Source organism: Blautia sp. AF14-40 (genome assembly GCF_003479665.1).
GTDB classification, from domain to species: domain Bacteria; phylum Bacillota; class Clostridia; order Lachnospirales; family Lachnospiraceae; genus Fusicatenibacter; species Fusicatenibacter saccharivorans.
In genome coordinates, this window is the sequence record NZ_QUHK01000018.1 from 10,844 (window position 1) to 68,514 (window position 57,671).

Sequence of the window (57,671 nt, forward strand, 5' to 3'; positions counted from 1 at the left end):
CATGGCGGCTTTAGGAGGTAGCCGCCATGAGTTATAAACCACATCAACAAATTCTTACATTCTTTGATTTATCAAAAAAAGCCCGACCGCCACCGGGGATATTCCTACCCTTAGATATGAACTATTAAATCATCTAAATACTTTTTATTATTCCTATGCGCCTGTCTGCGCCTTTTTGCGGACGGGCGCATTTTGTATGTGTAAAAATTTTTTTGAAAAAATTTGCGAAAATATTTGGCATTTTTTCAAAGCTCCGTATTGCCCCGCGAAAAGGGGGAAGCACCACCAACTTTCAGCGAGAAAGGAGGTGAGAATGTGGAACCTAACAGCAGGGAATTTTATAAGCAATGCTCTTTTCAGAAGTATTGTAATACGGTACTGCACAATGAAGCGTGCGACGCTCATAGAGAGCTTCGTACTCATAAGGCAAAGGAAGTAACCTTTTCCGACCTGACTTTAGATGAAGCGCGGCAGCTTCATACCTTTGATGAATATTTCAAACGGGAAACTGCTGAAACTGTCTTTGAAAAAGCCGGAAAGAAAATCACGCCGAAGCTACTTCTTGAAGCAATTCGTACTTTGCCGGAAGAAAAGCGCAAAGCCATATTACTGTATTATTTCGAGGGAATGAGCGACACCGAGATTGCGGAGTTGCTCAATGCACCGAGAAGCACAATACAGTACAGGCGGACAAGCTCTTTTGAGCAGTTAAGAAAATACTTGGAGGAAAATGCTGATGAATGGGACGAATGGTAATCAATCCGGCTACCCGGAAAATGCCCTTATTCCTTATCCTGTCATTGTGGCAGCGACAAAGGGCGACCCAGACGCTATGAAAATGGTCTTGCAGCATTTCAGTGGTTACATAGCCCGTTTATCCATGCGAAAATTATATGACGAGCGTGGAAATGTTTATTTTGGTATAGACAACGATATTCGGGAACGACTGCAAGCCAAACTGATGATGGCTGTCCTCAATTTTAGAACAGAGAAATAACCGCAATCGACGGTGGAACGTCTTTATCCCCCCTTTTCCGTTCCGCTGCTAATGCGGCAACACAGCCATTTTGAACCTTGACAAAGAAAGCGGCGCAATAGAACGGCGACGCAGCATAAGGCAAATCAGATACATTCGATATATGGGGAGCCGTTGGGCTGATACGCCATGACCGAAAGGAGGGACAAAACGAGCGAGAATTATCAGTGTTCCAAAGCAGACTTAGCAACTCTGCCGCCACAATCCATATATCGGTATAATGATACTCCTTTACCGCCGTAGTCCGAGCGTTAGAAGCGTCGCAGGCAACGGGTAGAGCTGCATGAGAACCATGCGGAAGTGAAATTCTTGTGAGGTTTGCTAAGACCGTCTGACGAGCCTATTTTTGTTAAATTGAAAAAAGATAGGGGGAAATTCTAATGAATAAATCAAATAGCAGTGAAGAAAAAGAACTGCCTTTATATAAGGAAACAGAAGTAAGAGTACCTATCCATTTGAAAATAACATTAACAATAAGGGAAGCCGCTGAATATAGCAACATAGGTATCAATAAGATTGATTCTATGTTAAAACAGCCAAACTGCCCTTTTGTTTTATATGTTGGAACACGAAAGTTAGTGAAGCGTAAAGAATTTGAGGAATACATTCGCCGAGAATTGATTATATAGCCTTTAATAGCTGAAATATTTGTCTGTTAAGCTTGAAAAAACGGAGTCCTTGTGATATACTTTATATTTGCGTTGGACTCTTTTTTTACGTGAAAGGAGTCCGTCATGGGAAAAAATTTAAAAGGCAAAGAGTGTGGAAAAGGTATTTGTCAAAGAAAGGACGGTTTGTATTTCGCAAGATTTTATGCTAAAAATGGTACGCGTCAAAATGGATATTTCAAAACGCTGCCAGAAGCAAAAAAATGGCTTGCTGACGCAAAGTATGAAGATACACATAATCTAATCGTTACTGCGCCTGATATGACAGTAGACAAATGGTTCAATTATTGGATTGATAATATCATTTGTGACCTTGCGCCAAACACGATTAGAAATTATCGTGAGCGTTACGAAAGAAATATTCAACCATTGATAGGAACTATGTGTATAGCTGATGTAAAACCTATGCACTGTAAAGCTGTCTTAAATCGAATGGAAACAGAATATGCAGGCTCAACAATCCGGCAGACCTATATTTCAATGGGAACTATGTTCAAATCAGCAGTTATGAATGATATTATTGCAAAGCACCCTATGAATGGTGTTCGATATACGAAACCAGTCCGGGCAGTAGATGATATTAAATACTTAACCGTTGAGGAACAGGAAAAGTTTCTTGAAGTCGCAGAGCGTTCTCATAATTATAGACAATATGCTTTGTTATTAGAAACGGGGTTGAGAACGGCTGAATTGATTGGTCTGACATGGGACGCTATTGATTGGAAAAAACGTACTTTAACTGTAAATAAGAGTTTAGAGTATCGACACAGCCGGAGATATTGGCGTGCCGGTCCGCCTAAAACGAAAAAAAGTTATCGTACTATTCCGCTTACAGAACGCGCATATACAATCCTAAAAAGTTGTTATGATGAAAAAGATACCCGGAAAGAGTCTGAAATGCTTTCACAGATTTTGGAGTACACAGACAGCAGAACGGGAGAAAAGAAATGTCTTGTCATGCGGGATTTGGTATTTATCAACTGGCGAACAGGAGAACCTGCTAAAAACAGTTCCTACGATACACATTTATATAAATTGTGTGATGAAGCTGGTATTAAGCGTTTTTGTATGCACGCCTTACGACACACTTATGCTACACGCGCGATTGAACGCGGCGTACAGCCTAAAGTTTTACAGCAACTATTAGGACACGCAAGTATTAAAACAACAATGGACAGGTATGTTCATGTTACGGACGAGTCCCTTGCAAAAGCTGTTCAGCAATTTGAAGCAGCTACACCCACAGTTGAAAAAAGGGTGTAAAAAGGGTGTAATAAAAATATAGAGAAAGGCGAAAACCCGCATAAATAAAGGGTTTTCGGACAGGTAAAAGATAAAATGAAATTAGGTATCGTGGGCCTTCCGAACGTCGGAAAAAGTACACTTTTCAATTCCCTGACCAAAGCAGGAGCAGAGAGCGCAAACTATCCGTTCTGTACCATTGACCCGAATGTCGGCATCGTGCCGGTTCCGGACAAGCGTCTGCAGCAGCTCGGAGATTTCTATCAGTCCAAGAAAGTAACACCGGCTGTCATCGAGTTCGTTGACATCGCAGGTCTTGTAAAAGGTGCATCCAAAGGAGAGGGACTTGGAAACCAGTTCCTTGCCAATATCCGTGAGGTAGACGCTATCGTTCACGTTGTCAGATGCTTCGAGGATCCGAACGTTATCCACGTAGACGGCAGCATTGATCCGCTCCGTGATATCGAGACCATCGACCTTGAGCTGATCTTCGCCGACCTTGAGGTACTCGAGCGCCGTATTTCCAAAACTGCAAAATCTGCAAGAATGGACAAAGAGGCAGCAAAAGAGCTCGAATTCCAGGAGCGTCTGAAAAAACTGCTCGAGGACGGAAAAGATGCCATCCTGATGGAGCTGCAGAACGAGGACGAGGAGAAATGGATCGCAGAGTACAACCTGCTGACCAGTAAACCGGTCATCTACGCAGCAAACGTAGCAGAGGATGATCTCGCTGACGACGGTGCAAACAACTCCTATGTACAGTCCGTCCGCAAATATGCAAAAGAGCACAACAGCGAAGTATTCGTCATCTGCGCCGAGATCGAGGCAGAAATCTCCGAACTCGAAGAGGATGAGAAAAAAATGTTCCTCGAGGATCTTGGTCTTACCGAGTCCGGCCTGGAAAAACTGATCGCAGCAAGCTACCGTCTGCTCGGCCTCATGAGCTTCCTTACAGCAGGAGAGGATGAGACCCGTGCATGGACCATCAAAGTCGGAACAAAAGCACCGCAGGCAGCCGGAAAAATCCACACCGATTTCGAGCGCGGATTCATCAAAGCCGAGGTTGTCAATTATCAGGATCTGCTCGACTGCGGTTCCTACGCAGGAGCAAGAGAGAAAGGCCTTGTGCGTATGGAAGGAAAAGATTACATTGTCCGCGACGGCGATGTCATCCTGTTCCGTTTCAACGTTTGATAAGTAATAATAAGAGAGAATATAAGTTATGGATATGGAAATTAATTTTCCCAATCTCGGGATCTATCTCGACCATGTGGGAAAAAACATCAGTATTTTCGGATTTTCCATTGCCTATTACGGCATCGTGATCGTAACCGGTATGATGATTGCGATCTGGATTGCCCAAAGAGAGGCAAAGCGAACGGGGCAGAACCCGGAGCAGTACCTCGATCTTGCGATGATCGGCATCGCAGCCGGTATTCTCGGGGCACGGATTTACTACGTTATATTTGCCTGGGACTATTATAAGGATGATCTTTTGAGTATTTTCAACATCCGCCAGGGCGGACTTGCCATCTACGGCGGCATCATCGGTGCCTGCATTGCGGTGGTGATTTACAGCAGAAAGAAGAAACAGAACTTCAGCCTTCTGATGGATACCGCGAGCATGAGCATCGTGTTCGGTCAGATTATGGGACGGTGGGGAAACTTCTTTAACCGTGAGGCATTCGGTGACTACACTAACAACCTGTTTGCAATGCAGCTTCCGGTTTCCGCGGTCCGTGCCAATGAAATCACACAGAAAATGTGGGATCATGTGGTGACGGTAAACGGCGTCGAGTATATTCAGGTGCATCCCACCTTTTTATATGAAAGTTTATGGAATGTGGGTGTCTTGCTTTTTCTTTTCTGGTTTCGGAAAAGAAAAAAATTTAACGGCGAAGTGTTCCTGATGTATCTGATAGGATACGGCCTTGGAAGAATCTGGATCGAGGGACTCCGCACCGACCAGCTTCTGCTTCCGGTGGTGGGACTTCCGGTTTCCCAGCTCCTTTCGGGGTGCCTTGTGGTGGGATGTACCATCCTGGTGGTATGGAAACGAAAAAAATTATCATCCGGTGGGGAGACAGCCCATTCTTAAGGATAAAACCAGTGAAAAAAACAGAATAAAAATACAGAAAAGGGGAAAACCGGCAAAAAAGGTTTTCTCTTTTTTGATACAAAATTGGTATAAAAAAGGCGGAAAATGCGCATAAAAATGTTGCATTTTGGGGAAAATCTTAAAAATGAAATAGAAAAAAGACCTTGCTATTTTCCCTGAGTTGATATAGAATAAAAATATAAGTGGTAGAAAGTGGTGAAAAGTGGTGCGTTGTGGAGCGGATGTGGCAGTCTGGCTGCGGCGCGATACATGAAGTGGTGCGTGGGGAGACCGCCATTTCAGGTGATAAGAGGGTTTTCATTATGTTCATGGGAGAGTACAGTCATACGATTGACGCGAAGGGAAGATTGATCATACCGTCCAAGTTCAGAGAACAGCTGGGAGAAGAGTTTGTACTGACGAAGGGATTGGACGGATGCCTTTCCATTTACCCAAACGACGAATGGGCTGCCTTTGAAGAGAAGCTGAGAGCCTTACCACTTACAAACAAAAACGCCAGAACTTTTTCCCGTTTCTTTGTAGCAGGTGCTACGTCATGTGAACTGGACAAGCAGGGGAGGATTCTCGTACCGGCAACGCTGCGGGAATTTGCTGGTCTGGAAAAAGATGTAGTCCTTACCGGAAATATCAACCGGATTGAAATCTGGAGCAAGGAAAAATGGAACGAAAACAGCAATTATGATGATATGGATGCCATCGCCGAATCAATGGAAGAGATGGGCATTGTGATCTGATCTGTTTCGTTGGGATACAGGAGATGACCATGGAATTTTCGCATACATCAGTATTACTGAAGGAAACCATTGAAAACCTTAAGATAAAACCGGACGGAATCTACGTGGACGGGACGTTGGGAGGCGCTGGACATTCCAGTCATATATGTGAGCGCTTATCTGCCACGGGGAGATTAATAGGCATAGATCAGGACGAAGCTGCGATAGCTGCTGCGGGTAAACGCTTGGAACCATTTCAGAACCAGGTCACGATTATCCGCAGCAATTATTGCGATATGGTTCCGCGTCTTGCCGAAATCGGAGTCACCGGGGTAGACGGAATCCTGCTGGATCTTGGAGTTTCATCCTATCAGCTGGATAATGCAGAGCGTGGATTCACATACCGTGAGGATGTTCCGCTGGATATGCGGATGGATCAGAGAAATGCTCTTTCCGCGTACGAAGTCGTGAACGATTACAGTGAAGAGAATCTTTCGCGTATTCTCCATGAATATGGAGAAGAGCGTTTTGCAAGAAAAATTGCACACAATATATGCGTAAGCCGGCAGCAGGCGCCGATTCGAACAACTGGGGAGTTAATCGAAATCATCAAGCGCTCGATTCCGGCAAAAATAAGGGCGACGGGCGGCCATCCGGCCAAGAGAACCTTTCAGGCAATCCGTATCGAAGTGAACCAGGAACTTACCGTTCTGTCGGAGTCACTGGACGGCATGATTGATCTCTTAAATGACGGTGGAAGACTTTGTGTCATCACCTTTCATTCTCTGGAAGACCGTATCGTAAAAAACATTTTCAGAAAAAACGAGCATCCATGTACGTGTCCGCCGGAATTTCCGGTCTGTGTATGCGGAAAGAAGTCCAAGGGAACCGTAGTAACTCGGAAACCGATCTTGCCGGGAGAAGAGGAAATGGAAACAAATCCCCGTTCCAAGAGCGCAAAACTGCGCGTCTTTGAACGAAAGGTGTGACGGCTCGGCACGAAGGAGACAGAGAAGTTATGGCCAGACGGGCAGATGGAAGGGTAAATTCGACAGATAGAACGAAACGTTATACGCCAGATACGTTTGAGGACGGAAGTGCGGTACGGCGTCTTGCAGCACAGCCGCAGGAAGCACCAAAAGAAGCACGGCCTCTGAAATCGGGTGTGAGCAGCCAGACAAGAAGAAACCGGGCACGGGCGACACAGATCAGCGCGGGCTACGCTGTTTTTCTTGCCATTGTCTGCACACTGTGTATCGCGGCGTGTGTTGCGTATGTCAAGTTGCAGACCGTGGTTACCACGCAGGCGGAAGACATTACCAGCAAAGAAAAAGAATTGAGCGATCTGAAGGCGGACAATGACGCCTATTACAATACAACGGTTGCCTCCGAAGATCTTGAGGCAGTCAAAGAAGCAGCACAGAACCGGCTCGGCATGAAATATGCAGATGAGTCCCAGGTAATTTATTTCGATGATTCAGAAAACAGCTATGTGAGACAGTATCAGGATGTTCCGGATGCGAAATAGGTGAAAACGTGAGTAAACAGAAAAAAAATAAAAAACGAAGCGGGGCATTCCGGAGACGGAAGACAAGTGGGCGTATGAGCAGAAAACTGGTAGCACTCTTTTTGGGAGTGATGCTGGTTTTTGTTGCTTTAGCGATTGACATTACGTATGTGAATGCCACAAAGGGAGAAAAATACGAAAGACAGGTTTTAAGCCAGACGCAGCAGTCCTACGACAGCAGGACAATTCCATTCCAGCGGGGAAGTATCACCGACCGGAACGGAACGATTCTGGCAACGAGTGAGAAGGTTTACAACGTTATTCTCGACTGTAAACTTGCCAATACGACGGTAAAAGATGAAGAAAAGAACGATACCCATCCGTACGTCGATCCGACCGTAGCAGCACTGGTTGAATACTTCGGACTCGACGAGACGGATATCCGGGATCGTCTGACCGGCGAAACGACAAAAGAAAGCCAGTACCAGGTTCTCGCCAGAGAGGTCTCGATGGACGCGAAAAAAGCGTTTGAGGCCTATGTGGACGAGTACGCGGACAAAAAGAACAAGGAGCTCGATGAGAACGAGCAGGCGGAAAAAGCATACCGTGCCAACATCCGCGGCGTCTGGTTCGAGGAATCCTACCACAGAACGTATCCGTTAAATTCACTTGCCTGCGATCTGATCGGCTTTACGTATTCAGGAGACACGGCAGACTGGGGAATCGAAGGGTATTATTCCAGTATCTTAAATGGCGTGAATGGCCGCCAGTTCGGCTATTACAACGAAGATGCGGATATGGAACAGACGATCATCGAGGCGCAGCCGGGCAAAAACGTGGTTACGACGATTGATGTAAATATTCAGAAGATCATCCGCACGGCGATCGAGAATTACAATGAGCGGATTCATGTCCAGAACGGCGCGGACGAATCGGACACTGAGACGAACCGTCAGACAAAAGCGGCAAAGAATATCGGCGTTGTCGTGATGGATCCGAACAATGGAGAGATTCTTGGTATGGATTCTTCCGACTGGTATGACCTGAACAATCCAAGAGATCTGACACCGTTCTATTCGCAGGAAGAAATTGATGCGATGAACGATAACGAGACAATGGAGGCTTTGAGTGCCATCTGGAAAAACTACTGTATTTCCGATGCATATGAGCCAGGTTCCACGGCAAAACCGATGAACGTGGCGGCGGCATATTCCCTCGATGTAATCGATGATGATACCCTGTTTGACTGTGAGGGGTTTGAGACGATTGCAGGGCAGATGATCCGCTGCGGAGCTTATCCGGGAACACATGGCGTACAGACACCGGCCGATGTACTGAAAAACTCCTGCAACGCTGGTATGATGCAGATCGGACAGAAGATGGGAGCAGCGGAATTTCTCCGCTATCAGGATATTTTCGGTTTCGGCAGTCTGACAGGAATTGACCTGCCGGGTGAGGCGTACGGCCTGGTTCACACGGAGGATACTATGGGACCGACCGAGCTTGCAACGAGTACATTCGGACAGGGCTATACCGTGACGATGGTACAGCAGGCAGCTGCGTTTTCCTCTCTGATCAACGGAGGCAATTATTACCAGCCGCATGTGATGAAGACGATCACGGACAGCACAGGAGCCGTTGTTGAGAGCAATGAGCCGAATCTGGTGCGTCAGACAGTTTCCGCGGAAATCAGCGATAAAATGAGAAGTTTCCTCCAGGGAGTCGTGACCGATGGAAGCGGCCAGAGTGCAAAGGTTGCCGGTTACACGATGGGAGGAAAAACAGGTACTGCACAGAAGTATCCGCGAGGCAATGGAAAATATCTCGTTTCCTTTATCGGATTTGCACCGGTAGAAAACCCGAAAGCTGTTGTTTACGCGATTGTGGACGAGCCGGATGTAGAAAATCAGGCGAACAGTGTGCTGGCACAGGAGATCGTAAAAGAGATCTACACAGAACTGCTGCCGTATTTGAACGTATTCCCGGATGATACGGACGGTGTGACGGGCGAAGGCTCCGAGACCGGAACGGATGATCCAAACGTAGCGGCACCGGTACAGGAAGACGATACGGAAAACAGTGCTGAAAACAGTGCTGAAAACAGCAATATCGAGAACGGCGGTCTGACAAACGCCGAGCTGGATCTCATCAATGAAGAGTAAAAAAACATAAAAAACAAAAGACATAACCCCATAGCAGTTTCCATATAGTGTTATCATAATGGATTCGGCTATGGGGTATTCTATGCGTAAAAACAAAACGTATCACCGGAAAAAGACGGTTCTTCTGTGGGTACTCTGCATGGGAATGATGGTCGGACTTGCCGGGCGGCTGGTGTATCTGTGTGTGTTCCGGTCCGTCTATTATTCCGAGAAGGCGGATGATCTGCACGAGCGGGAGCGCGGGATCAAGGCGGCGCGCGGCCGGATTCTTGATGCAAACGGGGAAGTTCTCGCGGCAAACCGCACGGTCTGTACGATTTCCGTGATCCACAGCCAGATTGAGGAGCCGGAGGCGGTGATTGCGATGCTGGTAAAAGAGCTTGGAATTTCGGAGGAGACGGCGCGGAAACGCGTGGAGAAGCGGTCTTCAATCGAGCGTGTCAAGACGAATGTGGACAAGGAGACGGGTGATACCATCCGGTCGTACGGATACGCGGGGGTAAAAGTGGATGAGGATTTCAAGCGGTATTACCCCAAAGGGAAGCTGGCGTCGCGCGTTATCGGCTTCACCGGAGGCGATAATCAGGGCATCATCGGACTGGAGGTGGAATATGAGGAAATTTTAAAAGGAATCAACGGAAAAATCCTGACGACAACGGATGCGCGCGGGATTGAGCAGAACGGCATCGGGGAGAGCCGCCAGGAGCCGGTGGCGGGAAGGGACTTAAAGGTCAGCCTGGATGTCAATATCCAGGCGTACTGCCAGCAGGCAGCGGAAAAGGCGATGGCAGAAAAACAGGCGGACAGCGTCTCGATTCTTCTTATGAATCCGCAGAACGGAGAAATCTATGCCTGTGTCAATGTGCCGGAGTTCGACCTCAACGATCCGTTCACGCTGCAGCAGGATACAACGGGACTTTCGGAAAAAGAAATTCAGGATCTGCTGAACCAGATGTGGCGGAATGCCTGCATCAACGATACGTACGAGCCGGGATCTACCTTTAAGATCATCACGATGTCGGCGGGACTTTCGGAGGGCGTTGTGTCGCCGAACGATTCGTTTTTCTGTCCCGGCTACAAAATCGTGGAGGACCGCCGGATCCACTGCCACAAGCGGACGGGACACGGAGCCGAAAACTTCGTGCAGGGCGCGCAGAACTCGTGCAACCCGGTGTTCATTGAAGTGGGGCTGCGGCTCGGTGTGGAAAAGTTCTGTGATTACTTCCGGAATTTCGGTCTGATGGAAAAGACGGGGATCGATCTGCCGGGCGAGGCATCGACGATTATGCACAAGGAGGAAAACATCGGAGAGGTTGAGCTTGCGACGATGGCATTCGGCCAGTCCTTCCAGATCACGCCGATCCGCCTGGCGGCGACGGTCTCTGCGCTCGTCAACGGTGGAAAAATGGTGACGCCGCATGTCGCAACGGATGTGCTTGATGAAGAAGGAAATGTCGTAAAGCATCTGAAATTTCCGGAAAAAGAAGGGGTTCTTTCGGAAGAAACTTCCAGGACGGTGCGCGAAATTCTGGAAAGCGTCGTTTCAGAAGGGTCTGGAAAGAATGCGTACCTCGAGGGATATTCCATCGGCGGAAAGACGGCAACCTCGCAGACACTTCCGCGGAGCGCCAACCGCTATATTTCCTCATTCCTCGGCTTCACCCCGGCGGAGCATCCGACGGTGCTGGGGCTTTGCATTATCCGCAATCCGCAGGGCGTCTACTACGGCGGAACGATCTGCGCGCCGGTGATCCGCGATATCTTTTCCAATGTACTTCCGTATCTCGGTATTGGACACAATTCTTAGGAAACCTGAGAATTGTGTCCTTCGCAGCCCTCATTTAAAGTTTTGCTTCGCAAAAGGAGGGCTGCTCACACCTGAATCACTTTCTTACGCAGCGAAACAGCAAGTGTTTCACTGCTGAGCGAACCGTAACTTGGATTATAAAAGAAGGTTGCGAAACAGAACAAAAAGCTATATACTGAATAGGCTGGAGAAAATATTTTGACATGCCTGTTCCGTACACAATCCGTACAAAAAGGAAGAGGTGCGTCTATGAAAAGAGAAATGATCCTGCCGGTTCTTCTTTCCTTTGGCATCAGCCTGGCGCTGGGGCCGGTTCTGATCCCGTTTCTGCGAAAAGTCAAAGCGGGGCAGAAGGAGCGGGAAGAGGGTGTGCCGAGCCACCAGAAAAAAGCGGGAACCCCGACGATGGGCGGCGTGATGTTTCTGGCGGCGTTTACCGCAGTTTCCCTCCTTTTCCGGAAAGAGGGAGCGGAAGTGGTTCCGGTGCTGTTTCTGACGCTTGGTTTTGGCCTGATCGGCTTTCTCGATGACTATCTGAAAGTCGTGCTGCACCGCAGCGACGGGCTGTACCCGAAGCAGAAAATGGCACTGCAGGCAGTGATTACAGCAGTCTTTCTGTGGTATTTGGCGCGTTTTTCCGGAATTTCCCTTCGGATGCGCATTCCGTTCCTTCCAGGCAAAGAGCTGGACGCAGGGATTTTTACGATTCCGTTTCTCGCCTTTGTGATTCTTGGAACGGTCAACGGTGTCAACTTTACCGACGGCCTTGACGGGCTGGCGGCGAGTGTGACGATTTTAAATGCTGTTTTCTTTTCCGTGGCATCAATCGGCCTCGGAAACGGTGTTTCCCCGTCCCCGCTTGCGGTTATCGGGAGTCTGCTGGGGTTTCTGGTATTCAATGTATTTCCTGCCCGCGTCTTTATGGGCGATACCGGAAGTCTGGCACTCGGCGGTTTCGTCTCGGGAATGGCGTGTTTCTTACGTCTCCCCTTATTTCTGCCGCTTGTGGGATTCATTTATATGATGGAGATTCTCTCTGTGATCCTGCAGGTGTCATTCTTCAAACTGACGAAGGGAAAACGGATCTTCAAGATGACGCCGATCCATCACCATTTCGAGCTGATGGGCTGGTCGGAGACACAGATTGTGACGGTGTTTGCTACAATCACAGCGATATTATGCCTGATCGCATTGATGGGGCTTTAAAATATGGAGGTAATCAAACATGATTTTCGCAGGAAAAAAAGTACTGGTTTTCGGAACCGGAAAGAGTGGAATTGCAGCGGAGGAGCTGCTGCACAAGAAAGGTGCTTCTGTCGTTCTTTACGATGGAAATGACAAACTCGAAAAAGAAGAAATCTTAAAAAAATTAGAGAGCCGTGACAGCGTGGAAGTTGTCTTAGGCGAGCTCCCGGAGGAGATGCTCGACAGCCTTGATCTTGTCGTTTTAAGCCCGGGCGTTCCGACGGATCTGCCGATTGTCCTTAAAATGAAAGAAAAAGAGATCCCGGTCATCGGTGAAGTGGAGCTGGCGTATCAGGTAAGCCGCGGAAAAGTGCTTGCGATTACCGGTACCAACGGAAAGACTACCACAACATCACTGCTCGGCGAGATCATGAAAGCATATCAGCCGGAAGTAAAAGTGGTCGGAAACATCGGAACCCCGTACACATCCGCAGCACTCGACACGACAGATGATACCGTAACGGTTGCCGAGATCAGCAGCTTCCAGCTGGAAACCATCAAAGAGTTCCATCCGGCGGCAAGTGCGATCACAAACATTACCGAGGATCATCTGAACCGCCATCACACGATGGAAGAGTATATCCGCGTGAAAGAGTGTATCACCGAAAATCAGACGATGGATGATCTCTGTGTGCTGAATTATGAGGACGAAATCCTGCGCCCGTTCGGCGAAAAACTGATGACAGAGAAGAAAGTACAGGTGATGTACTTCTCGAGTCTGCGTGCGTTAAAGGACGGCATCTATTATCAGGACGGCGAAATCCGCATTGCAAAGAACGGCGAGACGGAGCTTCTGACCAGAACCGACGACTTAAAACTGCTCGGCCTACATAATTTTGAAAACGTCATGGTTGCTTCTGCGATGGCACTTCATGCAGGCGTGCCGATGGAAACTGTCCGCAAAGTCATTCAGGAGTTTGCAGGGGTAGAGCACCGCATCGAGTATGTCTGCGAGAAGGACGGCGTGGCATATTACAACGATTCCAAGGGAACGAATCCGGATGCGGCCATCAAAGGCATCCAGGCGATGAACCGCCCGACTCTGCTGATCGGCGGCGGCTACGACAAGCAGTCCACCTACGAAGAGTGGATTCAGGCATTCGATGGAAAGGTACGCTTCCTGGTTTTGATCGGAGATACGAAAGAGAAGATCGCAAAAGCGGCAAGAAGCGTCGGATTCAACGACATTATCATGGCAGACAACTTAAAAGAAGCCGTACAGATCTGCCACGACAAGGCAAATGCAGGGGATGCGGTTCTTCTTTCCCCGGCCTGCGCAAGCTGGGATCAGTTTAAGAGCTACGAGCAGCGCGGTGAGCTGTTTAAGGAGTACGTAAGAGCACTGTAAAAACGTCATATCAGGAAACTATCCCGCATAAGCTGAAAAAGAGCGAACGGCGGGTGTGGCGCGGATGCGGAAGGAAAAAGAGAAAAAAATAGATGGGACGCTGCTGGTGACGGTATGGATTCTGCTTGGCCTTGGCCTTGTGATTCTGTACAGCGCCAGCGCGTATAACGGCCGGGTCAGATTCCATGACCCGGCTTATTATTTCAAGAAGCAGCTCTTTGCAAGTGCGCTCGGTGTGATCGGTATGTATGCGGTTGCAAAAATAGATTACCGGCGGCTGTTTGCACTGGCACCGTGGTTTTATGCGGCTTCCCTTGCGCTCTCGACGGCGGTGCTCTTTTTCGGAAGTGAGTACAACGGCTCGAAGCGGTGGTTAAAGCTTGGCCCCTTATCGTTCCAGCCCTCGGAATTTGCCAAGATGGCGGTGATTCTCTTCCTGCCCTGGGTGATGGAGCACACGAAAGGCCGGTCCGACAGTCTCTGGTTTATGACAAAGGCGGTGCTGTGCACCCTGCCGATTGCAGCGCTTGTCGGAAGCAATAACTTAAGTACGGCGATTATTTTGCTCGGAATCTGTGCGTTTCTGATCTTTATTTCACATCCGGGCTACCTGCCGTTTCTCGGAATCGGAGGCGCCGGCATCGGGTTTATTGCCGTTTTTCTGATGATGGAAAGCTACCGCCTCGAACGCCTTGCCATCTGGCGCAACCCGGAGGCGTACGAGAAGGGGTTCCAGACCATTCAGGGACTCTATGCGATCGGCAGCGGGAGAATCTTTGGCTGTGGGCTTGGAAAAGGCCTGCAGAAGCTTGGCTTTGTGCCGGAAGCGCAGAATGATATGATCTTTTCGATTATCTGTGAGGAGGGCGGACTGTTCGGCGCCTGCCTGGTGATCGCCGTGTTTGCGGTGCTGATCTGGCGCTTGATGGTCATTTCGATCCATGCGCGGGATCTTGGCGGAGCACTGATTGCGGGCGGAATTATGGGGCATATTGCGCTTCAGGTGATCCTGAACATCGCGGTTGTGACAAATACGATTCCGAATACCGGCATTACGCTGCCTTTTATCAGTTACGGCGGCACCTCCGTGCTGTTTCTGCTCGGCGAGATGGGGCTTGCCCTGTCGGTCTCGAGGGACACCGATTAAAAAGGCGGAAAAGCGCTGCAGAACGGGAACAAAACGGGAGTGTAATGCATACCGTAAAAAGAGAGGCCGGATGGGAGAGAACAGGTGGGAGTATATCAGATTCTCGGCGGAAGGCGGCTTTGCGGAACGGTAACAGTCCAGGGTTCCAAAAATGCCGTTCTTCCCATGATCGCGGCGGCGGTTCTGACAAAAGAGGAGGTCGTGCTGGAAGGCTGCCCGAAGATTTCCGATGTGGAGGATATGGCGGAGATTGTAAGAAGCCTTGGCGGAACAGTCTGGTGGGAGAGGAATGCGCTCCACATGAACTGTGAAAAGATCGAAAAAAGCCGTGTGGAGGGAGCGCTTTCGAAGAGACTGCGCGCCTCTCTTTTGTTTCTGGGAAGTCTTCTTGCAAGGACAGGGGAGGCATACCTTGCAGGGGCCGGCGGCTGCCGGATCGGAAAGCGGCCGACGGACCTGCATCAGAGGGCAATGGAGCTTCTGGGAGCCGAGGTCTTCGAGGAGGACGGCACCATTCGGGCAAAGGCAGATCATCCGAAAGGAGCCGTGCTCTGCTTTCCGAAAAAGAGTGTCGGGGCGACGGAAAATGCGGTTCTTTTTGCTGTCGGAGCGGAAGGTGCAACAAGGCTGGAGCACTGTGCGCGGGAGCCGGAAGTGGTTCATCTCTGCCGGTTTCTTAAGGCCATGGGAGCGGAGATTACCGGCGAGGGGACGGAGCAGATTACCGTTTACGGAAGGCAGGGAAAGAGACTGCTGTCCGGCTGCCGGTATCGTGTTCCGGGTGACCGGATCGCGGCAGGGACGTATCTTCTGATGGGCGCGGCGACGCGGGGGCACCTGACGCTTTCCGGCGCGCCGCTGGACGAAATGGGGGCGGTTCTGTCCCTCTATCAGAAAATAGGTGGACAATATACAAGGAAGAGTGGTACACTGGTAGCAGACAGCAAAAACGTGCAGCATGCTGTTCCGTACGTGGAGACAGAGGAATATCCCGGTTTTCCGACGGATCTGCAGTCGCTGTATCTGGCGGCAGCGATGACGCTGGAAGGAAAGAGCTGTATCTGTGAAAATGTATTTGAGGACCGCCTCCGGACGGCAGAGGAGCTGCAGAAAATGGGCGGTACGCTGCAGATCTGCGGAAAATGGCTGACGGCCGAAAAAAGCCGTCTGCACGGTGCAGAAGTTGTTTCCCAGGATCTTCGGGGCGGCGCGGCACTCGTATCGGCGGCGCTTGCCGCAGAAGGATTTTCCACAATCCGGCAGACAGAACTGATTGAGCGGGGGTATGAACGGTTTCCAGAAACGCTCCGGGAACTCGGAGCCAAGATTATCGTAGAAAAAGAAATATGAGACAGAAAAAAAACAGAAAAAAGAAGAAAAACAGAAAAATACGGATTCTGACCGGGGTGGTGCTTGGCGTCGGCCTTGCAGGTGCCTTGTTTTTTAATGTGTTCAAAATCCGCAATATCCAGGTGGCGGGGAACACCCGGTATACAAAAGATGAAATCAAAGAGATGGTCGCGGACGACAAGTGGATGAAAAACACGGTGCTTCTTACGACGTTTCATTCGAAGGTTGATATGAGCGATATTCCTTTTATGAACTCCGTGGAGTTTACGTTTGTAAGCTATGACACCATCTGCATCCAGGTAAATGAGAAAAAAGTGGTCGGTTATGTCGAGTACGAAGGCCAGAAGGTCTATTTTGACAAGAACGGCATCGTGCTGGAGTGCGTGGACGAGGAGCAGGAAACACCTGCGGAGGGTGAGCCTTCCGACGGAACCGCCTCCGATGGAACGAGTGCGGATGGATCTCTTACGAGTGAGTCGCTTGCATCCGAAAGCGTATCATCCGATGGCACAGCATCCGAAAGCAGTACGTCCGACGGTGCGCTCTCGGCGGATACGATTAAAAGTGCACGTGTGACAACGACAGACTTTCAGCCGACCCTTTCCGATGTTCCGCTTGTAACAGGACTTACGTTTGACTATGTGACCGTGAACAAGCAGCTCCCGGTTGAAAAACCGGCAGTTTTCCGCACCATGCTCGCACTTACGAGAATGACGGAGAAATACAATATCACGCCGGACAGTGTGGAATTTAATGAGAACAGCGAAATTATTCTGCATTACTATGATACCGTGCGGATTCTGCTTGGAACCGATACGGCGTTAGAAGAAAAGATGACGCGCGTAGCAGCAATCCTGCCGAGCCTTTCCGGTCTTTCCGGAGAACTCCATATGGAGGATTACAAGGACGGCGACAGCAGCTTTGTCTTCTCGAAAGATGTATAAGAGGAAAGGAAAGCCGTCAAAAAAACGCAATAATCCTGAATTTTTTATGAAATACGAAAAAAACAGTTGATTATTTTCCGAAGAAATTATATTATATCTTTATGTATGACCATCAGAATATCAGACTATTTTGAGATAGACAGCAGTTCATAATCAAAAGGAGGAAGTTGAAATTGTTAGAGATCATGACAAATGAGGCAGAATCATCTGCAAAGATTATCGTAATCGGTGTAGGTGGTGCAGGAAATAATGCTGTAAATAGAATGGTGGAGGAATCCATCGGCGGCGTTGAATTCGTTGGAATCAACACCGATAAACAGGCGCTGACCCTCTGTAAGGCACCTACCATTCTCCAGATCGGCGAGAAGCTGACCAAGGGACTGGGCGCAGGAGCAAAACCTGAGGTTGGAGAGAAAGCAGCCGAGGAGAGCATCGAAGAGCTCAAACAGATCATGGAAGGCGCTGATATGGTATTCGTCACCTGCGGTATGGGCGGCGGAACCGGAACAGGTGCAGCACCGGTTGTAGCAGGCGTTGCAAAAGAAATGGGCATTCTGACTGTCGGCGTTGTAACAAAACCGTTCAAATTCGAGGCAAGAACCCGTATGAGCAATGCGCTGATGGGAATCGAAAAACTCGAGGAAAACGTAGATACCCTGATCGTGATCCCGAACGACAAACTTCTTGAAATCGTAGACCGCCGGACAACCATGCCGGAGGCATTAAAGAAAGCAGACGAGGTTCTGCAGCAGGCCGTACAGGGCATCACAGACCTGATTAACCTGCCGGCACTCATCAACCTCGACTTCGCAGATGTTCAGACCGTTATGACCGACAAGGGTATCGCCCACATCGGTATCGGCGAGGCAAAGGGCGACGACAAAGCGCTCGAGGCTGTACAGCAGGCTGTTTCCAGTCCGCTGCTTGAGACCACCATCGAGGGTGCAAGCCACGTTATCATCAACATTTCCGGAGATATCTCCCTTATGGATGCAAACGATGCTGCAAGTTACGTACAGAATCTGGCTGGAGAGGATGCAAACATCATCTTCGGTGCTATGTATGATGATTCTGTTACCGATACAGCGAAGATCACCGTTATCGCAACAGGTCTCAACGATGCAACGGCGAAACAGGCAAGCGTATCCCGCAAAGAGCCTGCAGATGCAAGAAAGAGCGCATTTTCCAGCAGCAGCTTCTCTGCACAGGCAGCCGCTCCGGTACACACTGCTCCGAAAGCTTCCGCTCCGGTACAGCCACAGGTTCAGGTGCAGCCGCAGGTACAGGCTCAGCAGACCATGACAAGCAATGTTCCGAAAAAGGACATCCAGATCCCGGATTTCTTAAGAAACCGCAGATAAGCAAAGAATAATAAGCAAATAACGAATTTGCATCGACACGCCGCAGACCGAAAATGTTGCGGCGTGTCGAAGTTTGTTGATCAAAAAAGAAGGTCATTCTTCCGAAAACGACAAAAAATTCACCCCCTTCCGTCTATAATAGGGTCTGTTAGAAATTCAGACCATGCAAAAGGCGCAGGGGGTGTTTTTTTGCACTATGAGATCTTTCTGGATCTTCTCTTTGCAGAGAATCTTCTGCTGAATTATACTATTCTGCGTCTTTCCTCCTTTCTTCTGAAACGATCTGCCACGCGAAGAAGGAGTTTTGCGGCAGCCGCGCTCGGCGCCGGTTATGCGGTGCTGTATGCCGTGTTTGCACGGTATCTGCCGGGTGCGCTGCTCGCCCTGGTCGGAATCGGAATTACAACAGGGATGGTGAAATCTGGCTGCAGAATCACGACAGTACGGGATCTTGTGGTGGGAATGGCAGGCTATATACTGTCCGGTTTTCTGATCGGCAGTGCATACCGCCTGTTCCGGGAGCTGATGCCGGGAAGGGGAATTTTTCTTTTTCTTCTTTCCGGGAGTGCCGCATATGCGGGAACACTCCTCCTGCTGAAGATCCGAAAGGAGATACTCCTGGAACATGCCAGGCAGGTTACGGTACAGCTTGTGCAGAATGGGAAATGGAAAAAAGTAAAAGGACTGTACGACACGGGCAATACTTTGCGGGATGCCACAACCAAAAAGCCGGTCTCGGTCGTACCGTACACTGTGATACTCGAATTGTTCCCGGACGAAATGCGGACAGGGATTGCGGCGCTTGCAAGGCACGAGACGGTGCCGGAGCCGGAACGGCTTCTTGCGCTGCAGCCCCGTTACATACCGTTTCGCGGACTGGAAGGCCGGGGCTTTCTGCCGGTGATCCGGATCTCGGAAATGATTCTTGTGACAGAACATACAGCCAGGCACATAAGCGGACCGCTGATTGCGCTTGGCGGAGAAAATAGTTCATCTCCCAGGGGCTATGAAATAATTTTGCATCCAGATCTCATGGAAGGACAGGAGGAATGAAGTATGCTGCAGGCTGCACTGCCAAACGGATTCCGGCTTCGTATGCTGCCGCGGTCCGTGCCGGCTGTATTTCGTCAGACAGGGGAAATTTTTTATATCGGGGGCACAGATGTTCTCCCGGCGCCTTTGGAAGGACAGGAGGAGGCCGATGCGATTGCGGGGCTTTCCGATCCGGAAAACGAGACGGCAAGGAGCGAGCTGATCGAACACAACCTGCGTCTCGTCGTCTACATTGCACAGAAATTTGATAATACAGGAGTTGGTGTGGAGGATCTGATTTCGATTGGAACCATCGGCCTCATCAAGGCAATTAACACGTTCAATCCGGAAAAAAAGATCAAGCTTGCCACGTACGCGTCCCGGTGCATTGAGAACGAGATTCTGATGTATCTGCGGAGAAATAACAAGACACGGATGGAGGTCTCGATCGATGAGCCGCTCAATGTAGACTGGGATGGAAATGAGCTTCTTTTGTCGGATATCCTCGGAACGGAGGAGGATGTGATCTATCAGGGGCTCGAGCAGGAGGCGGAACATCGCGTGCTGGGAAGCGCAATCAGCAAGCTCTCTGAGCGGGAGCAGGTGATCGTGAAACTCCGGTTTGGCATCAATATGCCAGAGGGGCGGGAGAAAACGCAGAAAGAAGTCGCGGATCTTCTTGGAATTTCACAGTCGTATATTTCGCGGCTGGAAAAACGGATTATGAAACGGCTGCGGAAAGAGATTGCGCGGTATGAATAAAGAATAGAAAAATTTCCTTTCTCAGGGCGTGTTTAAAAAAATTTTTCAAACACGCCCTAAGCAATTGCTTGTCTTTTTCTGATAAGAAAAGTATAATAGAAAGCATAGTGCAAAACAGGAAGACAAACCGGACAGAACGGCAGAACGGTGCCGTTCTGAAATCTGAGTTTTGTACGAAGAAAAAAGGGAGGAAATAAAAGAAATGGAACGAGAGACATTCCAATCGCGCCTTGGCTTTCTTCTGCTTTCGGCAGGCTGTGCCATCGGCATCGGAAATGTATGGAAATTCCCGTACATGGTAGGAAACAACGGAGGCGGCATTTTCGTGCTGTTTTATCTGTTGTTCCTTGCCATTATGGGAGTTCCGATTCTGTCGATGGAGCTTGCCATCGGAAGAGGAAGCAAAAAGAGTACCGTGCGCGCGTATGGGGAACTGGAGAAGAAAGGGCAGAAGTGGCATATCCATGGATACGTTGCCCTCATCGGAAACTATCTGCTGATGATGTTCTATACGGTTGTTGCAGGCTGGATGCTGTATTATTTTTACAGCTTTTTAACCGGAAAATTCAGTGGCCTTAAGGGGGACGCTGTAACTGGAAAATTCAATGAGATGCTTTCATCTCCGTCTATTCTTGTCATCACGATGCTGCTGATCACGATTGCAGGCTTTCTGATCTGCTCTGTTGGTCTGCAGAATGGTGTGGAGCGTGTCACAAAAGTGATGATGATTGTACTGATGGTCGTTATGATTTTCCTTGCGGTTTACAGCTTTACAATGCCAGGCGCAAAAGAGGGTCTGAAATTTTATCTGGTGCCGGACAAGCAGCAGATTGAACAGGTGGGACTGTTCCACATTATCACAAGCGCGATGAGCCAGGCATTCTTTACGTTAAGTCTTGGTATCGGCGCAATGCTGATTTTCGGAAGCTACTTAAACGGAGGAAAATCGCTGCTCGGAGAGGCGATCAATATTGCGGTGCTCGATACGTTTGTAGCCATCACCGCAGGTCTTATTATTTTCCCGGCGTGCTTTTCCTATCACGTACAGCCGGACAGCGGCCCGAAGCTGATCTTTATGACACTGCCGCACATCTTCACCTCGATGAAGGGCGGACGGATTTTCGGAAGCTTTTTCTTCCTGTTTCTGTTCTTTGCGGCACTGTCCACTATCATCGCTGTATTCGAGAACATCATGTGCTGCTTTTCCGAGATTTTCGGTGTTTCCAGAAAACAGTCAGCAGTCATCAACTGCATTCTGATCATTTTAGGATCCCTGCCGTGTGCACTCGGCTACAATGTGTGGTCCGGATTCCAGCCGCTCGGCGCAGGAAGCACAGTTCTCGATCTTGAGGACTTTATCGTCAGCAACCTTCTGCTGCCGGTCGGTTCACTGATCTATCTTTTATTCTGTACATCAAAGTGGGGATGGGGATTTAAAAATTACCAGGCAGAGGCAAGTAAGGGCGATGGTCTGAAAGTGCCGGACTGGATGCGATTATACCTTACGTATATCCTTCCGCTGCTGCTTCTTGTATTAATTGTCCAGGGACTGATTGGATAAGCAAAAAGAGAAGAAAAAAGGTCAATATCAGATAGAAAAAAGATAAGAAAAGAACTGGAAAAAAAGCAGAAAATACGAGATAATAAAAGACAAGAAGCCAGTCATGTGCCGGAACCCGGGATTTCCTTTGGGTGTTCCGGCACATGTTGGATAGAAAAGTATGCAGGAGAAAGGGGAACAATATGGGAAAATTTACACCATTGGATTTCGAAGAATACGTAGCGCTTGCCCGTCAGGCAGCAGCAGAGGGATGTGTCCTTCTGAAAAATGACAACGAGGCGCTTCCGCTTCGCAAGGGGGATAAAGTAGCCGTTTTCGGAAGAATTGCATTCCATTATTATAAGAGCGGACTGGGCTCCGGCGGACTCGTCAACACCAAATATGTGGTTGGCATTCTGGATGCCTTAAAAGAAGAAAAAGACATCACGCTCGATGAGAATCTTCTTGGAACATATGAGAAATGGATCGAGGAAAATCCATACGACGAAGGCCAGGGCTGGGGAAAAGTGCCGTGGTCCCAGAAAGAGATGGAGCTCACCGACGAGATTGTGGAGAGCGCAAAAGGCGCCGATGCAGCTATTGTTGTTGTAGGCCGTACCGCAGGTGAGGACCAGGACAACAAAAACGAGGCGGGCAGTTATCTCTTGACAGATACCGAGCGTGAGATGGTAGAGAAAGTCAGCAAAGCGTTTGCAAGAACGATCGTTGTGCTGAATGTCGGAAATATCATCGACATGAAATGGGTGAAAGAGTGCAATCCTGCAGCTGTTCTCTACGTATGGCAGGGCGGTCAGGAAGGTGGAAACGGCGTTGCCGATGTGCTGATGGGAAGAGTCAGCCCGTGCGGTAAACTGACGGATACCATCGCAGAAAATATTGAGGATTATCCGTCGACCAGCTGCTTTGGCGATCTAGTAAGAAACGAATACAAAGAGGATATCTATGTAGGATACCGCTACTTTGAGACTTTTGCAAAAGACAAAGTATTATATCCGTTCGGATTTGGTCTTTCCTACACAACCTTTGCAGTAACCGCAGAGGCGAAAGAGAAAGACGTCGATCAGGTAACCGTAACGGCAACCGTAGAGAATACAGGAAAAACGGCCGGTAAAGAAGTTGTTCAGGTATACGTAAAAGCTCCACAGGGCGTTCTTGGAAAACCAGCCCGCGCACTCGTCGGCTTTGCAAAGACCGGTATTTTAGCTCCTGGAGCAAAAGAGACCGTGACCATCAATGTGGCAAAAGAAAGCTTCGCATCCTATGATGACAGCGGTGCAACGGGACACAAATCCTGCTACGTACTCGAAGAGGGCAGCTATGAGTTTTATGTCGGAAGCGATGTCAGAAGTGCAGCTTTCGCAGGCGCTTACGAGCAGCCGTTTAAAGTGGTTGAGACGCTGACCGAGGCAATGGCGCCGGTCGAAGCGTTTGAGCGTATGAAAGCCGTTGCAGGTGAGGACGGCACATTAAAACCGGGATACGAGGCAGCCCCGCTGCGCACCGTAGATCCGGCAAAACGCATGAAAGAGAACCGTATGGAGCCGATTCCGTACACCGGAGACAAAGGCTATAAGCTGGGCGATGTGCTGGATAAGAAAGTAACCATGGAAGAATTCGTGGCACAGCTTTCCGATGATGATCTGATCTGCATGTTCCGCGGCGAGGGTATGTGCAGCCCGAAAGTAACGCCTGGAACCGCAGCTGCTTTTGGCGGTCTGACACCGGAATTACAGGAGTTTGGCATTCCGGCATCCTGCTGTACCGACGGTCCTTCCGGACTTCGTTTTGACTGCGGAACAAAAGCCTTCTCCATGCCAAACGGTACGCTGCTTGGCTGTACGTTCGATCTTCCGCTGGTAGAAGACCTGTACGAGATGGCAGGACGCGAAATGAGACAGAACCGTGTCGATGCGCTTCTTGGACCTGGTATGAATATTCACAGAAATCCGTTAAACGGACGTAACTTTGAGTATATTTCCGAGGATCCGTACCTGACCGGATGGATCAGTGCTGTACAGATTCTTGGTATGGAAAAATCCGATGTAACCGGAACCATCAAACACTTCTGCGGTAATAACCAGGAGTCGAAGCGCCACACCGTAAATGCGGTTGTTTCCGAGCGTGCACTGCGCGAGATCTATCTGAAAGGATATGAAATTGCAGTCAAAGAAGGCGGCGCAAGATCCATTATGAGTACATATGGACCGGTCAACGGTATCTGGACCGCAGGAAACTACGATCTGTTAACCACCATTCTCCGTGGTGAGTGGAACTACGATGGATTTGTTATGACCGACTGGTGGGCAATGTCGAACCGTGAAGGATACGAGGCAACAAGAACGACACATGCACCGATGGTATCCGCCGGAAATGATGTCTTCATGGTATGCAATGACTGCACCGATATGAGCCAGGATGATGTGAAAGAAGCACTGGAAAAAGGTGAAATCACAAGAGGTGATCTGCAGAGAAATGCCATGAATGTCCTTCACTTCATTCTTGGAACACCATGTATTTTACGTTTCCTTGACCGCATCAGCGAGGAAGAAAAAGAAGCACAGGAGCAGCAGGGAGATAACGATTTTGTTGCAGCAGACCTGGTAACGTATGAGGCAGATCCGGAAACAGGTGATGTTGTCATTGACGCTTCCGCATGGGAAAATAAAAAAGGAACAAGCGAAGTCTGCGGTGTTTCCATTCTGGCAGATAAAATGGGAACTTATGATATCGAGATGGAAATGAAAGCAGACCTCGAAGACCTGGCACAGCTTTCCGTTACAGTATATATCGACAATATTGTAAAAACCGTTATCAGCATCCGTGGAACAAAAGGCGAGTGGATCAAAGAGACCAGAGATCTTGGCTTCTTCTTTGGATCTAATCACTATCTGAAACTGTATTTCGGTGCAAACGGCATGCAGCTTGGCAAGATTCGTCTGAAATTAAGAGAAGGCATGGAAGCGCTGAGCAAACACGAGGAATAAATAAAAAAAGAAATACAGAGAAAAACCGGAACCCGGGAGCCGCTGCTTAGAAGCGGTGCCGGGTTCCGGTTTTTCGTATGAAAGAAGATTTTTATGGAAGAAGCTGTTTTTTAGTGAAGCTCGTCCTCATCCACATCAATCACATTGTCATCGTGCAGGATTTTCTGCTGGTTGATCTCGGTCTGGATGACGTTTTTGATCCGGCGTTTTGCGCGGCCCATGTAGTAGGTGGTGACAAGATCGGAAATGCCGCTGTAGACAAGGCAGATACCGATGAAAATGTTTGTGGTTGCAACGGCATCAAACGGATTGGTACAGATGATGATGCCGAGAACGCTGGTTAAAAGAGCCAGCAGGAACTCAAGCCACCATTTTTCCAGCCCTGTTTTTTTGAGGTTGAACGCCTTCTGAATGCTGAGCAGTCCGTTTGCCAGAAGGATGATACCGATGACAACCGGGATGAATGCGATTACAAGGTCACTTTCAAAGATAACGAAGCAGCCGAACAGAATCAGTACCAGGGCAACGAACAGATCGTAGCGGAAGAAAAACGGCTCGCCGCGGCTTGCAATGTAGCGGATCAACGCAACAACGCCGCCAAACAGGAGCAGTGCTCCGGCGATATAACAGATCAGCAAACTCGTTTTTACGGGGTAGACGATCAGCACGATACCTAGTATAATAGAGACAGCGGCTGAAAGCAGGAAACTGTTTTTCACATCCTGAAAAAATTGTTTCATAAGGATTCTCCTTTCCACTTGAATGTGGTTTTTCGTTTGCTTTTATAGTAGCTTTTCAAAGCAGAAAAAGCAATGGACAAATTGAAAAAAATGTACGAAGAAATGGAATCGTGAAACGGAAGAAAGAGAGGGTAAAAAAGATGCAGGACGAACAGAAAAAGTTCCAGGAGAAGCTCTCCGAATTGCTGTCATACGCCAGAGACCATGAAAATAAAGTAACGATGAAAGAAGTCAGAGACTTTTTTGAAGACTTTGCACTGGATGAGCAGAAAGTCACCTTTGTCTGCGAATATCTGACGATGGAGCAGGTCGATGTGGCAGATTATGAGCCGGGCGTCGTGCCGGAGGAGACCGAAAAAGAAAAGAAAAAACCGGAGTTTTCCGAGGAGGAGCTGCGTGCCTTACAGCAGTATCTTGACGAACTGCCGGAGACAGAAACACCGTCGGAGGAAGAAACGGCAGAGCTTTACCGGAAAGCGGCAGAGGGCGATTCCCTTGCAAAGAGCATGCTCGTGCAGCTCTGGCTTCCGAAAGTTATTGAGACCGCAAAAGAAATGCACACCCGCGATTTCTTCCTGATGGATCTGGTGCAGGAGGGAAATGTCGGACTTTTAGTAGCGCTGGAGTCCGTTGTAAAAGCTGAGACGGCGGAGCAGGCGATTGATGCGGCTGTGCGTGAGACGATCAGCGATTTCATGGAAGAACACAGAGTTCAGAAACACAAGGACAATACTGTAGTCAATAAAGTAAACCGCTTAAAAGACGCCATCGAGGAACTCTCCGACGGCGATGACATGGATTTCAGTGTGGCAGAGCTTTCCGCGTATCTTGACATGTCCGTGGAAGAGATTGAGGATATTCTGCGGATTGCAGGCGAAGAGCCGTAACAAAAGGCTGGTATTTGCACAGAAACTGTGTGAATTGGCAATAAAACAAAAGCAAAGGAGAAAAATACAATGGTACATCATATTGTTATGTGGAAATTCAAACCGGAAGTAGAGGATGCAAAGAAACCGGAGCTGAAAAAAGCGATGGCAGAGAACCTGAAAAGCCTGGTCGGCAAAGTGCCGGGACTGTTGACGGTTGACTTTGTAGAAGCACCGCTTGCATCTTCCACCCATGATATGGCACTTGTCACAACACTGGAAAAAGCAGAGGATGTAGCTGTATATGCAAAACATCCGGAGCACGTAAAAGTAGCAGACACCTATGTACGTCCGTACACAACGGAGCGTGCAGCACTCGATTACGAAGAGTAAAAACAAGCACGGACTTTAGCTCGTTGCCCGTTTAAATAAAAAAGTATCCCGCTTCCCCAAAAGGAACGGGATACTTTTTTTGTGCCGAGAAGATCAATTCCTGATCTGGTGAATACGTTTCATTTAAGTGTTTTTCTGTTCTTCCTTCTGCAGTTCGTCAATTGTAAGCAGCAGCTCATCGATGGAAACCTTTTCGTCCTTCGGATTTTCCGTAAATTCTCTGACCAGTTCTTCGTACGTTCTTCTTCTGTGTTCCAGCGCTTTCCGCGACCGCTCCCGCCGGATGCGGCGGACATACCGCAGGCGGAGGACAAAGAGCAGAATCAGAACGAGAAGGACAAACGGCATCGCCAGAAAAACAGGATCTGCCTTCCGGATACGGGCAAAAAGGGATGCACCGGCCGAGGCAAGATGGCGGAACCAGGAAGCGGCATGCACAGTGCCTTTCCAGAACGCTGCGAAATGGGAAGCCACAGATGAGAAGGAAACCGTGGATGATGCCGGTGCTTTGGAAATGGCCGGTTCCGGTGTCTGGGTTATGGCCGGTGTTTCGGTCGGCGTCGCAGTGGCAGTCGGCGTCGGTGTCGCCGTCGGAACCGGTTCAAACGTTACGGCAAGGGTATGATCCTTCTGGATATCGGAAAATGTGTAGCTGTCCGGATATTCCGTCACCGGCAGATACAAGCCGTCCACCGAGAGCTTCGCGAGCCGGAAGCCTTCGTCTGCCGTGTAGGAAACGGTTTTTTCCTCTCCGCTGGAAACTTCCCCGCCCTCGGACACCGAGCCATGCTCCGCCGCGGAAGTGGAAACCGTGAACAGATACGGCACCCGGGTGCGGTAGAACTGCACGTACCGTCCACCATCTGCCTTTGTTACGTTTACAATCGCAATAAATTCCCCAGGATTTGTCTCACAGAGGCCCTCTGGTTCATTGATGGTGATATCGTCGGAAAAGCCAAAATCAACCGTGTCGTCCGCAAGCAGTGTTTTCTGCGAGAGCGAGTATGTCTGGATAAAGTTTCCGATTCCGAGATGCATCGTCAGCGGAAAAAGAAAAAAGAGATCGCCGGAAACACAGAGATCCTGAAAGTTTTCCATGTAAAAATCGAAGGGATACGTGCCCCAGTCATCCATCACCTGAAGTGAGGCATCGAGGAGTTTAAAGCCGTAGCCGCCGTCCGCATCGGTCTGGATCAGATAGCCGCCGGTGGAGGGAAGATAATCAATACCGAGAATATTGTAGCTTGTCGAGAGCTGGATCCGCTCTTTCTGCTCGAGAGTATCCGGGTCGAGGCGGAAGATACATCCGTAATTGGAAGCATCCGGGCTGCTGTAGCCGCTCACGAGGATTTCATGTGTGACGGGATTGTATGCCATACCGTTTGCGTGAGCAAAGTCTGCGTCCCTTACCTGATGCGCGAGGGAATACTGCGTAACGGGATTTCCGTCTGCGTCTGTATCATTTTTATAGTAGGCAGAGACTACGTCCGGCTCTGTCGTCAGATCATTAAAATTTTCGATGCAGATGATATAATCTTCCGTCGCACAGACGGACTGCACCGCGCCGTTGCTGCCGAGAATCGGATATTCCCCGACCAGTTCCCAGGAGGCACCGGTAAACGGCGTACTGGAGGCAAAACCAGCCTGACAGAGTATGGGATGAGCGAGGAAGAGAAAAATACCCAGAAAAAGGGCAAGAAAAAAACGGCCGGATTTCTTGCCAGTGGGAGATTTTATCGAAAAATTTGTAAATGCAAGCCGCATATGATGTGTAGGTCCTTTCTTACAGAAAAAAGGTGAACTTTTTCTGTCATCCTATCTTACCACGGAACCGGCGGAAAGTAAATGAAGGAGGGATGGAGATTTTCTTACATATCGTTTAAGAAAATGTAATAATTTTGTAGTGTTTGCCGATGCAAAGTAGTTGTAAACATTTTGCCGTCTTGGTAAAATAAACATAACAGAATTCAGAAAATTGTGAAGAAAAAGGAAAGGCAGAGAACCGATGATTAGAATCAAAGATATTGCAGACCGCGCAGGGGTCAGCCCGACGACGGTTTCGAATGTAATACACGGAAAGACAGGGCGCGTCTCAAAGGCGACGGTCGAGAAAATCAACCGGATTTTAAAGGAGATGGAGTACGTGCCGAGTATCAGCGCGCGCATGCTGGCGAACAACAGCTCCGGTCTCATTGGTGTGGCGCTTGGTTTCATGAAGAAAGGAAATGCATCTTCCTTTGAGGATCCCTTTGTGTCGGCAATGCTCGGAAATCTGGAGTATCAGATCCGGGAACACGGCTACTATATGATGCTGGTTGCGCGCCATGAGCAGGACGATATTATGCAGCAGGCGCTCGGCTGGAATTTTGACGGCATGATTGCGATGGCTCTGAAGGAAAAGGAGATTGCAGAGCTCTCGGAACGTCTCGGAAAACCGCTGGTAACCATTGATCAGTATCTCCCGCCGGAACTTGGAGTCCGCTCCATTACGATGGATGACCGCGGCGGTGCGTACCAGATGAGTCAGTACCTGATTGGAAAGGGACATAAAAAATTTCTCTTTTTATCCGACTGCGATCTCGGGGTTGACCACTATCGGTGGCTCGGTGTGCGTCAGGCAATGGAGGAGGCGGGAATTGAGGACTTTGAAAGTCGCCATATTGTGATCCCGTGGAATCCAGAGCAGAGGGAGAAGGCATATGAGGAGATGCTTCCGTTCTTCAAAAAACAGACAGCGCTCTTTTTTTCATCGGATTACTATGCACTTGAAGCATCCAACTTTCTGCAGAACAGGGGAATAAAGGTTCCGGAGGAAATTTCAATTGCGGGCTTTGATGATGTTACCTATGCGACACTTGCGCGGCCGAAGCTGACTACCGTGCATCAGATGGTGGATGGAAAAGCACGCCGTGCCGTAGAAGTCCTGATGCACTTGATCCAGGATGAGCCGGTACAAAAAGATATTCCGCCATTGCCGACAACGCTGGTGGAGAGGGAGTCGGTAAGAGATCTGACGAAGTAAATAGTTACCAAATTTACAGAAAAACTCTTGTAGAAACTGCTGGTTTTGCGCAAAACTATTGAAAAATCACCGTGAGGTATGGTAAAATGTGCTTGCAAACGACAGAATTAAAGAACCAGACACGTTCTGGGGATGAAATAAAGGAGGTAAAAAAATGGACAAAAAATGGTGGAAAGAAGCCGTAGTGTATCAGATTTATCCGCGCAGCTTCATGGACAGCAACGGAGACGGTATCGGAGATTTAAATGGTATCACATCCCGTCTGGATTATCTGAAGGATCTTGGCGTGGATGTTATCTGGCTGTCTCCGGTGTACCAGTCACCAAACGATGACAATGGATATGATATCAGCGATTACCGGGCAATCATGCAGGAGTTCGGAACAATGGAGGATTTTGACCGCATGCTTTCGGAGATGCATAAAAGAGGCATCAGGCTGGTCATGGACCTTGTTGTCAATCATACTTCAGATGAACACAAATGGTTCGTGGAGAGCCGCAAATCGAAAGACAATCCATACCGCGATTATTATATCTGGCGTGATGCAAAAGAGGGAAAAGAGCCAAACAACTGGGGAAGCTGCTTCTCCGGTTCCGCATGGAAATACGATCCGCAGACAGAGATGTATTACCTGCATCTGTTCTCAACAAAACAGCCTGATCTGAACTGGGAGAACCCGGCGGTTCGAAAAGAAGTTTTCGATATGATGAACTGGTGGTGTGAAAAAGGCATTGACGGTTTCCGGATGGACGTTATCAGCATGATCTCCAAACCGGAAGGGCTGCCGGACGGAAAAATTCCGGAGGGCGGACTCTACGGTGATTCCGGCTGCGTAAACGGACCGCACGTTCATGAGTATCTGCAGGAGATGAACAGGGAAGTCCTCTCCAAATACGATCTGATGACGGTTGGTGAGTGTGCCGGTGTCACGATCGAGGAGGCAGAAAAATATGCATCCGCAGACGGCAAAGAGCTCAGTATGGTATTCCAGTTCGAGCTGGTAGATCTGGCAAGCGGAACATACGGCAAATGGACGGACAAACGCGTACCGCTCAAAGATTTCAAACGCGTCATGACAGCATGGCAGACGGAGCTTGAGGGCAAGGCATGGAACAGCCTCTTCCTTGGAAACCACGACCAGCCGCGCTGCCTGTCCCGTTTCGGCGATGATTCACCGGAATACCGTGTGGTAAGTGCCAAAATGCTGGCAACCTGCCTTCATATGATGCAGGGTACCCCGTATGTATACCAGGGCGATGAGCTTGGCATGAAGAATGTTCCGTTCCACGATCTGTCCGAGTTCCGCGATATTGAGAGCATCAACGCGTTCCACGAGCTGACCGGTGCCGGAAAAGTAGCGCCGGACGACATGATGCGCTACCTGAACCTGCGCGGAAGAGACAATGCAAGAACTCCGATGCAGTGGGATGATACCGCTTCGGCAGGATTTACCACAGGAACACCGTGGATCAAGGTCGGACCGGATTACGAGACCGTCAATGCCAAGAATGAGATGGCGGATCCGGATTCTGTATACAATTATTACAAGAAACTGATTCATCTCCGGAAAGAGAAGGATATCATGGTTTACGGAACGTACGAGCTGCTCGATCCGGAGGACGAGGCACTGTATGTATATACCAGAACCTTAGGCGACCAGAAACTCCTCGTGATGTGCAATTTTACAAAAGAGGAGCAGGAATACACGGTTCCGGAAACCTTTGCGGGAGCAGAGGTACTGATCAGCAACTATCCGCAGGACGGCGCGGCAGCGGGGGTACGAAAACTGCGCGCGTATGAGGCGGTTGTTCTGGAGACAAAATAAAAAATGCAGAGGAATCTGAGGCAGAACGGACTTTTGTCACAGATTCCCGTTCTCAAAATAGGGCAAGAACTGGTAAGATAAGAAAGGGAAAAACAAAATATGAAACCATATCTGAAATTGGAGACACATCCACTTGCAAATCCCGAGAATGTGATAAAAGGCGATAAATACCGTATCACAGTACTGACAGAGCATCTTCTTCGGCTGGAATACAGTGAGGACGGTGAATTTATCGATGCAGCATCCCAGACGGTTGTAAACCGTGATTTTCCAGCAGTGGAATTTTCCGTCAAAGACACAGGCGATGAGCTGGAGCTGCGCACAAAGTATCTGCAGCTGAATTACAACAAAAAGGCATTCTCTGCAAACGGACTTTCCTGCAAAACAACGGCAGTCGGCATCAGTTCTGTACCGGCATGGCATTACGGAGATCCGACACAGGATCTTGGAGGAACGGCCCGTACGCTTGATCAGGTCAACGGAGCATGCGAACTGGAACCTGGTATCATGTCCTGGTTTGGTTCCGCTGTTCTGGATGATTCGAAGTCGCTTCTGATGACAGAGGACGGTTGGGTGACCCCGAGAAAGAAAGGAGTGCAGGATCTGTACTTCTTCGGCTATGGCTGGAATTTCCGCCTGGCATTAAAGGATTTTTATCACCTTTGCGGCAAAACTCCGATGCTTCCGAGATTTGCACTCGGAAACTGGTGGAGCCGTTACTGGCGTTACAGTGAAGCATCTTATATGAAACTGATGGAAGACTTCGACAAAGAGAACGTTCCATTCTCGGTTGCTGTTATCGATATGGACTGGCACCGTGTAGACGATGTGGATCCGAAATACGGCAGCGGCTGGACCGGCTATAGCTGGAATAAAAAACTCTTCCCGGATCCGGAGCGTTTTCTTGGAAAACTCCATGCACGCGGCATGAAGACAACACTGAATGTCCATCCGGCAGACGGAATTCGTGCGTATGAGGACTGCTATCCGGAAGTAGCAGAAGCTATGGGAGTGGATGCAAAAAAAGAAGAGCCGGTCAATTTTGACATTGCCGATCCGAAATTTGTCGATGTATATTTCGAAAAAGTCCATCATCCGATGGAAAAAGAGGGCGTCGATTTCTGGTGGATTGACTGGCAGCAGGGACAGAGTACCAAGATCGAGGGTCTTGATCCGCTGTGGATGCTGAATCACTATCATTTTCTTGACAGTGGAAGAGACGGAAAACGTCCGATGACCTTCTCCCGCTATGCAGGACCGGGCTCCCACCGCTATCCGGTCGGATTTTCCGGAGACACCCACATCACCTGGGAATCCCTGGATTTCCAGCCATACTTTACCAGCACAGCCTCCAACATCGGCTACGGATGGTGGAGTCATGATATCGGCGGCCATATGCTTGGCTACCGTGACGATGAGCTTGAAGCAAGATGGTATCAGTACGGAGTCTTTTCTCCGATCAACCGTCTGCACAGCTCTAACAGTGCCTTCAGTGGAAAAGAGCCTTGGAACTTCAGTATGGAAGTGCGCAGCACAATGGATGATTTCCTTCGTCTGCGTCATAAACTCGTACCGTATCTGTACACGATGAACTACCGTGCATGGAAAGAAGATACACCGATCGTTGTTCCGATGTATTATGATTACCCGGAGACGGTTTTCTGGGGCAAAAATCAGGCACCGAATCAGTACTTCTTCGGAAGTGAGCTGATGGTAACACCGGTGACAACGAAATGCATTCCGGAGCTGAAGCGTGCCAAGACGAAGGTATGGCTGCCGGAGGGAACCTGGTTTGATTTCTTCAACGGAATGATTTATGAGGGCGGCAGAAGTATGGATCTGTACCGTACGCTGGAGGAAATCCCGGTTCTTGCGAAAGCAGGTGCGATCATCCCGATGACAGAGAAGATCAGTGCGCTGGATGTAGAATCTAACCCGGATGAGCTGACGGTACGCGTTTATGCGGGTGCAGATAATACATTTATTCTGTACGAGGATGACAATACTTCCATGGCGTATGAGAAGAATGACTGTGCAAAAACGCCGATGACGCTCGAATGGGGTGCACGAAAATTTACAATTGCACCGGTTGAGGGCAATCAGAGCCTTGTTCCGGAAAGCAGAACATATTGCGTAGAATTCGGTGGAAGTAGTGCAAAAGAGGCAAAGGTCTTTGTAAACGGCGTGGAAGCGGATGCAGAAGTCAAAGAGAAAGACGGACTTCTTGCTATCGCAGTGGCAGATGTAAAACCACAGGATACCGTGACAATCTGTCTGCCGGAAGATACGGAGATTGCAAAGAACGATGTCATGACACGTGCGATGGATCTGCTGCTGCACGCCGAAATCAGCTACATCACCAAAGAGCAGATCGCAAATCTTCTTCACAAAGCGGACGGAAAGGTAGCAATTCTGGCTGCAGAGTTGCAGAGCATGGAACTTTCAAACGATCTGCGCGGTGCGCTGCTGGAGATCATTACGGCATAAATTGCTGCAGAAAAACACGATTTGATTTACAGAAAAAGAATTCTGTGATACGATACATACAAAGAAAAGGAAGAGAGCGTGGCAGTGGATTCTGTCAGGCTCTCTTCTTGAAATGTGAGACAGGAGGATTTTTAAACGTGGGAAAATACATCATGGCACTTGATGCCGGCACAACGAGCAACCGCTGTATTCTGTTTGATCAGAAAGGACAGATCGTAAGCCTTGCGCAGAAGGAGTTTACCCAGCGTTTCCCGAAACCGGGCTGGGTGGAGCACGATGCCAATGAAATCTGGTCCACGATGCTCGGTGTAGCCGTGGAGGCAATGCAGAAAGCGGGCGCGTCCTACGAGGATATCGCGGCAATCGGCATCACAAACCAGAGAGAGACGACGATCGTCTGGGACAAAAAGACGGGAGAGCCGGTCTACAATGCAATTGTATGGCAGTGCCGCAGAACATCGGAATACTGCGATTCCCTGATGGAGCGCGGACTGGTTGACCGTTTCCGGGAGAAAACAGGTCTTGTGATTGATGCGTATTTTTCAGCCACGAAGCTGAAATGGATTCTAGATGAAGTTCCGGGCGTGCGCGAGCGGGCGGAGCGAGGCGATCTCTATTTTGGAACAGTGGAGACGTGGCTGATCTGGAAGATGACAAAGGGAAAGATACATGTCACCGATTACACCAACGCGTCCCGTACAATGCTGTTCAATATCCATACCCTGAAATGGGATGAGGATATCTTAAAAGAGCTGAACATTCCGCTCTGTATGCTGCCGGAAGTCCGCCCGTCGAGCTGTGTCTACGGGGAGACGGCATCCACATATTTCGGCGGCCCGATTCCGATTGCGGGAGCAGCGGGAGACCAGCAGGCGGCGCTGTTCGGCCAGACCTGCTATGCGCCGGGCGAAGCGAAAAATACATACGGAACAGGCTGCTTCCTGCTGATGAACACGGGAGAAAAGCCGGTTTCTTCGACACACGGTCTTGTTACCACGATTGCATGGGGCATCGGGGACAAAATTACGTATGCGCTCGAGGGATCCATTTTCGTCGGCGGAGCCGCAATCCAGTGGCTGCGCGATGAGATGAAGCTGATCGAGTCCTCGGCGGATTCCGAGTACATGGCGCAGAAGGTGAACGACACGAACGGCTGCTACGTCGTGCCGGCGTTTACCGGCCTTGGCGCACCGTACTGGGATCAGTATGCGAGAGGAACCATTCTCGGCCTGACCCGCGGCGTCAACAAATACCATGTGATCCGCGCAACACTGGAGTCGATCACGTATCAGGTGGATGATGTCTTAAAAGCGATGGAGGCAGATTCCGGCATGAAGCTCTCTGCGCTGCGTGTGGACGGCGGAGCAAGCGCCAACAACTTCCTGATGCAGTGCCAGGCGGACATCAGCCAGGCGCCGGTGGAGCGGCCGTGCTGCATCGAGACGACCGCAATGGGAGCAGCTTATCTTGCGGGACTCGCCGTCGGCTACTGGCCGGATCAGGAGACGGTAAAACAGAACGGAGCCATTGACCGTACGTTTGAGCCGGAGCTCTCGAAAGAGGAGCGCGATGAGAAGATGAACGGATGGCACAAAGCAGTCCGTTACGCCGAAGGATGGGCAAAATAGAAAAAGATTTTGGAAATGCAGAAAAGGAACGGTTTCGTAATGAAAACCGTTCCTTTTCGCGTACTGTGACTTCTTGTCTACTGACGTTAAAGAATGTCGATATGTTCGCCGTTTAAAGCTTTGTTCATGCTTCGCACGGCACAGAATTTACCGCACATCGAGCAGGTATCTTCCTGTTCCGGCGAGCGGTCGGCGCGGATGGCTTTTGCGGTCTCCGGGTCCAGTGCACAGTCCCACTGTGCTTCCCAGTCGAGCACGCGGCGGGCGTCTCCCATCTTGTCGTCAATATCACGCGCATGCGGCACGCCTTTGGCAATGTCGGCAGCGTGTGCGGCGATTTTGCTTGCGATGATGCCCTGCTTTACGTCATCCAGGTTCGGAAGAGCCAGATGCTCTGCCGGCGTTACGTAGCACAGGAAAGCAGCGCCGTTCATAGCGGCAATTGCGCCTCCGATGGCAGCAGTGATGTGGTCATAGCCCGGTGCAATATCGGTCACAAGAGGTCCGAGGACATAGAACGGAGCGCCCATGCAGATGGTCTGCTGTACTTTCATGTTGGCCGCAATCTGATCCATCGGAACGTGGCCCGGTCCCTCAACCATAACCTGAACGTCTTTTTCCCAGGCACGTTTGGTGAGTTCGCCGAGGCGCACCAGCTCCTCAATCTGGCAGACATCCGTTGCGTCGGCAAGGCAGCCAGGACGGCAGGCGTCGCCGAGAGAAATGGTCACATCGTATTCACGGCAGATATCGAGAATCTCATCGTAATACTCGTAGAACGGATTCTCCTCGCCGGTCATGCACATCCAGGCGAACACGAGGGAGCCGCCGCGGGAAACGATATTCATTTTCCGTTTGTGTTTGCGGATCTGATCGATGGTTTTTCTGGTGATGCCGCAGTGCAGGGTGACGAAATCGACACCGTCCTCGGCATGGAGGCGGATGACGTCAATAAAATCTTTGGCGGTCAGCGTATCCAGGTCTCTCTGGTAATGGATCACACTGTCATATACCGGCACGGTGCCGATCATAGCCGGACATTCGGAGGTCAGTTTCCGTCGGAACGGCTGCGTATTGCCGTGGCTCGACAGGTCCATGATGGCTTCTGCGCCCATATTGACCGCGGAGAGTACCTTCTGCATCTCCACATCGTAATCTTTACAGTCTTTCGAAACACCGAGATTTACATTGATTTTCGTGCGCAGCATCGAGCCGATACCCTCCGGGTCGATGCAGGTGTGCAGCTTATTGGCCGGAATGGCAACCTTTCCGCTGGCAACGAGCGGCATCAGGTCTTCCACGGCCATATACTCTTTTTCTGCGACTTTTTTCAGCTCCGGTGTTACAATGCCGCGGCGTGCGGCGTCCATCTGTGTTGCGTAATTGCGTTCCATCTGTTGTTCTCCTTTATTTTCAAAATCAGATCCGGTAAGCGTGGTTCAGCGGTCCCGAGCCGTGGCCGAGATCCATCATGCTCGCGAGTGCGCCCGAAATATACTCTTTTGCGGCGGAAATGGCATCCGGAAGGGAAAGCCCCTTTGCGAGCCCCGATGCGATGGCGCTGGAGAGTGTACAGCCGGTGCCGTGTGTGTTCGGATTGTCGATGCGTTTTCCGGTGAACCAGGTAAATGTGCCGTTGTGATATAAAAGATCGTTGGCATCATTGATACTGTGGCCGCCCTTTAATAGAACGGCACAGCCGCAGGAATCCCCGATCTCTTTTGCGGCGCGTTCCATATCGCTTTCCGACTGGATTTTGATGCCGGAGAGAACTTCTCCCTCTGGGATATTCGGTGTGATGACTTCGGCCAGAGGAAAGAGCAGTTTTTTCATCAGGTCAGGCACGCCGCCCGAAGCGAGCGCGGAGCCGCTTGTAGCGACGAGGACCGGGTCCACAACGATGTGTTTGGCCTGGTAGAAGCGAAGCCGTTCGGAGATGACTTCGATCAGTGCCGGGGAGGATACCATACCGATTTTGACGGCGTCCGGGAAGATGTCCGTAAAGACGGCGTCAAGCTGTGCGGCCAGAAACTCCGGTGTTACATCGAAAATACCGGAAACTCCGGTGGTGTTCTGGGCGGTGAGTGCGGTAATTGCCGACATGGCGTAAACTCCGTTTGTGATCATGGTTTTGATGTCTGCCTGAATGCCGGCGCCTCCGCTGGAATCACTTCCCGCGATTGTTAATGCTGTTTTCGTGTTTTTCGCGTCCATGAGAATTACTCCTTTGCATTACTTTTCTTTTTGGACAGGCGACAAAGAAAGTGGTGCCCCCAGTCTGCCGCCTGGAGTGAGGATGAATGGTTACGTAAAATTATTTGTTTTCCAGCATGCGCAGAGTCTGTTCTTTCAGATCCTTCGTTGCGGAAACAATGTCTTTCTGTGCAAAAATGGCACTGATGACGGCGATGCCGCAGATGCCGCTGCCGGAAAGCTCCGTCACGTTATCGCGTGTGATGCCGCCGATGGCGATGACAGGGATTTTAACGGCATTGCAGATAGCAGTCAGCGTTTCGTGGCTGACATCCTCCGCATCCGCCTTGGAACCGGTGTGGAAGACCGCGCCGACGCCGAGGTAATCTGCCCCGCGCTGCTCGGCGAGAATGGCCTGTTCCACGGTCTGCGCCGAAACGCCGATGATCTTGTCCGGGCCAAGCTTAGCACGGACATCGCCGGCCTCCATATCGCTCTGGCCGACATGAACGCCGTCCGCATCCATCTTAGCTGCGATTTCCACGTTATCGTTGATGACGAAAGGAACATGGTATGCGGCACAGAGTTTTTTCAGTTCCAGTGCCTCTTCCATAAAGTGATTCTGGTCAAGATTTTTTTCGCGGAGCTGGATAAACGTTGCGCCGCCCTGCAGAGCCTTTTCCACCTGGCTGTACAGTGTCTCGCCGTTCAGCCAGCTGCGGTCTGTCACAGCATATAAAAGCAGGCCTTTTTTATCGCACTTCATACTTTGCACCTTTCTCCAGCATCTCGCCGTCCATGTGGCAGATGGCGTCGATGATGCGGTTCCGGTAGGTGGAGTTGCCGTCTTCCGGTTTCATATGGCTCCAGCCGATCTCGCCGGCAAGTCCCATCGCGCAGACAGCGGCAGCAGCGGCTTTTAACGGCTCGTCCGGGTTGGCAACGAGGTAAGCGGTCATCATGCCGGAGAGCTGGCAGCCTGTTCCGGTGATGCTTCCCATCTCGGCGCGTCCGTTGCGGATCACGTAGCAGGTGTCAGCATCGGCAACGAGGTCGATCGCTCCTGTGATGGCGACAACACAGTTGTGATCTTTCGCAAAGTTTTTTGCAAAAGCAACGGCGCTGTCGAGGTTTTCGTCTGTTACTTTATCGGCAACGTCTGCGTCAACACCCTTTGTCGTTCCGCTTCCGAGTGCCAGTGTTTTGATTTCGGAAATATTTCCGCGGATGACGGTGAACGGGATTTTTTCCATCAGTCCGACTGCGGTCGAAGTACGTAAGTGGCTTGCGCCTGCGCCGACTGGATCGAGCAGGATTTTGTGGCCGAGCGAAGCTGCTTTTGCACCGGCACGGTACATGCCGTCGATGCTCGTTCTGTGCAGCGTTCCGATGTTGATGTTCAGACCGCCGCAGATGGAGGTGATATCCTCGACATCCTCCGGTTCATCGGACATGATCGGGCTTGCGCCGCATGCCAGCAGAATATTGGCGACATCGTTTACTGTAACGTAATTTGTGATATTGTGTACGAGAGGGGTTGTTTTTCTGACATTGTCAAGACAAGTGCCTAACATAATTTTTTGTTCCTCCTGTGTGAGTATTTTTGCAGAAGCAAATTCCCTTGTGGTACTGGAAGAACCTGTTGATGATGTGTTCATAGAGATTAAAAAAGCAGATATACGTGGAGGTATATCTGCAGAAAATGTGCATATCGTATCTCCCTACGTTGGCATTACCCAAATCAGGTTCAGGGTCTAGGAGATGCATCCTACTCTCAGCCCGCTTCGCACGCGAGCTCCCCTTTGCTTTCTGCAGACAATTATATACGCATAAAAACAATTGTGCAAGAGAAAAACGGAAGATTTTAAAAAAATTCAGAAAAATAAAAAAGACATGCAAAATATTGGAAATGTAATGTTATTTGGGTTGACAGAGAAAATAATATCAGCGTAAAATGAAGTATAAAATATGCGTGGAAGACGGGTGAAACGATGGAAGAACAAAGAAGCTTGAACTCTACCAGGACAGCCCGGAATACACCTTCGACCTGATCCTCGTGGACGTACATATCGCAAAGCCGATTGATGCGGAATTACTGAAAAAGAAAATTGCAGAGTATTGCAGGTGAAAAGAAGTGCCCCTGCCCGGCATCTGATGTGTGCCGGGCAGGGGCTTTTGATGTGCGAATTTTATTTTTCTTCCTCCGGGTACGTATAGCCCCAGGTTCTGCGGAAGGAGGTCATCAGATCCATGACGTCCTTCGTGTAGTCGAGGTGCATGGCAGATGCATCTCCATTGATGGCGCGTTCCATGTCGGCGAGCTCATAGGCGAGTGCATCGGCGTTGTCACCGGCTTTGATGATTTCGGATTCGCCGGTGGAAGCGTCTGTGATTTTTGCTTCCCAGGCACGCGGGTACTCCATGATCTCGATAAATCCGTTCTCACAGGAAACCATGCCGCGTTTCGGCTGTTTGGAGTGGAGAGAGAGCATCACACTTGCCATCTGTCCTTCCTGATTGGTGAGAAGGAGGCCGGCCTGCTCGTCCACACCGGTCGGAGCGGGCTTTACCTGGGAAAGGAGCTGATCCGGCTTGGAGTCGAAGAACCAGCGGAGGAAGGAGAGTGCGTATACGCCAATATCAAGCATCGCGCCGCCTGCGAGATTCCGGTTGAAGAAGCGGTTCTTCATGTTGTACTCTTTGAAACTGCCGAAGTTCATCGTGATCAGATTGACTCTGCCGAGACGGCCGGAGTCGAGAATTTTTTTCAGCTCTTTGTAGATCGGCATATGGTAAATCGTCATTGCCTCTCCGATGATGACATCTTTTTCTTTTGCAAGCGCTATGGCCTCGTCGAGCTCGTCACTGTTCAGCGTAATCGATTTCTCAACGAGAATGTGTTTTCCATTGGCAATCGCCTCTTTCATAAAGCCAAGATGCGTGTTGTGCGGCGTCGTGATATAAATGACATCGACCTCCGGATCGGTAAACATCTCATGGAAATCATCGTAAACTTTTCCAATTCCATATTTCTCCGCAAAAGCAGCCGCCTTCTCATGGGTCCGGTTGCCGACCGCGTAAATATTCTTTCCGTTTTTCTGCAGTGCGACCGCCATTTCATTTGCAATCACACCGCATCCGAGTACAGCCCATTTGATTTCTTTCATCGTGAGATTCTCCTATCGTATCTATTTCGCCCAGAGCGGTTCTTCGCTTCCGCTGTAGTCAAACCGTCCGTCGTTTTTCTCTTCCAGTGCTTTGATCATATGGTACGTAAATTCATTGTAAGGCGTTGGAATTCCAAGCTCTTTTCCCATGCGGATCAGCGCACCCGAGAACATATCAATTTCCGTATGGTGTCCCGCATCGAGATCCTGGAGCGTCGAGTAGCGCGCTGTCGGCGGAACCGCACTTCCGCGTCCCGAGGAGACATCCGCCTTGCTGATATCAATTCCTTTTGCCTCCGCAATCGCCATCAGTTCTGCGCGGAGTCCGTCGCTGATCGCCTTCATATGCACACTGTCGCGGTAGCAGCCGACCCCGGCACCGAGAATAGCCTGCGGCAGGTTATTGCAGACATTCAGCCGGAATTTGCTCCATATTTCCTCTAAAATACAATCGGTTGCCCGGTAATGCAGCCCTGTGCCGGAGAACAGATCCAGAACAGCCTGCACACGCTCACTGTCGTACGGAGCCGAAACTTCGCCGAAAATGATGCCGAGCGTCGCCTCAGGGTTGAAAACGTAGCCGTCATTCTCTTTATGAGAAGCTACTTTGATAACAGCATGAAGCAGATGCTCCGCACCGACTTTTTGCGCGATGATCTCCTCACTGTCCACGCCGTTCATCAGACTCATGATCACAGTATTCTCGCCGGTAACGGCAGTAATATTGTCAAGAGCCCCCGGCAGTGCGCCGTATTTGAGCGAGACGATCAGAAAATCCACGCCGTGTGCCTCTTCCGGTGTCCATACCTCCGGGTGATAAACCGTATCGTTAATTTTACATCCTTTGTTTTTCAGACGCTTCGCCCGTTCCCCGGACGCGATAACGCCGAGCCGGATGTCCTTTTTCTCCGAAAGCCCCCAGATCACATAAGACCCAACCGCTCCGGCGCCCAGAACAGCAACTGATTTTATTTTCATAATAGCCTCCTTTGTAACTGTTTGAATTACCCTTACTATAACAAATTTTGCGGAGATCCTCAATTTGTTGTTCAAAATAGAAAATTTCGGAAAAGGAAGCCTAAATGTGTTAAGGTACATTGTAGAATGAAAAATATAAAAGAAACGCGCAGATGCGGCAAGAGGAGATGACAGAAACACATTACCACATTTCCAAACCGACGGCCTGCTTCATGCTGGATCTGAATGATCTGAAAATGTACGAAGACAAAATCCGGACGAAAGAAGAACAGAAGGCAAAAGAAAAACAAGAGAAGAAATAAGAAACGAAGGAGAAACGAAATTCGAACGTTTCTCCTTCGTTTTTTGCACGCATTTTTACCGGGAAATCATATTCTAAGGTTAGAATGAAAAAACAGGAGAATCTGTTGATGAAAGGAAAATGGCTGACAGGTGCGCTTGTACTGGCAATGGCGGCAGTGACGCTGGCGGGATGCGGGGCAAAAGATGAGACAAAAGAAAAAGTGGAGCAGGTGACATTAAATGAGGTTGCCCACTCCATTTTTTACGCCCCGCAGTACGTGGCAATTGAGGAGGGGTATTTTGCGGACGAGGGCATTGATCTGACGCTGATAACAGGATTTGGTGCAGATAAAGTGCTGACGGCGATGATTTCCGGCGAGGCGGATATCGGGTTTATGGGGGCGGAGGCAACCGTCTACGCGTACCTCGAGGGAACCGCAGACCCGGTTGTGAACTTCGCGCAGCTGACGCAGCGGGCGGGAAACTTTGTTGTGGGAAGAGAGAAAGACAATTCGTTTACCTGGGAGAAATTGAAAAACAAAGAGGTATTAGGGGGAAGAAAAGGCGGTATGCCGGAAATGGTCTTTGAGTATGTTCTGGCGCAGAAAGGGATTGATAAAAAAGACGTAAACATTAACCAGAGCATCGATTTTGGTTCCACAGCTGCCGCGTTCTCCGGCGGGCAGGGGGATTATACGATTGAATTTGAACCGTCCGCGACACTGCTCGAGCAGAAGGGCGACGGCTATGTCGTGGCATCGGTCGGAACGGAATCCGGGTATGTGCCGTATACGTCGTACAGCGTCAAACAGAGTTATCTGAAAACGCACGGCGCAACCGTAGAAAAATTCACGAAGGCACTGCAGAAGGGAATGGACTTCGTGCAGACGCACACACCGGAGGAGATTGCAGAAGTGATTGCGCCGCAGTTTGCAGAAACCGAGCTGGAAACCATCACCGCGATCGTGCGCCGCTACTATGAGCAGGATACGTGGAAAGAAAATCTGATCTTTGAGGAAGAAAGTTTTGATCTTCTGCAGGAGATTCTGGAGCAGGCGGGAGAGCTGGAGAAAAAGGCACCGTACAAGACACTCGTGACAACAAAATACGCCGAAGAGGCCGCCGCCAAAGGCTGATTCCGGCGGAATAGAAAAGCGAAAAAAGACAGAAAAAGACACTTTTCGACATTCGTCGACAAACAGCGACATTTCATTCGAAAAAAATAAAGAAAATTGCAAAAGAAAAGAAGAAAAATAGAGAAAAAGTATTGCAAAAAAGTAAATTTTGTTGCATACTATGGATGTCGCATATATTTTTTACAACACAGGCATACGGAGGCGAACAGACATGAAAGTAGGTTTTATCGGCGGCGGCAACATGGCGAGTGCCATGATTGGCGGAATGATCCAAAAAGGAGTTGTATCTGCAGATGACATTCTGGTATCGGTCCGCACGGAGAAAAGTGTGGAACGCTTGACCAACCAGTTTGGAGTCCAGGCGACTATGGAGAACGAAGCGGTCGTAGCCGGATCCGATCTTGTATTCCTGGCAGTAAAGCCAAACCAAATAAAAAATATAATAAACCTCGTCAAAAACTTCATCTCACCCGAGAAGATTATCGTATCGATTCTTCCCGGTAAGTCTTTACAATGGCTGGGTACAGAAATCGGAAAACCAACAAAGTTAATTCGCACCATGCCAAACACACCAGCACTCGTCGGAGAAGGAATGACCGGCGTCTGTGCCAATGATCTCGTGACGGAGGAAGAGCTGCAGCTCGTTTTAACCCTCCTGAAAAGCTTTGGCCGCGCAGAAGTTGTTCCGGAGTATCTGATGGATACCGTCACAGGTGTCAGCGGAAGCTCGCCGGCGTACGTATTTCTTTTCCTGGAGGCTCTTGCAGATGCGGCCGTAGCCGAAGGAATGCCGAGAAAACAGGCATATGAATTTGCTGCACAGTCTGTCCTTGGAAGCGCCAAAATGCTTCTCGAGACAGGAATGCACCCGGGAGAATTAAAAGACATGGTCTGCTCGCCAGGCGGAACCACCATCGAAGCGGTTGCCGTACTGGAGCGGGAGAACCTGAGAAGTGCTGTTATTGATGCAACACGAGCCTGCATCCGGAAATCAAAGGGAGTGGATTAGAAGGAGCAGCACCGCCGCTTTGACAGAATGACGCTAATGTGAAAGCAGCAAAATAAAGAATGTATGCACAAAAAAACAAACCAAAACAAGCAAAAAGCAAGCACAAAAAAGAGTAAAAAAACAAACGAGCGGAAAAATCCCGGCAGCCGTGGAAAAGGCACCGGGATTTTTTCTGGTAATTTATAGTTTTTTTCCTTTACTGAGCGTACTGTTGTGATAATCGGAAGAATAGGTTACATCCTTTCCAAACCATACCGGAGGAACAAAGGCGTTTGCGGATGCTTCGTCCGGAAACTCCACCTCTGCGAGGTAAAGGCCTTCATACGGCGCATCAAAGACATCGAGCTCGATCGTCAGATCCGTTCCGGTAAGCGGCAGCAGATAGCGTGTTTTTGAGATGAGAACGCCGTCTGCCTTTTCCCGCAGATGCAGGTAGGATTCCTTTGTGAGCGGAAGATTATACTCTTCACGCACCATCAGCCCTTTTGACTTGTAGGTCAGATAATATTCGTCGTCAGAGCGGCGGATGCGGACAACCGGTTCGGTGGAAAGATAGCCCTGCTCGATTTTTTTACATGGATAGCTTGTAAGATTTTCCGGAAGCTGATCCAGAAGGTATTTGCGTTCGATTTCCATAAAAGAGACTCCTTCTCGTGATTGCATCACTGCTTTTTCAAGAGTTTACCATGCTTTTCCCGTGATGTTAAGCGAAATCCGGCTTTTTGCGAAAAAAGTCCTGAAATTTTTATGAAATGCAAGCATTCTGCGGAAAAATGTGGTATAATAGCGGCGGTTTGTTACAAAGAAAAGCAGAGAATATCACGTGACAAAACACACGAGACTGATCATACAACACAGGAGGACAAAACCATGGCAAAGATTTATGTATTTCTGGCAGACGGATGTGAAGAGATTGAGGCACTGACCCCGGTGGATCTGCTGCGCAGAGCCGGAGAAGACGTATGCACCGTTTCTATTATGGGAAGAAAAGAAGTAACAGGATCCCACAAAATCACCATTCTTGCAGATGAAACCATCGAAGAGGGAGAGTTTGATGACGGAGACATGCTGGTACTTCCGGGCGGAATGCCGGGTACATTAAATCTGGCCGGAAACGAGACGCTCGCAGCGCTGATTCGTTCCTATGACGATCAGGGAAAGAAACTGGCAGCCATCTGCGCAGCGCCGAGCATCCTTGGTGTGATGGGCATCTTAAAAGATAAAAACGCCGTCTGCTTCCCGGGATTTGAAGAAAAGCTGGCAGGCGCAAACGTACTCGATGTACCGGCAGTCACCGACAAAAATGTGACCACCGGCCGCGGCATGGGAGCAGCCACTGACTTCGCACTGGAGCTGATCCGTGTTCTGCAGGGAGAGGACAAAGCAAAAGAAATGGCGGAAAAAATCGTATTTCATTGCTAAAAAAAAGCCTAAAAACCACAGAAATATAAAAAAATCACTGGCGTTTTTGAAAAGAGTATGCTATACTCGATAAATGACTGTAGAATGGAGAGGTGTGCAGGTTTTCTGCCGCTTTTCAGATAAATCAAGGAGGAAATTGATAAAATGAGTGTACAGGTCGAAAATTTAGAAAAGAATATGGCCAAACTTACCATTGAGGTTCCGGCTGAAGAATTAGAGAAAGCACTGGAGAAAGCTTACCAGAAACAGAAAAAGAACATCAGCGTTCCGGGCTTCCGTAAAGGAAAAGTTCCGAGAGCTATGGTAGAAAAAATGTATGGCCCGGCAGTATTCTATGAGGATGCTGTAAACAGCCTTGTTCCGGAAGAGTATTCCAAAGCAGCAGAAGAGAGCAAACTGGACATCGTATCCCGTCCGGAGATCAACGTAGAGCAGATCGAAAAAGGCAAAGCTTTCATCTTTACCGCAACTGTAGCAGTAAAACCGGAAGTTACCCTTGGCGAGTACAAAGGTCTGGAAGTAGCAAAAGCTGACACAACCGTTACAGATGAAGAAGTAGAAGCTGAGCTGAAAAAAGAGCAGGAGAAAAATGCAAGAACCATCAATGTAGAGGATCGTCCGGCAGCAGACGGAGATACCGTTACACTTGACTTCGAAGGTTCTGTAGACGGCGTTCCGTTCGACGGCGGCGCTGGAAAAGATTATCCGCTGACCCTTGGCTCCCATTCCTTCATTCCGGGATTCGAAGAGCAGCTCGTTGGCGCAGCTCTGGAAGAGGAGAAGGAAGTAAACGTTACTTTCCCAGAGGATTATCAGGCAGAAGAGCTTGCTGGAAAAGCAGCAGTATTCAAATGCACCATCCACAAAATCGAAGCAAAAGAGCTTCCGGCACTTGATGACGACTTCGCAAAAGACGTTTCCGAGTTCGATACTCTGGATGAGTACAAAAAAGAAATCAAAGACAACCTGACCAAGAAAAAAGAAGAGCAGGCTAAGACAGAAAAAGAGAACGCTGTCGTAGATAAAGCAGTAGAGAACGCAACAATGGAGATTCCGGAAGCTATGATCGATACGCAGGTAGAGAACATGGTTGACGATTTCGCAAGAAGAATCCAGTCCCAGGGTCTGTCCATGGAGCAGTACATGCAGTTTACAGGCGCTACCGTTGATTCCTTAAAAGAGCAGATGAAACCGCAGGCTGTTAAGAGAATCGAGAGCAGACTGGTACTTGAGAAAGTTGCAGAAGCAGAGAACATCCAGATCAGCGATGAGAAGCTGGACGAAGAGCTGGCTAAAATGGCTGAAATGTACAAAATGGAGCTGGATAAATTCAAAGAGCTCGTTGGCGAATATGAGAAAGAGCAGATGAAGAAAGATCTCGCTGTTCAGGAAGCAGTAACTCTCATGGCCGACAGCGCAAAAGAGGCGTAAGACCTCGGAAAGAGAGGCAATTGAATGAGTTTTGTACCTTATGTCATCGAGCAGACAAGCAGGGGAGAGAGAAGTTACGATATTTATTCAAGACTGCTGAACGACCGTATTATTTTTCTGGGAGAGGAAGTCACTGACGTATCGGCAAACCTGATCGTTGCACAGCTTCTGTTCCTGGAGTCTGAAGATCCGGGAAAAGATATCCACATGTATATCAACAGTCCGGGAGGTTCTGTAAGCGCAGGACTTGCTATCTACGATACGATGCAGTACATCAAATGTGATGTATCTACGATCTGTATCGGTATGGCTGCCAGCATGGGAGCATTCCTTCTTGCCGGCGGTACCAAAGGAAAGAGAATGGCTCTGCCAAACTCTGAAATCATGATTCATCAGCCATCCGGCGGTGCACAGGGTCAGGCAACCGAGATCAAAATCGTTGCAGAACAGATTCTGAAAACCAAACGGAAATTAAATGAAATTCTGGCGGCAAATACAGGAAAACCGCTGGAACAGATTGAGATCGATACCGAGCGTGACAACTATATGTCCGCAGAGGAAGCAAAAGCATACGGTCTGATTGATAATGTAATTACGAACCGATAAGAGAGGAAAGGTGTCCAAAAGCGTAGTTCCGGCAATGAGGCTTTTGTGGCACCTTTTGCCTTATCCGGCGATAAGGTTTAGTTGTAATATGTTGAAAGGAAGAAAACGATGGCTATAAAAGGGAATGATACCAAGATCCGCTGCTCTTTCTGCGGAAAGACAGAAGACCAGGTACGCAAGCTGATCGCAGGCCCGGACGGGGCATACATCTGTGATGACTGCGTGGCAATCTGCTCGGAGATCATTCAGGAAGAATTTGAGGATCTGTACGGCGAGCAGGATACCGACGAGATCAACCTGATCAAACCAAAGGAAATCAAAGCATTTCTGGATGACTACGTAATCGGACAGGATGAGGCGAAAAAAGTGCTCTCCGTTGCTGTTTACAACCATTACAAACGAGTGCTTTCCGGTGCATCCTCCGACATCGAACTGCAGAAGAGCAACATTCTGATGCTCGGACCGACCGGTTCCGGAAAAACGTATCTGGCACAGACACTGGCCAAACTGATCAACGTTCCGTTTGCAATTGCAGACGCAACGGCGCTCACCGAGGCAGGTTATGTCGGCGAGGACGTAGAAAACATTCTGCTCCGCCTCATTCAGGCAGCAGACTATGATATCGAGCGCGCTGAGCACGGCATCATCTACATCGATGAGATCGATAAAATCACAAGAAAATCCGAAAACGCTTCGATCACACGAGATGTTTCCGGCGAGGGTGTACAGCAGGCACTGCTGAAAATCCTGGAGGGAACTGTAGCTTCCGTTCCGCCGCAGGGCGGAAGAAAGCATCCGCATCAGGAGTTTATTCAGATTGATACGACGAATATCCTCTTTATCTGCGGCGGTGCATTCGAAGGACTCGAGAAGATCATCGAGACGAGACAGGATACGAAATCCATCGGATTCAACAATCCGATCGGCCATGCAAAAGATGAGAATGTCGGAGATCTGCTCCGTCAGGTCATGCCGCAGGATCTGACCAAGTTCGGCCTGATTCCGGAGTTTGTCGGACGTGTGCCGATTGTCGTTACGTTAAATTCTCTGGATGAGACGGCCCTGATGAAGATTCTGGTTGAGCCGAAGAATTCTCTGGTCAAACAGTACAAGAAGCTGTTTGAGCTGGACGGCGTACAGCTTGACTTCAAAGAAGATGCACTCGAAGCGATTGCAAAGAAATCCCTGGAGCGGAAAACAGGCGCCAGAGGTCTCCGCGCAATCATGGAAGATACGATGATGGATCTGATGTATGAGATCCCGTCGGACAATACGACAAAAGAATGCGTCATCACCAAGGACGCTGTAGAAAAGAAGGCGGAGCCGGAGATTATTCACGGCGAACCGGCCCCTGTTCCACGGCGGAATATGGGAAGAAGATCCGGAAGACCGGAAACCGCCTGAAAAACGCAGGAGGAAACTTAAATGGAAGAAGTGACAAAAGTATTACCGGCGATTGCGCTGCGTGGAACGACGATTCTGCCGGATATGATTGTACATTTTGATATCAGCAGACCTAAATCGGTCCGTGCGGTCGAGGAGGCGATGCTGGGAGACCAGAAAATTTTCCTGATTACACAGAAAGACCCGGATACGGAAGTACCGGGTCTGCTTGATGTGTATAAAATTGGAACAATTGCGGTCATCAAACAGGTTGTGAGAATGCCAAAAGATGTTCTGCGGATTCTCGTAGAAGCAGAAAGACGTGCAGAACTGCTGAACTTCGAGGAAGAGGAGAGCGAGTATCTCCGCGCCGAGGTGGCGCTGTTTACCGGCTCGGACGAAATGCAGTTTTCCGATATCGAGCAGGAGGCAATGCTGCGCAACTTAAAAGAGCTGTTTGCCGTCTACTGCGAGCAGACGCAGAAAGTCAGCAAGGAACTGGCAGGCCAGATCCTCGGAACCGAAGAAGTCGGAAAGCTGGTGGACCAGATCTGCATGAATCTGCCCCTCGACTACGTAAACCGCCAGAAACTGCTGGAGGCTGTGGAGCTTTCCGAGCGGTATGATACGCTCTGCGTCATGATCGCCAACGAGATTCAGATTCAGGAGATCCGTTCGGAGATTCAGGGAAAAATCAAAGAGCGGATCGATAAGAACCAGCGTGATTATATTCTGCGCGAGCAGCTTAAAGTCATCCGCGAGGAACTCGGCGAGGACAATTCCCGGACCGAGATTGAAAATTATAAGAAGCAGCTTGAGAAGCTCAAAGCCTCCAAAGAGGTAAAAGAGCGGATTTCCGAGGAGATTCACCGTCTGGAAAATTCGGCCAACAATCCGTCCGAGGCAGGCGTGATTCGCGGCTATATCGAGACACTGCTGGGGCTTCCGTGGGATAAGGCATCCCGTGACAATCAAGATCTGGCAAGAGCACGCGAGATTCTGGAGGAAGATCACTACGGTCTTTCGAAAGTAAAAGAGAGAATCCTCGAATTCCTGGCCGTACGCACCCTGACGAAGAAAGGCGAGAGCCCGATTCTCTGCCTGGCAGGCCCTCCGGGAACCGGTAAGACCTCGATTGCGAGAAGCGTGGCGCGAGCCCTGAATAAAAAATACGTCCGCATCTGTCTCGGCGGTGTGCGGGATGAGGCGGAGATCCGCGGCCACAGAAGAACCTACATCGGCGCGATGCCGGGACGCATTGCGGCGGGACTCCATCAGGCGAAGGTGAAAAATCCGTTGATGCTGCTCGACGAGATCGACAAAGTAAGTGCAGATTACAAGGGAGATACCTCTTCCGCACTTCTTGAGGTCCTCGATTCCGAGCAGAATAATAAATTTGCCGATCATTACGTAGAGCTTCCGATCGACCTTTCGGAGGTGCTCTTTATTGCAACCGCAAATGATATTCAGAACATTCCGCGTCCGTTGCTGGACCGTATGGAAGTGATTGAAATTTCAAGCTATACGGAAAACGAGAAGTTCCATATCGCAAAAGAACATCTCGTTCCGAAGCAGAAGAAGGCGAACGGTCTGAAAGAAGCACAGCTTGTGATCGAGGATGAGGCGCTGATGGAAGTGATCAGCGGCTACACCAGAGAGGCCGGTGTCCGCTCCCTGGAGCGCCAGATCGGCAGAATCTGCAGAAAGAGTGCGAGAAAGATTCTCGAGGAACAGGTAAAAGAGGTTGTTGTGACGAAAGAAAACCTGGAAGAGTTCCTCGGAAAAGAGAGGTATGAGTTCCAGCCGGCCAACGAAAAACCGGAGATTGGTATTGTGCGCGGTCTTGCCTGGACGGCAGTCGGCGGCGATACGCTGCAGATCGAGGTCAATGTGATGCCGGGAAAAGGAGAGTTTCTGCTGACCGGCCAGCTCGGCGATGTGATGAAGGAGTCTGCGCAGGCGGGCATCAGCTTTATTCGTTCCGTGGCAGAGCAGTATAAGATTCCGAAAGAATTTTTCGAGAAACACGACATCCACATTCATATTCCGGAGGGAGCCGTTCCAAAAGATGGCCCGTCTGCCGGTATTACGATGGCGACGGCGATGGTTTCCGCGATCACAAAGGTTCCGGTAAAAGCAGACGTTGCGATGACCGGAGAGATTACGCTCCGCGGCCGTGTGCTTCCGATCGGCGGCTTAAAAGAGAAGCTGCTGGCGGCAAAGAAAGCCGGTATCCATATGGTTCTCGTTCCGGAGAAAAATGAGCCGGATGTAAGAGAACTGGATGCGGAGATCACAGACGGACTGCAGATCGAATTTGTCGGCAGCATGGAACAGGTATTAAAACTGGCACTTGTGGAAAAGAAGTAAGGCCAGAAGATGCAAAAAACAGGAGAAGAAAAGTATGGTAATTAAACAGGTAGAGCTGCAGCATGTCTGCGGAATCACCAGTAAACTGCCGGATACCGGTCAGGTGGAAGTGGCATTTGCGGGAAAATCCAATGTTGGAAAATCTTCTCTCATCAATGCCCTGATGAATCGGAAATCACTGGCGCGTACCAGTGCGCAGCCGGGAAAAACACAGACGATCAACTACTACCACATCAATGAGGAAATGTATCTGGTGGATTTGCCGGGATACGGTTTTGCGAGAGCCTCCGAGGAGGTTAAAGCAAAATGGGGCAAGCTGATCGAGGATTATCTGCATCAGTCAAAAATGCTGCACGCAGTATTTCTTCTGATTGATATCCGTCATGCACCGTCCAACAACGATCGCATCATGTACAACTGGATTCTTCGAAACGGCTATCAGCCGATCATCATTGCGACGAAGCTGGACAAGATCAAGCGCAGCCAGCTTCAGAAGCAGATCAAGCTGATCCGCGAGACGCTGGAGGTTGAGAAAGATACGATTGTGATTCCGTTTTCTGCAGAGACAAAACAGGGACGCGAGGAGATCTGGAATCTGATTGATGAAATCCGCTCGGATGCAGAAGAAAGCGGGGAATAATGTCATGGGTATGATACGTGCGGCAGGCCTTGGGTATGAATACCTCCGTTATGAGGAGGAAGGACAGGAGCCGGAAGTAACAAAAGCGATCGAGGACGTCAGTCTGGAAATCCAGAAGGGACAGTTTATCGCGGTGCTCGGGCATAACGGAAGCGGAAAATCAACGCTTGCGAAACATATCAACGCTCTGCTGGTGCCTACAGAAGGCACCATGTGGGTGGACGATATGAAGACGACAGATGAGGAGGATGTCTGGAAGATCCGCCAGAAAGCCGGTATGGTATTCCAGAACCCGGATAACCAGATCATCGGAAATGTGGTGGAAGAGGATGTCGGCTTTGGACCGGAAAATCTGGGTGTCCCGACCGATGAAATCTGGAAACGGGTGGAGGAGAGCCTTACGGCGACCGGGATGATTTCATACCGGGCCCACTCTCCGAATAAGCTCTCGGGAGGTCAGAAACAGAGGGTTGCAATTGCAGGAGTGATGGCTATGCAGCCGGAATGTATTGTTCTTGATGAACCAACCGCGATGCTGGATCCGAACGGACGAAAAGAGGTTCTTCGCGCTGTGCGTAAGCTGAATGAAGAAAAGGGCGTTACGGTTATTCTGATTACGCATTACATGGAAGAGGTTGTTTTTGCGGACCGTGTGTTCGTTATGGACAACGGTAAGCTGGTAATGCAGGGGACGCCAAGGGAGATTTTTTCCGAAGTGGAGAAATTAAAAGAACTCCGTCTTGATGTACCCCAAGTGACACTGTTGGCTTATGAATTGAGAAAAAATGGTGTAGATCTCCCGGAGGGAATTTTGACCATTGAAGAACTGGTGAATGCATTATGTCATTGAAACTTGAAGATGTAACGTACACATACAGCCCGGGAACGGCATATGAAATGCACGCCCTGGAGCATATCAATCTTGAAATTCCGAATGGCCAGTTTGTTGGGATTATCGGCCATACGGGAAGCGGAAAATCGACGCTTGTGCAGCATTTGAACGGTCTGATCCGCCCGACATTGGGACGGGTGCTGTATAACGGAGAGGATATCTGGAAAGAAGGATATCCGCTAAGAGAGCTTCGAAGCCATGTGGGACTGGTTTTTCAGTACCCGGAGCATCAGCTTTTTGAGACGGATGTGATCACAGATGTCTGCTTCGGACCGAAAAATCAGGGACTTTCACCGGAGGAATGCAGAAAACGGGCGGAAGAGGCGCTGGATCATGTCGGATTTCCAAAGGAAATGTATGAAAAATCGCCGTTTGAACTCTCCGGAGGTCAGAAACGTCGTGTTGCGATTGCCGGTGTGCTTGCCATGAACCCGGATTTTCTGGTGCTTGACGAGCCGACTGCAGGCCTTGATCCGAAGGGACGCGATGAAATCCTCGATCAGCTTGCATTGCTGCATAAGACGCGCGGCATTTCGGTCGTGCTCGTATCGCACAGCATGGAGGATATTGCAAAATATGTAGAGCGGATTATTGTCATGAACCACGGTCATGTGGCGTTTGACGATACACCGAAGAAAGTCTTCGCTCACTATAAAGAGCTCGAGAAAATCGGTCTTGCGGCGCCGCAGATGACGTATATTATGCATGCGCTAAAGGAACACGGCATGGACGTGGACGTAACGGCGACGACGGTTGAGGAGGCACGCGATACGATTCTTGCGGCACTGGAAAGTCAGAAGAAAAACGGGAAAAAAGGAGCAGAAGTATGTTAAGAGATATTACTCTGGGACAGTATTACCCGGCAGATTCCATTCTGCACCGGCTTGACCCGCGTGTGAAATTTGTAGGAACGATCGTTTATGTCGTTTCCCTCTTTTTGTTCCACAATTGGGGCTATCTGCTTGGAACCGTATTCCTTGCGGTGATGATTAAACTGTCGAAGGTACCGTTCAAATTTATCACGAAGGGTTTGAAATCAATTTTTGTGCTGCTTGCGATTACGATGGTGTTTAACATCTTATTTACGCCGGGTGAGGTGCTCGTCCGTATCTGGAAAATTACGATCACCCGTGAGGGTGTGGCTATGGCATGCCGTATGTCGGTGCGTCTGATTTTCCTGATGATCGGCTCTTCACTGATGACGCTGACGACAACACCGAACCAGCTGACGGATGCACTCGAAAGCCTGCTCGGACCATTGAAAAAAATCCATGTGCCGGTGCATGAGATTTCCATGATGATGTCAATCGCACTCCGTTTTATCCCGATTCTCCTGGAAGAGACAGACAAGATTATGAAAGCGCAGATGGCGCGCGGCGCGGATTTTGAGAGCGGAAATATTATCCAGAGAGTAAAGAACATGGTGCCGCTTCTGGTGCCGCTGTTTATTTCAGCATTCCGCCGTGCAAATGATCTGGCGCTGGCGATGGAAGCACGCTGCTACCATGGAGGAGAGGGAAGAACACAGATGAAACCGCTTCGGTATCAGACGCGCGATTATGCAGCGTATGGCGTTCTTATGGCATACCTTGTGTGCAGTATCGGCCTTCGCGTGTGCGGACTCTGACTTTGACGAAAACGGAGGAGAAGAATGCGCAGAATTAAGCTGATTGTAGCGTATGACGGCACAAATTACTGTGGATGGCAGGTGCAGCCAAACGGCATTACAGTACAGGAAGTATTAAATCAGGCTCTTTCCGATCTTTTTGCGAAGAAAACGGCCTGCATCGGCGCAAGCCGGACCGACGCCGGGGTACATGCTCTCGGCAATGTTGCGGTATTTGATACGGATGCGAGAATGCCGGCGGACCGTATCGCATTTGCACTCAACACACGGCTTCCGGCAGATATCCGTATTCAGGGATCATCCGAAGTGCCGCCAGACTTTCACCCGCGTTTTACCGCAACAGTCAAAACATATGAATACAGGATTTTGAACCGCACCTTTGCAGATCCGACGCGGAGACTGAATTCCTATTTCTGGTACGGCCCGCTGGATGTGGATGCGATGCGGCAGGCAGCATCGTATCTGGTTGGCATGCATGATTTTAAAAGCTTTGCAACAGCAAAACCGGAGGTGACCGACACGGTCCGTACGATCTATGAAACGAGTTTGGAAAAAGAAGACGATCTGATCCGCTTCCGGATCACCGGAAACGGTTTTCTCTACAATATGGTGCGGATTATCACCGGAACACTGCTTGAGGTTGGAAAGGGTGATTATCCGCCGGAGAAAGTAAAAGAAATCCTTGCGGCGAAGGATCGAAAAATGGCGGGAGCAACGGCCAGGCCGGAGGGGCTGACCCTGGTGCAGATCCGGTATCCCGAATGGGATTTCGAGTAAAGACATAAGTGGTCTGTATTTCCCGCAAAACGGGACTCGCAGTTTGCAAAAAAATGCAAAATATGGGTAAAAAACAGTTGACATTCCAAAATCCGTATAATATAATTACTAAATGTGTGACGTAGTTTGAAAACGCCGATGCCATAAGCCCCGGTAAGGCGGTTTCCTATATACATGAAACAGTAAATTGAATTTTTCACAGGAGGTTATATCCATGAACACCTTTATGGCAAATCCAGATAAGATTGAAAGAAAATGGTATGTTGTTGATGCAGAAGGATGTACATTAGGACGTCTGGCATCTGAAGTAGCAAAAGTATTACGTGGAAAAAACAAACCGGAGTACACTCCGCACGTAGATACTGGTGATTACGTAATCGTAATCAACGCTGATAAAGTAGCAGTAACCGGTAAAAAACTGGATCAGAAGATCTATTACAGCCACTCCGATTATGTAGGCGGAATGAAAGAAGCTACTCTTCGTGAGATGATGGCTAAGAAACCGGAGAAGGTTGTTGAACTTGCAGTGAAAGGCATGCTTCCAAAAGGACCTCTTGGAAGACAGATGTTCACAAAACTTCACGTATACGCTGGTGCAGAGCACGCTCATGCAGCTCAGAAACCAGAAGTATTAACATTTTAATAGGGAGGTAAAGAACATTGGCTAGCGCAAAATATTACGGAACCGGAAGAAGAAAAAAATCTATCGCAAGAGTATATCTTGTACCGGGAACTGGTAAAGTTACCATCAATAAAAGAGACATCGATGAGTATTTTGGTCTGGAGACCCTGAAAGTTATCGTTCGTCAGCCTCTGGCAGCTACAGAGACCGCTGATAAATTTGACGTGATCGTAAACGTTCATGGCGGCGGATACACAGGACAGGCAGGAGCAATCCGTCACGGTGTTGCACGTGCCCTTCTGACTGTAGACAACGACTACAGACCAGTTCTGAAAAAAGCAGGATTCCTGACTCGTGATCCTAGAATGAAAGAGCGTAAGAAGTACGGTCTCAAAGCAGCTCGTCGCGCTCCGCAGTTCAGCAAGCGATAATCGACTGCTCAGACTATATCAAAATGGTTCAAAAAGCCCGGAAAATCAAGGTTTTCCGGGCTTTTGCTATATCTAAACGGGCTGATATGGTTTGACCAAATTTGGCAAAACGAGAGCCGATTTCACCCAATTTTTAGTGGTTAAATATAGGACAACCGGCAAAAATGGGGTCAAAAAACGGCCTTAGTGGTTAAAAAATAGGACAACCAGAGAGCAATTTCGGTGGTATTTTTGAGGGTGATTTGGCACTCTCAGACACCGGATTTTTCGCTGGAGGGTTTGGCATAATCTGACCAAATCTGAACAATTAAATACGATTCTAATGCAGGCACTCAGTAACAAATAACTGGGTGCTTTTTTTGTTTCAGAGATTCCGGCATTAGAAAGGGCCGTCACTTTATGATTTTGAAGTGGCGGCTTTTTCTATTTCCAGAAACAACAGCAACAATCAGAAATGAGGTGAAGTCATGAACACACAAATCATCGCCATCGCCAACCAGAAAGGCGGCGTTGGCAAAACAACAACCTGTGCGAACTTGGGAATAGGTCTGGCACAGGCCGGAAAGAAAGTGCTTCTGATCGACGGGGACCCACAAGGAAGCCTGACAATCAGCTTGGGAAATCCGCAACCGGACAAGCTGCCATTTACACTGTCGGATGCAATGGGCAAAATTCTGATGGATCATCCTATACGCCCCGGAGAAGGTATTCTGCATCATGCAGAAGGCGTTGACCTGATGCCTGCGGATATTCAGC

At 49.3% G+C, this 57,671-nt stretch carries 52 protein-coding genes and 1 riboswitch (1 of these 53 cut by a window edge); of the genes, 43 read left to right on the plus strand and 9 right to left on the minus strand.

What is annotated here, in order from left to right:
- Positions 1-315 precede the first annotated feature (315 nt).
- The 21 genes from DWW13_RS12595 (at position 316) to DWW13_RS12695 (ending at position 24,988) form a co-directional block, all read left to right on the plus strand.
- A complete protein-coding gene (locus DWW13_RS12595; RefSeq protein WP_074034173.1) occupies positions 316-756 on the plus strand; it encodes an RNA polymerase sigma factor in 441 nt (146 codons plus the stop codon).
- Positions 737-997, plus strand: coding sequence for a helix-turn-helix domain-containing protein (locus DWW13_RS12600; protein ID WP_118720265.1), 261 nt, complete (start codon positions 737-739; stop codon positions 995-997). Before DWW13_RS12595 ends, DWW13_RS12600 begins: the two co-directional genes overlap by 20 nt.
- Before the next feature lie 419 nt (positions 998-1,416).
- Positions 1,417-1,665, plus strand: a complete 249-nt coding sequence (locus DWW13_RS12605; RefSeq protein WP_055168874.1) for an excisionase — start codon at positions 1,417-1,419, stop codon at positions 1,663-1,665.
- A 105-nt stretch (positions 1,666-1,770) separates the two neighbouring features.
- A complete protein-coding gene (locus DWW13_RS12610) occupies positions 1,771-2,967 on the plus strand; it encodes a tyrosine-type recombinase/integrase (protein ID WP_074034177.1) in 1,197 nt (398 codons plus the stop codon).
- 75 nt (positions 2,968-3,042) lie between these two features.
- Complete coding sequence (gene ychF, locus DWW13_RS12615) at positions 3,043-4,140, plus strand: redox-regulated ATPase YchF (protein WP_118720267.1); 1,098 nt, start codon at positions 3,043-3,045, stop codon at positions 4,138-4,140.
- A gap of 28 nt (positions 4,141-4,168) precedes the next feature.
- Entirely contained in the window at positions 4,169-5,044 is an 876-nt protein-coding gene (lgt, locus tag DWW13_RS12620; protein WP_022461071.1) for a prolipoprotein diacylglyceryl transferase, read from the plus strand.
- Between the two features lie 323 nt (positions 5,045-5,367).
- Positions 5,368-5,799 (plus strand): division/cell wall cluster transcriptional repressor MraZ, encoded by a 432-nt coding sequence (mraZ, locus tag DWW13_RS12625; protein WP_022461070.1) that lies wholly within the window; start codon positions 5,368-5,370, stop codon positions 5,797-5,799.
- 29 nt (positions 5,800-5,828) lie between these two features.
- Entirely contained in the window at positions 5,829-6,767 is a 939-nt protein-coding gene (gene rsmH, locus DWW13_RS12630; RefSeq protein WP_055265773.1) for a 16S rRNA (cytosine(1402)-N(4))-methyltransferase RsmH, read from the plus strand.
- Between the two features lie 29 nt (positions 6,768-6,796).
- Positions 6,797-7,306: a hypothetical protein gene (locus DWW13_RS12635; protein WP_022461068.1), complete on the plus strand. Its 510-nt coding sequence runs from the start codon at positions 6,797-6,799 to the stop codon at positions 7,304-7,306.
- Between the two features lie 74 nt (positions 7,307-7,380).
- On the plus strand, positions 7,381-9,447 hold the full coding sequence (locus tag DWW13_RS12640; RefSeq protein WP_118720269.1) for a peptidoglycan D,D-transpeptidase FtsI family protein: 2,067 nt from the start codon (positions 7,381-7,383) through the stop codon (positions 9,445-9,447).
- 82 nt (positions 9,448-9,529) lie between these two features.
- On the plus strand, positions 9,530-11,254 hold the full coding sequence (locus tag DWW13_RS12645; protein ID WP_117760485.1) for a peptidoglycan D,D-transpeptidase FtsI family protein: 1,725 nt from the start codon (positions 9,530-9,532) through the stop codon (positions 11,252-11,254).
- A 249-nt stretch (positions 11,255-11,503) separates the two neighbouring features.
- Positions 11,504-12,460: a phospho-N-acetylmuramoyl-pentapeptide-transferase gene (gene mraY / locus DWW13_RS12650; RefSeq protein WP_055226954.1), complete on the plus strand. Its 957-nt coding sequence runs from the start codon at positions 11,504-11,506 to the stop codon at positions 12,458-12,460.
- Positions 12,461-12,479: 19 nt separating this feature from the next.
- On the plus strand, positions 12,480-13,847 hold the full coding sequence (murD, locus tag DWW13_RS12655) for a UDP-N-acetylmuramoyl-L-alanine--D-glutamate ligase (protein WP_117814329.1): 1,368 nt from the start codon (positions 12,480-12,482) through the stop codon (positions 13,845-13,847).
- Between the two features lie 64 nt (positions 13,848-13,911).
- Entirely contained in the window at positions 13,912-14,994 is a 1,083-nt protein-coding gene (locus tag DWW13_RS12660; RefSeq protein WP_117509641.1) for an FtsW/RodA/SpoVE family cell cycle protein, read from the plus strand.
- Between the two features lie 84 nt (positions 14,995-15,078).
- The gene (murA, locus tag DWW13_RS12665; protein ID WP_117814330.1) at positions 15,079-16,344 is read left to right on the plus strand and encodes a UDP-N-acetylglucosamine 1-carboxyvinyltransferase; all 1,266 of its coding nucleotides are present in this window, start codon (positions 15,079-15,081) and stop codon (positions 16,342-16,344) included.
- Positions 16,341-17,288 carry a cell division protein FtsQ/DivIB gene (locus DWW13_RS12670; protein WP_117760483.1) on the plus strand — a complete coding sequence of 316 codons (948 nt, stop codon included), beginning with the start codon at positions 16,341-16,343 and terminating at the stop codon, positions 17,286-17,288. The genes murA and DWW13_RS12670 overlap by 4 nt, the downstream gene beginning before the upstream one ends.
- A gap of 185 nt (positions 17,289-17,473) precedes the next feature.
- Positions 17,474-18,649: a cell division protein FtsZ gene (gene ftsZ, locus DWW13_RS12675; protein ID WP_118720289.1), complete on the plus strand. Its 1,176-nt coding sequence runs from the start codon at positions 17,474-17,476 to the stop codon at positions 18,647-18,649.
- A 189-nt stretch (positions 18,650-18,838) separates the two neighbouring features.
- Positions 18,839-19,702 carry a sigma-E processing peptidase SpoIIGA gene (locus DWW13_RS12680; RefSeq protein ID WP_055265761.1) on the plus strand — a complete coding sequence of 288 codons (864 nt, stop codon included), beginning with the start codon at positions 18,839-18,841 and terminating at the stop codon, positions 19,700-19,702.
- Between the two features lie 42 nt (positions 19,703-19,744).
- A complete protein-coding gene (gene sigE, locus DWW13_RS12685; protein WP_330377007.1) occupies positions 19,745-20,443 on the plus strand; it encodes an RNA polymerase sporulation sigma factor SigE in 699 nt (232 codons plus the stop codon).
- Between the two features lie 202 nt (positions 20,444-20,645).
- Complete coding sequence (locus DWW13_RS12690; RefSeq protein ID WP_055265757.1) at positions 20,646-22,004, plus strand: sodium-dependent transporter; 1,359 nt, start codon at positions 20,646-20,648, stop codon at positions 22,002-22,004.
- A 182-nt stretch (positions 22,005-22,186) separates the two neighbouring features.
- The gene (locus tag DWW13_RS12695) at positions 22,187-24,988 is read left to right on the plus strand and encodes a glycoside hydrolase family 3 protein (protein ID WP_117760482.1); all 2,802 of its coding nucleotides are present in this window, start codon (positions 22,187-22,189) and stop codon (positions 24,986-24,988) included.
- A gap of 110 nt (positions 24,989-25,098) precedes the next feature.
- On the opposite strand, the gene DWW13_RS12700 is transcribed toward DWW13_RS12695, so the two are convergent.
- Complete coding sequence (locus DWW13_RS12700) at positions 25,099-25,728, minus strand: HdeD family acid-resistance protein (RefSeq protein ID WP_022462612.1); 630 nt, start codon at positions 25,726-25,728, stop codon at positions 25,099-25,101.
- A gap of 140 nt (positions 25,729-25,868) precedes the next feature.
- Between DWW13_RS12700 and DWW13_RS12705 the strand changes: the two genes are divergently transcribed.
- Both DWW13_RS12705 and DWW13_RS12710 read left to right on the plus strand, forming a co-directional pair.
- Entirely contained in the window at positions 25,869-26,615 is a 747-nt protein-coding gene (locus DWW13_RS12705; RefSeq protein WP_147342020.1) for an RNA polymerase sigma factor region1.1 domain-containing protein, read from the plus strand.
- 69 nt (positions 26,616-26,684) lie between these two features.
- Positions 26,685-26,987, plus strand: coding sequence for a Dabb family protein (locus tag DWW13_RS12710; protein ID WP_022462610.1), 303 nt, complete (start codon positions 26,685-26,687; stop codon positions 26,985-26,987).
- A gap of 123 nt (positions 26,988-27,110) precedes the next feature.
- Here the strand turns inward: DWW13_RS12710 and DWW13_RS12715 are convergent, their stop codons facing one another.
- Entirely contained in the window at positions 27,111-28,751 is a 1,641-nt protein-coding gene (locus DWW13_RS12715) for an InlB B-repeat-containing protein (protein ID WP_117760480.1), read from the minus strand.
- Between the two features lie 241 nt (positions 28,752-28,992).
- Here DWW13_RS12715 and DWW13_RS12720 point away from each other — a divergent pair, with 241 nt between their 5' ends.
- The 4 genes from DWW13_RS12720 (at position 28,993) to glpK (ending at position 35,949) form a co-directional block, all read left to right on the plus strand.
- Positions 28,993-30,009 carry a LacI family DNA-binding transcriptional regulator gene (locus DWW13_RS12720; protein WP_022462608.1) on the plus strand — a complete coding sequence of 339 codons (1,017 nt, stop codon included), beginning with the start codon at positions 28,993-28,995 and terminating at the stop codon, positions 30,007-30,009.
- A 154-nt stretch (positions 30,010-30,163) separates the two neighbouring features.
- A complete protein-coding gene (locus DWW13_RS12725; protein ID WP_117760479.1) occupies positions 30,164-31,834 on the plus strand; it encodes a glycoside hydrolase family 13 protein in 1,671 nt (556 codons plus the stop codon).
- A 99-nt stretch (positions 31,835-31,933) separates the two neighbouring features.
- Positions 31,934-34,321 carry a glycoside hydrolase family 31 protein gene (locus tag DWW13_RS12730; RefSeq protein WP_117760478.1) on the plus strand — a complete coding sequence of 796 codons (2,388 nt, stop codon included), beginning with the start codon at positions 31,934-31,936 and terminating at the stop codon, positions 34,319-34,321.
- 137 nt (positions 34,322-34,458) lie between these two features.
- Positions 34,459-35,949, plus strand: a complete 1,491-nt coding sequence (gene glpK / locus DWW13_RS12735) for a glycerol kinase GlpK (protein WP_117814337.1) — start codon at positions 34,459-34,461, stop codon at positions 35,947-35,949.
- 86 nt (positions 35,950-36,035) lie between these two features.
- Here the strand turns inward: glpK and thiC are convergent, their stop codons facing one another.
- The 6 genes from thiC to DWW13_RS12765 all read right to left on the minus strand — a co-directional run bounded on the left by thiC (position 36,036) and on the right by DWW13_RS12765 (position 42,287).
- Entirely contained in the window at positions 36,036-37,343 is a 1,308-nt protein-coding gene (thiC, locus tag DWW13_RS12740; RefSeq protein ID WP_022461338.1) for a phosphomethylpyrimidine synthase ThiC, read from the minus strand.
- Positions 37,344-37,368: 25 nt separating this feature from the next.
- Entirely contained in the window at positions 37,369-38,163 is a 795-nt protein-coding gene (gene thiD / locus DWW13_RS12745; RefSeq protein ID WP_118720273.1) for a bifunctional hydroxymethylpyrimidine kinase/phosphomethylpyrimidine kinase, read from the minus strand.
- Between the two features lie 100 nt (positions 38,164-38,263).
- Positions 38,264-38,908 (minus strand): thiamine phosphate synthase, encoded by a 645-nt coding sequence (gene thiE, locus DWW13_RS12750; RefSeq protein ID WP_118720275.1) that lies wholly within the window; start codon positions 38,906-38,908, stop codon positions 38,264-38,266.
- Positions 38,895-39,716: a hydroxyethylthiazole kinase gene (thiM, locus tag DWW13_RS12755; protein WP_118720277.1), complete on the minus strand. Its 822-nt coding sequence runs from the start codon at positions 39,714-39,716 to the stop codon at positions 38,895-38,897. The genes thiE and thiM overlap by 14 nt, the downstream gene beginning before the upstream one ends.
- A 126-nt stretch (positions 39,717-39,842) precedes the next feature.
- Positions 39,843-39,954: riboswitch (TPP riboswitch) on the minus strand.
- 377 nt (positions 39,955-40,331) lie between these two features.
- Positions 40,332-41,309 carry a Gfo/Idh/MocA family protein gene (locus tag DWW13_RS12760; protein ID WP_118720279.1) on the minus strand — a complete coding sequence of 326 codons (978 nt, stop codon included), beginning with the start codon at positions 41,307-41,309 and terminating at the stop codon, positions 40,332-40,334.
- A gap of 21 nt (positions 41,310-41,330) precedes the next feature.
- Complete coding sequence (locus DWW13_RS12765) at positions 41,331-42,287, minus strand: ketopantoate reductase family protein (protein WP_118720281.1); 957 nt, start codon at positions 42,285-42,287, stop codon at positions 41,331-41,333.
- A gap of 167 nt (positions 42,288-42,454) precedes the next feature.
- Here DWW13_RS12765 and DWW13_RS19765 point away from each other — a divergent pair, with 167 nt between their 5' ends.
- From DWW13_RS19765 to proC, 3 genes are all read left to right on the plus strand, one after another.
- Positions 42,455-42,589 carry a hypothetical protein gene (locus DWW13_RS19765; RefSeq protein WP_264295184.1) on the plus strand — a complete coding sequence of 45 codons (135 nt, stop codon included), beginning with the start codon at positions 42,455-42,457 and terminating at the stop codon, positions 42,587-42,589.
- Between the two features lie 108 nt (positions 42,590-42,697).
- Complete coding sequence (locus DWW13_RS12770; protein WP_117760473.1) at positions 42,698-43,705, plus strand: ABC transporter substrate-binding protein; 1,008 nt, start codon at positions 42,698-42,700, stop codon at positions 43,703-43,705.
- 211 nt (positions 43,706-43,916) lie between these two features.
- Positions 43,917-44,714 (plus strand): pyrroline-5-carboxylate reductase, encoded by a 798-nt coding sequence (proC, locus tag DWW13_RS12775; protein WP_022461345.1) that lies wholly within the window; start codon positions 43,917-43,919, stop codon positions 44,712-44,714.
- A 180-nt stretch (positions 44,715-44,894) separates the two neighbouring features.
- Here the strand turns inward: proC and DWW13_RS12780 are convergent, their stop codons facing one another.
- Complete coding sequence (locus tag DWW13_RS12780; RefSeq protein WP_022461346.1) at positions 44,895-45,350, minus strand: CYTH domain-containing protein; 456 nt, start codon at positions 45,348-45,350, stop codon at positions 44,895-44,897.
- A gap of 234 nt (positions 45,351-45,584) precedes the next feature.
- On the opposite strand from DWW13_RS12780, the gene DWW13_RS12785 reads away from it, so the two are divergent.
- The 13 genes from DWW13_RS12785 to DWW13_RS12855 all read left to right on the plus strand — a co-directional run.
- Complete coding sequence (locus DWW13_RS12785; RefSeq protein ID WP_055219893.1) at positions 45,585-46,136, plus strand: DJ-1 family glyoxalase III; 552 nt, start codon at positions 45,585-45,587, stop codon at positions 46,134-46,136.
- Positions 46,137-46,280: 144 nt separating this feature from the next.
- Positions 46,281-47,567 carry a trigger factor gene (gene tig, locus DWW13_RS12790; protein WP_022461348.1) on the plus strand — a complete coding sequence of 429 codons (1,287 nt, stop codon included), beginning with the start codon at positions 46,281-46,283 and terminating at the stop codon, positions 47,565-47,567.
- Between the two features lie 24 nt (positions 47,568-47,591).
- Positions 47,592-48,173, plus strand: a complete 582-nt coding sequence (gene clpP / locus DWW13_RS12795; RefSeq protein WP_022461349.1) for an ATP-dependent Clp endopeptidase proteolytic subunit ClpP — start codon at positions 47,592-47,594, stop codon at positions 48,171-48,173.
- Between the two features lie 108 nt (positions 48,174-48,281).
- A complete protein-coding gene (gene clpX, locus DWW13_RS12800) occupies positions 48,282-49,577 on the plus strand; it encodes an ATP-dependent Clp protease ATP-binding subunit ClpX (protein ID WP_117509624.1) in 1,296 nt (431 codons plus the stop codon).
- Positions 49,578-49,598: 21 nt separating this feature from the next.
- On the plus strand, positions 49,599-51,926 hold the full coding sequence (lon, locus tag DWW13_RS12805; protein WP_055265745.1) for an endopeptidase La: 2,328 nt from the start codon (positions 49,599-49,601) through the stop codon (positions 51,924-51,926).
- 34 nt (positions 51,927-51,960) lie between these two features.
- Complete coding sequence (gene yihA, locus DWW13_RS12810) at positions 51,961-52,566, plus strand: ribosome biogenesis GTP-binding protein YihA/YsxC (protein WP_055219842.1); 606 nt, start codon at positions 51,961-51,963, stop codon at positions 52,564-52,566.
- 4 nt (positions 52,567-52,570) lie between these two features.
- Positions 52,571-53,416 carry an energy-coupling factor transporter ATPase gene (locus tag DWW13_RS12815; protein WP_055219895.1) on the plus strand — a complete coding sequence of 282 codons (846 nt, stop codon included), beginning with the start codon at positions 52,571-52,573 and terminating at the stop codon, positions 53,414-53,416.
- Positions 53,407-54,291: an energy-coupling factor transporter ATPase gene (locus DWW13_RS12820; protein ID WP_055265743.1), complete on the plus strand. Its 885-nt coding sequence runs from the start codon at positions 53,407-53,409 to the stop codon at positions 54,289-54,291. The genes DWW13_RS12815 and DWW13_RS12820 overlap by 10 nt, the downstream gene beginning before the upstream one ends.
- Positions 54,285-55,085, plus strand: a complete 801-nt coding sequence (locus tag DWW13_RS12825) for an energy-coupling factor transporter transmembrane component T family protein (RefSeq protein ID WP_055265741.1) — start codon at positions 54,285-54,287, stop codon at positions 55,083-55,085. Before DWW13_RS12820 ends, DWW13_RS12825 begins: the two co-directional genes overlap by 7 nt.
- A gap of 24 nt (positions 55,086-55,109) precedes the next feature.
- Positions 55,110-55,862 (plus strand): tRNA pseudouridine(38-40) synthase TruA, encoded by a 753-nt coding sequence (truA, locus tag DWW13_RS12830; protein WP_055265739.1) that lies wholly within the window; start codon positions 55,110-55,112, stop codon positions 55,860-55,862.
- Between the two features lie 214 nt (positions 55,863-56,076).
- Positions 56,077-56,505 carry a 50S ribosomal protein L13 gene (gene rplM, locus DWW13_RS12835; RefSeq protein ID WP_055219851.1) on the plus strand — a complete coding sequence of 143 codons (429 nt, stop codon included), beginning with the start codon at positions 56,077-56,079 and terminating at the stop codon, positions 56,503-56,505.
- A gap of 17 nt (positions 56,506-56,522) precedes the next feature.
- Complete coding sequence (gene rpsI / locus DWW13_RS12840) at positions 56,523-56,915, plus strand: 30S ribosomal protein S9 (RefSeq protein ID WP_055219853.1); 393 nt, start codon at positions 56,523-56,525, stop codon at positions 56,913-56,915.
- Between the two features lie 467 nt (positions 56,916-57,382).
- On the plus strand, positions 57,383-57,671 hold the beginning of the coding sequence (locus DWW13_RS12855) for a ParA family protein (protein WP_118720283.1). Its footprint extends 533 nt past the window's final position; the window shows 289 of its 822 coding nt (coding positions 1-289); the start codon lies at positions 57,383-57,385; its stop codon lies beyond the right edge, outside the window.

Coding starts and splice junctions, on each gene's coding strand:
- DWW13_RS12600 (WP_118720265.1), top strand. CDS start 737: ATGAATGGGACGAATGGTAATCAATCCGGCTACCCGGAAAATGCCCTT.
- DWW13_RS12605 (WP_055168874.1), top strand. CDS start 1,417: ATGAATAAATCAAATAGCAGTGAAGAAAAAGAACTGCCTTTATATAAG.
- DWW13_RS12610 (WP_074034177.1), top strand. CDS start 1,771: ATGGGAAAAAATTTAAAAGGCAAAGAGTGTGGAAAAGGTATTTGTCAA.
- ychF (WP_118720267.1), top strand. CDS start 3,043: ATGAAATTAGGTATCGTGGGCCTTCCGAACGTCGGAAAAAGTACACTT.
- lgt (WP_022461071.1), top strand. CDS start 4,169: ATGGATATGGAAATTAATTTTCCCAATCTCGGGATCTATCTCGACCAT.
- mraZ (WP_022461070.1), top strand. CDS start 5,368: ATGTTCATGGGAGAGTACAGTCATACGATTGACGCGAAGGGAAGATTG.
- rsmH (WP_055265773.1), top strand. CDS start 5,829: ATGGAATTTTCGCATACATCAGTATTACTGAAGGAAACCATTGAAAAC.
- DWW13_RS12635 (WP_022461068.1), top strand. CDS start 6,797: ATGGCCAGACGGGCAGATGGAAGGGTAAATTCGACAGATAGAACGAAA.
- DWW13_RS12640 (WP_118720269.1), top strand. CDS start 7,381: ATGAGCAGAAAACTGGTAGCACTCTTTTTGGGAGTGATGCTGGTTTTT.
- DWW13_RS12645 (WP_117760485.1), top strand. CDS start 9,530: ATGCGTAAAAACAAAACGTATCACCGGAAAAAGACGGTTCTTCTGTGG.
- mraY (WP_055226954.1), top strand. CDS start 11,504: ATGAAAAGAGAAATGATCCTGCCGGTTCTTCTTTCCTTTGGCATCAGC.
- murD (WP_117814329.1), top strand. CDS start 12,480: ATGATTTTCGCAGGAAAAAAAGTACTGGTTTTCGGAACCGGAAAGAGT.
- DWW13_RS12660 (WP_117509641.1), top strand. CDS start 13,912: ATGCGGAAGGAAAAAGAGAAAAAAATAGATGGGACGCTGCTGGTGACG.
- DWW13_RS12670 (WP_117760483.1), top strand. CDS start 16,341: ATGAGACAGAAAAAAAACAGAAAAAAGAAGAAAAACAGAAAAATACGG.
- ftsZ (WP_118720289.1), top strand. CDS start 17,474: ATGACAAATGAGGCAGAATCATCTGCAAAGATTATCGTAATCGGTGTA.
- sigE (WP_330377007.1), top strand. CDS start 19,745: ATGCTGCCGCGGTCCGTGCCGGCTGTATTTCGTCAGACAGGGGAAATT.
- DWW13_RS12690 (WP_055265757.1), top strand. CDS start 20,646: ATGGAACGAGAGACATTCCAATCGCGCCTTGGCTTTCTTCTGCTTTCG.
- DWW13_RS12695 (WP_117760482.1), top strand. CDS start 22,187: ATGGGAAAATTTACACCATTGGATTTCGAAGAATACGTAGCGCTTGCC.
- DWW13_RS12700 (WP_022462612.1), bottom strand. CDS start 25,728: ATGAAACAATTTTTTCAGGATGTGAAAAACAGTTTCCTGCTTTCAGCC.
- DWW13_RS12705 (WP_147342020.1), top strand. CDS start 25,869: ATGCAGGACGAACAGAAAAAGTTCCAGGAGAAGCTCTCCGAATTGCTG.
- DWW13_RS12710 (WP_022462610.1), top strand. CDS start 26,685: ATGGTACATCATATTGTTATGTGGAAATTCAAACCGGAAGTAGAGGAT.
- DWW13_RS12715 (WP_117760480.1), bottom strand. CDS start 28,751: ATGCGGCTTGCATTTACAAATTTTTCGATAAAATCTCCCACTGGCAAG.
- DWW13_RS12720 (WP_022462608.1), top strand. CDS start 28,993: ATGATTAGAATCAAAGATATTGCAGACCGCGCAGGGGTCAGCCCGACG.
- DWW13_RS12725 (WP_117760479.1), top strand. CDS start 30,164: ATGGACAAAAAATGGTGGAAAGAAGCCGTAGTGTATCAGATTTATCCG.
- DWW13_RS12730 (WP_117760478.1), top strand. CDS start 31,934: ATGAAACCATATCTGAAATTGGAGACACATCCACTTGCAAATCCCGAG.
- thiC (WP_022461338.1), bottom strand. CDS start 37,343: ATGGAACGCAATTACGCAACACAGATGGACGCCGCACGCCGCGGCATT.
- thiD (WP_118720273.1), bottom strand. CDS start 38,163: ATGGACGCGAAAAACACGAAAACAGCATTAACAATCGCGGGAAGTGAT.
- thiE (WP_118720275.1), bottom strand. CDS start 38,908: ATGAAGTGCGATAAAAAAGGCCTGCTTTTATATGCTGTGACAGACCGC.
- thiM (WP_118720277.1), bottom strand. CDS start 39,716: ATGTTAGGCACTTGTCTTGACAATGTCAGAAAAACAACCCCTCTCGTA.
- DWW13_RS12760 (WP_118720279.1), bottom strand. CDS start 41,309: ATGAAAGAAATCAAATGGGCTGTACTCGGATGCGGTGTGATTGCAAAT.
- DWW13_RS12765 (WP_118720281.1), bottom strand. CDS start 42,287: ATGAAAATAAAATCAGTTGCTGTTCTGGGCGCCGGAGCGGTTGGGTCT.
- DWW13_RS19765 (WP_264295184.1), top strand. CDS start 42,455: ATGACAGAAACACATTACCACATTTCCAAACCGACGGCCTGCTTCATG.
- DWW13_RS12770 (WP_117760473.1), top strand. CDS start 42,698: ATGAAAGGAAAATGGCTGACAGGTGCGCTTGTACTGGCAATGGCGGCA.
- proC (WP_022461345.1), top strand. CDS start 43,917: ATGAAAGTAGGTTTTATCGGCGGCGGCAACATGGCGAGTGCCATGATT.
- DWW13_RS12780 (WP_022461346.1), bottom strand. CDS start 45,350: ATGGAAATCGAACGCAAATACCTTCTGGATCAGCTTCCGGAAAATCTT.
- DWW13_RS12785 (WP_055219893.1), top strand. CDS start 45,585: ATGGCAAAGATTTATGTATTTCTGGCAGACGGATGTGAAGAGATTGAG.
- tig (WP_022461348.1), top strand. CDS start 46,281: ATGAGTGTACAGGTCGAAAATTTAGAAAAGAATATGGCCAAACTTACC.
- clpP (WP_022461349.1), top strand. CDS start 47,592: ATGAGTTTTGTACCTTATGTCATCGAGCAGACAAGCAGGGGAGAGAGA.
- clpX (WP_117509624.1), top strand. CDS start 48,282: ATGGCTATAAAAGGGAATGATACCAAGATCCGCTGCTCTTTCTGCGGA.
- lon (WP_055265745.1), top strand. CDS start 49,599: ATGGAAGAAGTGACAAAAGTATTACCGGCGATTGCGCTGCGTGGAACG.
- yihA (WP_055219842.1), top strand. CDS start 51,961: ATGGTAATTAAACAGGTAGAGCTGCAGCATGTCTGCGGAATCACCAGT.
- DWW13_RS12815 (WP_055219895.1), top strand. CDS start 52,571: ATGGGTATGATACGTGCGGCAGGCCTTGGGTATGAATACCTCCGTTAT.
- DWW13_RS12820 (WP_055265743.1), top strand. CDS start 53,407: ATGTCATTGAAACTTGAAGATGTAACGTACACATACAGCCCGGGAACG.
- DWW13_RS12825 (WP_055265741.1), top strand. CDS start 54,285: ATGTTAAGAGATATTACTCTGGGACAGTATTACCCGGCAGATTCCATT.
- truA (WP_055265739.1), top strand. CDS start 55,110: ATGCGCAGAATTAAGCTGATTGTAGCGTATGACGGCACAAATTACTGT.
- rplM (WP_055219851.1), top strand. CDS start 56,077: ATGAACACCTTTATGGCAAATCCAGATAAGATTGAAAGAAAATGGTAT.